The organism is Bifidobacterium sp. LH_230, from assembly GCF_056357555.1.
In genome coordinates this window covers 1-57,671 of sequence record NZ_JBKEWJ010000004.1, presented here as the reverse complement: position 1 = coordinate 57,671, position 57,671 = coordinate 1, and the positions used below count along the sequence as shown (strand labels likewise).

Genomic DNA, 57,671 nt, shown 5'->3' with positions numbered 1-57,671 from the left:
CGGCTCGAACACTTCGCTGACCACGCGCGAGCTGCTGAGCTTGGCGTCGTCGCTGCCGGCGTCGATCTCGTCGGTGTCCTCGAGCGCGAGGATGTCGCCGGTCTTGACGTCGGCCACGACGGCCATCGCCCAGCTGGCGTTGTACTTCTCCTTGCCTTCGCGCAGCGCCTTCTTGACGTACCAGTCCACGTTGCCGTCCACGGTGAGCGTCACGTCCGAGCCGTTGACCGCGTCCTTCGACTCGGTGAGCGTGCCGGGGATCATCTCGCCGCCAAGACCCTGCTGGTAGACCTCGTAGCCGTCGGTGCCGGTGAGCGTCTTGTTGAGGGTCGCCTCCAGGCCGGCCACGCCGGTGCCGCTCGCGTCCACGCCGCCGAGCACCGGGCCGAGCATGGTGCCGCCCGAGTAGACGCGTTCGTTGGTCAGTTCGCCGTAGACGATGCCGCCCAGGTTCAGGTCGTCGATCTTGCGTTTGGTCTCGGGGGTGACGTCCTTGGCCAAGACCGCGTACCTGCTGTTCGCGTCGCTGAGCTTGGCGCCGAGTTCCATCGCGTTCATGTCGGTGAACACGGTGGCCAGCAGCCGGGCCACCGCGGCGGCTCCGGTCGCGCCGACCGGCTTGCCGTCGATCTGGTTGCAGTAGCTTTTGGTCTGCTCGTTGCAGTCCTTCGGCTTGAATTCGTTCGCCAGCTGCGGGTCGGCGATGATGTTGTACCGTTCGACGCTTTGCGCGAGCACGACGCCGTTCGTATCGAGGATCTTGCCGCGCTTGGCGGTGATGGCGATGCGCGTGGTGCGTCCCTGCGTGGCGGCGAGCGCCGTGTCCTTGCCGAGCAGCTGGAGGTTGGCGAGCTGTCCGAGGCAGATCAGGGCGACGAATGCGAGGACGAGGGCCGCGGCCACGCACCGTGTGGTGAAGGTCTGCGACCGGTCGGCCTTGAGGATGGGGCGCTTCACTGTGCGCCCCCCTTGTTCGCATCGTCCGCGCTGGTCTTGTTCTGGTCGGTCTTCTTGGCCGAGTCGGAGGAGGCTTTGGCCTTAGTGTCGGACGGCTGGTAGCCGTTGAGGTCGATGGACAGCGAACCCTGCTGCAGGACCATGCCCATGTCCTCGGCCTTGGCCGGCAGGGAGGATTCCAGCGCGTCAAGCTTGGCCTGGTCCTCTTCGACGTCCTGGGTGAGCGTGTTGATGTTGGCCTGCGTTTCGGCGGCGGCGAAGGAGTTCTCGACCATCTGCGTGCGCAGGACGAGCGCGCCGACCAGCGTGGCGGCGAGGAAGACCGCGGCGATGACGATGTGGATCAGCGATGTGCTGCGCGATCTGGTCCATACGACGAGTCTGGCCAGTCCGTCGCGCATCGTGGCGCGCTGTCCGGCGGTTTCGGAGACGACGTGGAGTTCCGGACGGGCCTGCGACTGCGCGGCCGCGGGCCGTCGGCTGGTCGACGGTACGGCGTTGGAGCGCATGGTCGCCGAGCGCACGCTTCTTCCACGGCTGGTCATCGACGGGTCCTTCCCTGCTGGTTGCGGTTGTTCTGTTTGCGATCGGATTGACGGTTGCGTTGGTGTCGTCGGTCGGGTTGTCTGCGGCCGGCGTCGTGGCTGCGCTCGCGCGAGTAGCGTTCGCCGTCCTCGTCGAGCTTGCGCATGCGGTGTTCGGGGATGGGGCGGGTCAGTTCGACCGCGCGCAGTCTGACCGATGCGGATCTGGGGTTGGAGGCGATTTCGGCTTCGTCGGCCTTGATGGCGCCGCGCGTCAGTTCGCTGAAGAACGGCTGCGCGTCGGGCGGGATCATCGGCAGTCCTGCCGGGGCGTCGACCTTCAGGCCCTCGTTCATGAAGGCTTTGACGGTTTTGTCTTCGAGCGAGTGGTAGGACTCGACGACGATGCGCCCTTCCACCGCCAGGTGGGCGGCGATCTGGGGCAGCGTGTGCGCGAGCTTGTCCAGTTCGCCGTTGACTTCGATGCGCAGCGCCTGGAAGACGCGTTTGGCCGGGTTGCCGGCCGGGCGGTGGGCCTGCGGCACGACCTCGTCCACGAGTTTGTTGAGCTGGGCCGAGGTCGTCAGCGGTTCGTCGGCGCGGCGGCGGACGATTTCGCGGGCGATCTGCCGGGAGAACTTCTCCTCGCCGTATTCGCGGAAGATGCGGGTCAGCTCGTCCGCGTCGTAGTCGGCGAGGATTCGTTCGGCCGTCAGCGGCTGCGTGACGTCCATGCGCATGTCGAGCGGCGCGTCGTGGGAGTAGGAGAAGCCGCGGTCCGTCTCGTCGATCTGCAGGCTGGACAGGCCGAGGTCCATGAACACGGCGTTGACCTTGGCGATGCCCAGGTCGTCGAGCACGTCGGAGAATTCGTCGAAGGCCGCGTGGACGGGGGTGAACCGGTCGGCCAGCCCTTCCGACCGCATGCGTTCGGTGGCCAGCGACAGGGCTTCGGTGTCGCGGTCGATGCCGATCAGGCGCGCGTTCGGCGCCGCCTTGAGAAAGTTCGTGGCGTGGCCGGCGATGCCCAGCGTGCAGTCGACGATCACGGACCCGGGACGCCGCAATGCGGGTGCGACCAGATCCACGCACTGTTCGAGCAGCACGGGTTGGTGAATGGCTGTCACATCGATCATCAGAATTCCACCGCCGGTAGTACGTCGTTCGCGATGTCGGAATAGCCCTGCTCCTGGGCGGCAAGGTATTCCTCCCACGCCTGTTTGTTCCAAATCTCCGCACGAGTGCCCACGCCGATCACGACCACGTCGGTGCCGAGGTTCGCGTAGTCGCGCAGCATCTGCGGCACGAGGATGCGTCCCTGTTTGTCGGGCTCCTGATCGACCGCGCCGGACAGGAACACGCGCAGGTAGTCTCGCGCCGCCTTGTTGCCCATCGAGGTGCGCTGGATCTGCATGGCGATCCTGCGGAACTCGATCTGCGGCAGCAGGTAGATGCACCGCTCCTGGCCTCGCGCCATCACCATGCCCGGCCCGAGCGCGCCGCGCAGTTTGGCGGGCAGGGCGAGACGGCCCTTCGCATCGATCTTGGGGGTGTAGGTGCCCAGCAGCAACGGCGGCAGCATGGCGGCAGTTCCCGCCGCCGCCATACCCATGCCCATGCCCATGCCGGCCGTATCGCCCGGGTACTGCCCGAAAGAGGGGTTCTGGACGTTCTGCATGGTCTGCTGGTCGTCCATCGCCACCTCCTTACATTCAGTTGTCGATCGGCCGCTAGGTACACTCATGCCACAACTGGTTCACCACTTTACCCCACACTTCACCAAGAAACCCCACTCTTTCACATTTTCCGCCCTTTTTCGGACTTCCGTCACCTCGAATTCGGCACCGCCGCATTTCCGTCCGCGTTCGGGCCGGCTCCGATTCACGCAAAATTCATCTGGAATCCGCTTCGGCATGCCTCGACGTATGGACCTGAGAGTAGATTGGAGTGCCTGAGTTTTCGCGGGACATGTAAGGAGAGGAACGGGAATGTCGGACTATTCGGCGCAGATTCACGATGAGCAGCGGGCCGTCGACCGGGCGTACGGCCAGCTCGACGCATTGCGCGCGCAGCTGCGGTCGCGGTTGGACAAGGTCCGTGCCGCCGGCTCGCACGGCTCGCCCACCCAACGCACCGAACGCGACTCCTTCGCCACCATGTACGAGGACCGGCTCACGCAGCTGCGCGCGGTCGAGGACCGGCTCGTGTTCGGCCGTCTCGACGACGTGAACGACAACCGCCGCTACATCGGCCGCATCGGCCTGTCGAACGAGGACCACGAGCCGATCCTGACCGACTGGAGGGCCGAGGCCGCACGCCCGTTCTACGAGGCGACCCCGTCGAACCACGGCGACATCGTCATGCGCCGGCATCTGACCCTGCGCTTCCGTGAAGTGGTCGGCATCGAGGACGAGGTGCTCGACATCGACTCGGACCAGGTTGACCAGGCGGCCTCCTCCGGCACGCTGACCGGCGAGGGCGCGCTGCTTGCCTCGCTCAGTTCGCGGCGCACCGGCAAGATGACCGACATCGTCGCCACCATCCAGGCCGAGCAGGACCGCATCATCCGTTCCGACATGAACCAGGCCGTGGTGGTGCAGGGCGGTCCCGGCACCGGCAAGACCGCGGTCGCGCTGCACCGCGCCGCCTATCTGCTGTATACGCACCGCCGCACGCTCGAACGCTCCGGCGTGCTCGTCGTCGGCCCCAGCTCCACGTTCCTGCGCTACATCGACCAGGTGCTCCCCTCGCTCGGCGAGACGGGCGTGGTCAGCCGCACCATCGGCGACCTGATCCCCGGATTCTGCGCCACGGCGAACGACGCCCCGCTGGCGGCGATGCTCAAGGGAGACAAACGCATGGCCCGCGTGGTGGCCGACGCCATCGCCATGCGCGTGCGCGTGCCCGCCGACCTGCCGACCGTACGCGTCAACGGGTTCGCCGTGCCGATGCTCGCCGTAGACATCCAGCAGGCGCAGGCCGACGCCAAACGCACCCGCCAGCCGCACAACAAGGCGCGCGAGACGTTCGTGCGCAGCATGCTCGCCGCGTTGCGCGACCGCTACGCCGAGCAGCTCGACTACACGCCCGACGAGGCAGAACTGTCCCGCGTGACCTCGATGCTGCGCATGGACGACAAGGTGCGCAAGACCCTCAATCTCGCGTGGCTACCGATGAACGCGCCGTGGCTGATCGACCAGCTGTGGTCGCACCCGGAGCGTCTGCACCGCCTCGCCCCGTGGCTGACCGAGGAGCAGATCCACGCGCTGGCCCGCCCGAAGGGCGCTCCCCTGACCCGTTCCGACATTCCGCTGCTCGACGAGGCGATGGAACTGCTCGGCCCCGATCCCAAGACCGCGAACCGTACCGGCGCGCAGGACGCGGCCCGCGCCGAAGAGGAGCAGTTCGCCCGCGACACGCTGGCGCAGAACGGCATCGGCTCGGGCATCGTCACCGCGCAGATGCTCGTCGACAACATCAACGGGGCCGACACGCTGTTGACCTCGGAGCGTGCCGCGTCCGACCGTGAATGGACGTACGGGCACATCGTCGTGGACGAGGCGCAGGAGCTGACCGCGATGGACTGGCGCATGCTGATGCGCCGCTGCCCGTCGCGTTCGTTCACCATCGTCGGCGACGTCGCCCAGACCTCCGCGCTGGGCGGCACCCGGTCATGGCAGCGCGTGATGGACCGCCTGTTCGGCCACGATCGCTGGAGTCTCAACGAGCTGACGATCGACTACCGCAACCCGCAGGAAGTGTCCGATCTCGCATCCGAGTTCGCCCAGGCGCAGGGACTGTACATCTCCACCGTCAAGGCGGTGCGCACCCTGCCCGATTCGGTGCGCCGCATCACCGTCGAGGACCGTGGCGCGCTGCTCGACGACGTGGCGGCGCGCACGGTCGAGCTGACCCGCGAGTTCGTCGGGACCGACGGCACCGGCCGCGTCGCCGTGCTGACGCCGGATTGTCTGCAGGACGAGGTGCGCGCCCGCGTGCGCGACGTGCTGCGCCGCGCCCTGCCCGCCGATGAATTCGCCCGCCTGTCGGCGCAAAGCGCATGGGACGAGCAGGTCAACGTGTGCGGCACGCAGGAGGTCAAGGGCCTCGAATACGACGCTGTCATCGTCGTGGAGCCGGGCCTGATCGAGCAGGAGGCTCCCTCGCGGCTCGTGGCCGCGTCCGACCTGTATGTGGCGATGACCCGTCCGACGCAGCGTCTGCTTATAGTCCGGACAAAAGCGGACGAAAACGATCTGACCATCTAAGGTGGAACCATGCCTAAAGCGTTGTTATTGGAAAACATTCATCCCTTCGCAGCCCAGTCGTTGCGCAACCACGGCTTCGAAGTCGAAACGCTCAAGGGCGCGTTGAGCGAGAACGAACTCATCGAGGCGCTCGACGGCGTCGACCTGCTGGGCATCCGCTCGAAGACCAGCGTCACGCCGGCGGTGATCGACGCCAGGCCGAACCTGACGGCGGTCGGCTGCTTCTGCATCGGCACCAATCAGGTCGATCTCGACTATGCCGGCAAGCACGGTCTCGCCGTGTTCAACGCGCCGTACTCCAACACCCGTTCCGTGGTGGAACTGGTGATCTGCGACATCATCTGCCTGATGCGCCGCATTCCCGCCCACACGCATCACATGAAGCAGGGCATGTGGGACAAGACGGCGACCGGCTCCCACGAGGTGCGCGGCAAGACGCTCGGCATCATCGGCTACGGCAACATCGGCTCGCAGCTGTCGGTGCTCGCCGAGGCGCTCGGCATGCGCGTCGTGTTCTACGACACCGAGGAGAAACTGGCGATGGGCAACGCCCACCGCTGCGATACGCTCAATGAACTGCTCGAACAGTCGGACGCCGTGTCGATCCACGTGGACGGCCGCAAGGAGAACACCGGCTTCTTCGGCGAGGAGCAGTTCTCCCACATGAAGCAGGATGCGATCTTCATCAACCTGTCGCGCGGCTTCGTCGCCGATCTGGATGCGCTGAAGCGTCATCTCGACGCCGGGCACCTGTCCGGCGCGGCGGTCGACGTGTTCCCCGTTGAGCCTAAGAAGACCGGCGATCCGTTCTCGACGCCGCTGGCGGATGAGGACAACATGATCCTCACCCCGCATATCGGCGGTTCGACGCTGGAGGCACAGGAGGCCATCGGCCATTTCGTGTCCCAGCGCTTGGAGGATTACTGGGAGAAGGGTTCCACGATGCTGTCGGTGAACCTGCCGCAGATCACGTTGAGCTCGCTGCCCGGCACCGCGCGTATCGCGCATCTTCACGCGAATCTGCCCGGCGTGCTCGCCAAGGTGAACCGTGTGCTCGGCGAGGAGAACATCAACATCGCCGCCCAGGCCCTCGGCACCGAGGGCGAACTGGGCTATGTGGTGACCGACGTGTCGCAGGCCCCGAGCTCCGCGGCGTTGGATGCGTTGCGCCAGATCGAGGGCACCATTCGCATGCGCGTCATCCACTAGGCCGCAACGGTGCACGGCACCGACGACGAATGAATGTGGGGCGCGTCCGTCGATGGACGCGCCCCACATTCATATCGCCATGTCACACCGTTATGCTTCGCTTTTCAGTTCGTCTATGGCATGCTGGAAGTCTTCAAGGCCGTCGAAGTCCTGATACACGCTCGCGAACCGAAGATACGCGACCTTGTCAAGCTTCTTCAACGGCGCGAGAATGGCCTTGCCCACATCCTCGGATTTGACTTCCGCCAGGCCACGCGAGCGAAGGTCCTCCTCGACCTGCTGGCCGAGACGCTTGAGGTCCTCTTCCTTGATCGGACGGCCCTGGCAGGCCTTGCGCACGCCGGATATCACTTTGGCCCGGTCGAACGGCTCGGAGTTGCCGGAACGCTTGGTGACCAGAAGCATGGTGGTCTCGACCGTGGTGAATCGTTTATGACACTTCAGGCACTCGCGGCGGCGACGGATGGAGAATCCATCCTCGCTGATGCGAGTGTCCACGACTTTCGTGTCCGGCTGCTGGCAAAAAGGACAATGCATGAACCCCACAATAGCGTGAGGCTTGCCGAACATGCAAACATCCACGGTATTTCCATAATCATCGTGTCCGCCGTACATCACGAAGCCCGTTCCACAGGTACGATGATGCGCTGGCCGATCTGCAACGACGCCGAGTCGAGATCGTTCAGCCGCATCAGCTCGTCCACGCGTTCGGACACGTCGCCGCCGGGAGGCGTGATCATCTGCGCATACCGCCACAACGTGTCTCCGGGCATGACCGTATAGCTGACCACTTCGGTTGGCGTGGATGCGGAGTCGGCCCTGTCGGGGACGATCCACGAATACGCCGCCCACGTCGCAGCCGCGCACAATATGGCGGCCATGATCCGCATCACGATTCCCCACCCGTGGCGAGGTTCGGCATGTTCCGTCGCAGGCGACGCCATCGTCAGATTTGACATCATTGCGATCACATCCTCTCGAACGTTCGTTCTATCGAACAACAGTTCTGATTGTGACACAATTGTTCGACAAGCGCAACGCGACACGTCGAACAGATGTTTGATTTTTTGTGGAGTTCACGGTATGCTGGTACGGACACGAAAGGAGCCCGACGTGAGCACTATCCCCTTCAGCCCGAAAAGGCCCGGCGAACCGCCATCGGAAAGCACGTTGACCGAGCGCCAGCGCAAAGTGCTTGATGCGATCAGAACCCATATCATGCAACGTGGGTTCGTTCCCTCGTTTCGCGAAATCGGAGAGTCGGCCGGCCTGAAAAGCCCCTCCTCGGTCAAGCATCAGCTGCAGGTGCTTGAGGAGAAGGGGTTCATTCGCATGAATGCGAACAAGGGACGAGCCATCGAACTGGTGGACACGTCCGCCGCGTTTGCGCCGAACGTCACGGAACCCGACGCCAAGGCGACGGTGTTGCAGTTCCCGGATGCCATCAGCGCCTCCGTTCAGCAGTCACGCGACGTACCGCTGGTGGGGCGCATCGCCGCGGGCGTGCCGATCACCGCCGAGCAGCATATCGAGGATGTGATGCGGCTTCCGGAGCGATTGACCGGTTCCGGGCGGCTGTTCATGCTTGAGGTCCACGGGGATTCCATGGTCGATGCGGCGATCTGCGATGGCGATTTCGTGGTGGTGCGCGAGCAGAACACCGCGGAGAACGGAGACATCGTGGCGGCGCTGCTGGGCGATGAGGCCACGGTCAAGACCTTCCGCAACGACAACGGGCATGTTTGGCTGATGCCGCATAACCCCGCCTACTCCCCCATCGACGGCACGCATGCGCAGATCATGGGGCGTGTCGTCACCGTCCTGCGCAAACTGTAGCAAGCCGCAGGCAGCGTGGTCCCGGCTCACCGTGTTGACGGCATCCCGTACCGTTCTCGTTCGGGTGTGCGGTGGCGTTCTTTATCGTTACGCCACCGCGAGTCGTCGTTATTGATGCAGGTGTTCCGCGTTCGCGGTGGTGTATCCTTCCGGTTCGAGCTGGAAGGTGGTGTGCGGCACGGATACCGGGAAGTGCTCTCTGAGGCAGTCCTGCAGCTGCGCGAGGATCTGGGCACCTTGTTCCATCGTGAGTCCGCGTTCGACGACGACGTGCGCCATGAGGATCGGCATGCCGGTGGATACGGTGCTGGCGTGCAGGTCATGTACGGCGATCACGTGCGGGACGCGTTCCATGTGTTCGCGCACCTTGTCGAGGTCCAACCCTTCGGGGGTTTCCTCGAGCAGGACCCTGACCGCGTTGTGCAGCAGTGTGATGGCTCTCGGGATCATCATCAGCGCGATGATGCCGCCTGCGACCGCGTCGAATCCGGTCCAGCCGGTGCTCATCATCACCAGCGCCGAGATCACGACGGCGACGGAGCCGAGCGCGTCGTTCATCACTTCGAGGAACGCGGCCTTCATGTTCATGTTGTCTTTGCTTTGCGCGGCGAGGATGGCGATCGAGCCGACGTTGGCGGTCAGGCCGAGGATGCCGAAGAACAGGAGCAGGTTCGGGTCGCGGATGTCGTCCGAGCCGGGACCGAACAGGCGCATGCCTGATTCGACGAGCGCGTAGATGCCGACGAACAGGAGGATCAGCGCGCCCACTCCGGCGGTGATGACTTCCAGTCGGGCCCAGCCCCAGGTGCGGGTGTTGCTGGGTTTGCGGCGCATGAGTATGGCGGTGATGGTGGCTGCGACCAGTACCGACATGTCGGTGAGCATGTGTCCGGCGTCGACGAGCAATGCCAATGATCCGGTGATGATCGCGCCGATCACTTCGGCTATGAACACGGTGCCGGTCAGTCCCAGTGTCATGGACAGTCGTTTCTGGTGGGATCGTCCGTCTCCCCCGCCGCGCACCGCAGCCCCGTGATCGTGTGCCATACTGCCGCCTTTCCTCACCTTGACGGTTATGAGATCGCTTCTCACAACCATTCTCATTAGCCCCACAACGCAAGAAACCCCGGCACGATGCCGGGGTTTCGTTTTTGTTATATGACAAGAAGTCAGAATCGACTCTCGCCAATCACATCAGAACAAATATTCGGCTGATGCGTGCGGAGACCGCCGTCCGAACCCGAAGGCGCACAACAGTGCGTCGAAGTTGAGGAAAGGCGGTTACCGTTTATTACATTTTGTTGAATGACGTGTGCGTCCGCAAGGCGCACCGAGGGAAGCGGTACTAAGTACCGCGACCGAGGAGCAACGCAGCGGACGCTCCGTCATTCAACAAAATGTTAGAAGCCGAACTGGGCGGCGGTTTCCTTCAGCGTCTCCGCGGAGCGCTTGAGGGCCGCGAGCTCACGGTCGGAGACCGGGGTGTTGATGCGGGTGTTGACGCCGGAACGGTTGAGGAGGGTCGGGACGGACATGCAGACGTCGGAGATGCCGTGGAAGTCCTGGAGCATGGAGGAGACCGGGAGGATACGGTTGGAGTCGGAGAGGACGGCTTCGACGATGTCGACGCCGGACATGCCGATGGCGTAGTTGGTCGCGCCCTTGCCGTTGATGATCTTGTAGGCGGCGTTCTTGACTTCCTGGTGGATCTCTTCGCGCTTGGCGGCGTCGAGTGGCTCGTGGCCCGGCAGCGGGGTCCAGTCGCACATCGGGACGCCGGCGATGGTGGCGGAGGCCCACAGCGGGACTTCGGAGTCGCCGTGCTCGCCGCAGATGTAGGCGTGCACGTTCTTGACGGAGACGCCGGTCTGCTGGGCGATCAGGAAGCGCAGACGCGCGGAGTCCAGGTTGGTGCCGGAGCCGAAGATCTGGTTCTGCGGCAGGCCGGTGATCTTCTGGGCGACGTGCGTGGCGATGTCGACCGGGTTGGTGATGAGCATGTAGATGGCGTTCGGGGCGACCTTGACGAGGTTCGGCATGATGGCCTGCAGGATCTTGACGGTCGCGCCGACGAGCTCGAGGCGGGACTGGCCCGGCTTCTGGCGCGGTCCGGCGGTGATGACGACCATGTCGGCGTCACGGCAGATCTCGGGATCATCGGAGCCGTCGATGGAGACGGCCGGGTAGAAGCTGGAGCCGTGCTGCATGTCGAGCACTTCGGCCTCGACGCGTTCCTTGGCGATGTCCTCGAGCACGATCTCACGGGCGACGCCACGCTGGGCGGCGGTGAAGGCGAGGGTGGAGCCGACTGCACCGGCACCGACGACTGCGAGCTTGGTGGGCTTGACGTTCAATTCAGCCATGTTGTTAGCGACCTCTCTTGAAAAATCTGCCGATTGTGTCGGCATTCATCCAAACAACGTATTCACTTTATCCACACATGCTGACGTTTGAGAAACTCGCGTCGCGGCTCCGCCACGTGATCTTCGTCACATTTTTGAGAGCGCTCACAGCACCCGTCCATTTTCGCTGTTCGCATCGTGGAATCGGCGCCATGCCGCCGTTGTCAGTCGATGGCCTGTTCCATCACCTGAGCCGCCAGATGGCTGCCGACCTCGGCCTCGACCATCATGCCGTCGTCACGGTATTCGACGTCGATCACATGGCCGTATTCGCGGATGCGCGACAACAGCGAGCCGGCCGTGTACGGCAGCAGCGCATGCACGTGCACGTTCGGCACCGGCAGCATGCCTTCGACCTGCTCGCGCAAGGCGTCGACGCCCTCGCCACTGTAGGCGGAGACGACGAACGCGTCCGGCTGCAGGGCGAGCAGCCGCTCGCGCGTGGCCTGGTCGATGCGGTCCGCCTTGTTGAACACGAGGATGCGCGGGATGTCGGCGGTGCCGTCGATGTCGGCGAGCACGTCGTTGACCGCGTCGATCTGCGAGAACGGGTCCGGGTGGGAGCCGTCGACCACATGCACGATCAGGTCGGCTTCGGCGACCTCCTCCAGCGTGGATTTGAACGCCTCGATGAGCTGCGTGGGAAGCCGGCGCACGAATCCGACCGTGTCGACGTACGCATAGAGCCGCCCGTCCTTGGCACGGGCACGGCGCACGGCCGTATCCAGCGTGGCGAACAGCGCGTTCTCGACCAGTTCGGCCGAACCGGTCAACCGGTTGGTCAACGACGACTTGCCGGCGTTCGTATAGCCGACCACGGCGACGGTCGGCAGCCCGTAGCGCCGGCGCGATCCGCGTTTGACCTCGCGGGCCGGCGCCATCTCACGGATCTGCTTGCGCAGTCGAGCGATGCGCGTGCGGATGACACGACGGTCCATTTCGATCTTCGTCTCGCCCGGGCCACGCGAACCGATGCCGGCGTCCGCGCCGGCCGCACGACCGCCGGCCTGGCGCGACAGCGACCCGCCCCAGCCGCGCAGTCGCGGCAGCATGTATTCGAGTTGGGCCAGCTCCACCTGCGCCTTGCCTTCCCGCGACGTCGCATGCTGGGCGAAGATGTCCAGAATCACGGCGGTGCGGTCCACGACCTTGACTTTGGTCGCATCCTCGAGCGCACGTCGCTGGCTCGGCGGCAGGTCGTCGTCCACGATGATCGTATCGGCCTCCTCGCGCGCGACGATGTCGGCGATCTCCTTCGCCTTGCCGGAGCCGACGTAGGTGGCCGCATCCGGACGGTAGCGATGCTGCAGCAGACCGTCGCACACGACCGCGCCGGCGGTCTCGGCGAGCGCCGCCAGCTCGCGCAGCGATTCCTCGGCGGCGGACGCGGTGGTCACCGCCGACGACCAGACGCCGACGAGCACGACGCGTTCGAGTCGCACCTTGCGGTATTCGACTTCGGTGACATCCTGCAGCTCGCCCAGGCCGGCGACGTGCTTGAGCTGGTTGCGTGATTCGCGCTCCTGCCATGCCTCGCTGGATTGTTCTCCGAATCCCGCGCCGTGGTCGTTCTCGTCAAGCAGCACGTCGGACTGGTCGGCCAGTACGCCGGTCAGTTCCGGTTCCTCTCCCACGGTGGACTGGTTCACGACGCTGCCGTCAACGGCCGACTGCTGGCTCTGCTCGCTCAATGGCACCTCTTGTTTGACTCACGATTGAACTATGGTGGTCCTTATTATCATCGTTTTGGAAGACATGCCACGGTGCATGGATGATGTGTCGATATGAGGAGTTCTATGGTCGAGCAGTATTTTTCCGCCGAACCCGCGTCCGAGGACGTGCGTCGCACGCTGACGGTGACGTTGCAGGGCAATGAAGCGACGGTCGAGACGTCGAACGGCGTGTTCTCCGGTTCGCGTCTCGATCTGGGCACGTCGGTGCTGCTGCGCGAGGTGCCCGAGCCGCCGGCAACCGGCACGTTCCTGGACTTGGGCTGCGGCTGGGGCCCGGTGTCATTGGCGTTGGCGTTCGCGTCCCCGGATGCTCATGTGTGGGCGGTGGACGTGAATACGCGTGCGCTCGAATTGACCGCGGCGAACGCGAAGCGAAACGGCTGCACGAACGTGCATGTGGCGCAGACGGACGAGTCCGGCGCTCCCCTGCCCGAGCAGACGGCGACGGCCTGCGAGGCGCTGCCTGATGGCACGCAGTTCGATGTGATCTGGTCGAATCCGCCGATCCGAGTCGGCAAGGAGGCGTTGCACACGCTGCTCATGACGTGGCTGCCCCGGCTGAAGCCGAACGGCGGCACGGCGTATCTGGTGGTGCAGAAGAACCTCGGCGCCGATTCGCTGATTCCGTGGCTGGCCGGCGCGCTCGGCGACGACTACGAGGTGAGCAAGTACCATTCCGCCAAGGGGTACCGCGTCATCGAAGTGGTGCGCAACAAGTAAGCAAGCATATTCCATTCACGGCTCCCCTCCTTCGGGGAGCCGGCCGCATGTTAGGGACAATTCACTGATGAAATTCGAATATCCGTCCGAACTGCCGGTGTCGGCCGCGCGTGACGAGATCGCCGAGGCCGTCCGTCACAGTCAGGTCGTGATCGTGTCCGGTCAGACCGGTTCGGGCAAGACCACGCAGCTGCCGAAGATCCTGCTGGAATTGGGGCGCGGCTCGCATGGCCGGCAGATCGTGCACACGCAGCCGCGTCGTCTGGCCGCGCGCACGGTCGCCGAACGCATCGCCGCGGAAATGGGCGTGCGGCTCGGCGACGAGGTCGGCTATCAGGTGCGGTTTACGGACGAAAGCTCGCCGAAGACGCGTCTGCGCGTCGTCACCGACGGTATTCTGCTCGCCCAGATCCAGCGTGATCCGAAACTGAACCAGTACGACACGATCGTCATCGACGAGGCGCACGAGCGCAGCCTCAACATCGATTTCCTGCTCGGCTATCTGACCGCGCTGCTGCCGCAACGCCGCGATCTGAAGCTCGTGATCACGTCCGCGACGATCGATTCGGTGAAGTTCAAGGAGCATTTCGAGCACGCGTTGCACGAGAAGGTACCGGTGATCGAGGTGTCGGGACGCACGTTCCCCGTGCAGATCGTGTACGAGCCACTCGGCACCGCGCCGGCGCTGATGCGCAACGTGCCCGGGTTCGAGACGGGCGCGATGCCCGGCGAGGAGGCGTATGCGGAACTGTCCGCCGCGCCGAGCGCCGCCGAACGCAACGGCAACGGGCGTGACACCGACATGGACATGCCGACGGCCGTGGCGCGCGCCTGCGCCGAACTGGTCATCCATTCGAGCCATGAGCGCGGCGCGCGCGACATCCTCGTGTTCGCCTCGGGCGAGCGCGACATCCATGAGTTCGAGAACGCGCTGCGCCGCCATTACGGCCCGCGCGCCGACGACATGCGCCGGCCGGACGCGATCGAGATCATGCCGCTGTTCGCGCGTCTGTCGGCCAAGGACCAGCATCGCGTGTTCGAACCGCACACGCACCAGCGCATCGTGATCGCCACGAACGTGGCCGAGACGTCGCTGACGGTACCGGGCATCCGTTATGTGGTCGACCCGGGCACCGCGCGCATCAGCCGCTATTCAAAGACCGCGAAGGTGCAACGGCTCCCGATCGAGCCGATCAGCCAGGCGAGCGCCGACCAGCGGTCCGGCCGATGCGGCCGTATCGCCGACGGCATCGCGATACGCCTGTATTCGCGCGAGGATTACGAGACGCGTCCGCGGTTCACCGAGCCGGAGATTCTGCGCACGTCGCTGGGCGCGGTCGTATTGCACATGCTGTCGGTGGGCGTGGCGCGCACGGCCGAGGACGTGACGAATTTCGGATTCATCGACCCGCCGGACATGAAGGCCGTCTCTGACGGTTTCAACGAGCTGACCGAGCTGAAGGCTGTGGCCCGCAGACACGGCGAGGTGACGCTCACGCATGTCGGACGCCAGCTGGCGCGCATTCCGATCGACGTGAGGCTGGGACGCATGGTGATCGAGGCGGCGAAGTCGACCACGCCGGACACGTTGGCCGCGGTGCTCGTGATCGTGGCGTTCCTGAGCCTGCAGGACCCGCGCGAACGGCCGGACGACGCTCGCGACGAGGCCGATCGCATCCACAACCGGTACGCGGACCCGACCAGCGATTATCTGACCGCGTTGAACATCTGGGACCGCATCTTCCAGGCGGACGGCGAGCCGAGCAATTCGGCGCTGCGCCGCATCTGCAAGACCGAGTACTTCAGCTGGCTGCGCGTGCGCCAGTGGAAGGATCTGGTCGGTCAGCTCACCGACATGTGCCGTGAGCTGAAGTTCACGGTCGGCTCGCCGCAGCCCGCGTCGCGGCCAAGCCTGGAGATCCGCCAGCTGCCGATCAACCAGCAGGCGGCCGGCTCCCTGCGCTGTTCGTGGGACGACCGCGGCATCCACACGTCGATGCTGGCCGGATTGCTGTCGATGATGGGCATGCAGGTCATCCGCGAGCCGAAGGCGTCCGATTTCACGGGGCTCAAGGGCGCGGCGCGCGCGAAGGCGATCAAGCGCGCGCAGAAGATGGCGAAGAACGACTATCAGGGTGCGCGCGGCACGCATTTCGCCCTGTTCCCCGCCTCGAGCGTCGCCAAGAGCACGCCCGCGTGGGTGATGAGCACGGAGCTCGTGGAGACGAGCCGCCTGTGGGCGCGGTATTCGGCGGCGATCGACCCGGCGTGGGCGGAGCCGCTGGCCGGCCAGCTGACGCGCACCACGTATGCGGAGCCGCACTGGTCGGGTTCGCGCGGTTCCGCGGTGGCGAGCGCGAAGGTGCTGTTGTACGGTCTACCGATCGTGCCGGACCGCACCGTGCAGTGGGGTCGCATCAATCCGCCCGAGGCACGTGATTTCCTGATCCGTCAGGGTCTGGTGGAGGGTGATATCCAGCAGCGGTTCAGCTATGACGAGTTCGTGGGCCGCAACCGCGACATTCTCGACGAAGCGGCCGACGATGCGAGCCGCACGCGTCAGATCGCGCAGACGGTCAGCGACGAGGACCTGTTCGACTTCTACCAGTCGGTGATTCCGAACGATGTGACGTGCGTGGCCGATCTGGCGAAATGGTGGAAGCGCGAGCATGACGAGCATCCGCATCTGCTGGACTTCGACCCGGACAAGGTGGAGCGTCTGGCGTCCGCGGAGTCGGTGAGCCTGTCCGATTATCCCGATCATTGGCATACGCTCGGCACGGACGGCCAGCCGATCGACCTGCGGTTGAGCTACGTGTACGATCCGCATGATCCGGCCGACGGCGTGACCGTGCACGTGCCGTTGAAGGCGTTGTCGAGGCTCACACCGGAGCAGTTCACGTGGAATGTGCCCGGCCTGTTGGACGAGCTGATCGTGGGGATGATCAAGGCGCTGCCGAAGTCGCTGCGCGTGCAGTTCGTGCCTGCGCCGGACAACGCCCGAAAGATTCGCGCGTGGATCGACGAGCACATGGCCGATCTGCCGGGTTCGGGAGAGCGCAACAAGCCGAATCTGCCGCCGACCGGCATGCCCGGCGCGGATGGCGCGGATGCGGCCGCCGGCGGAACGGATGCGGCGCGATGGCCGGATCTGCCGCATGTGTTCACGAGGGCGGCGATCGAGACGATCGGCGCGCAGATTCACCCGGAGGTGCTGACCGGCGAACTGTGGGAGAAGCTCAACCCGTATCTGCGTATGACGTTCGCGGTCGAGCAGCAGTTGCCGGCGCCGAAGAACGCGCGGGGCCGGCGTGGCGCGCGAGGCCCGGTCAAGGTGTTGGGCACCGGCAAGTCGCTGGTCGAGCTGCAGCGCCGGTTCGCGGCGCAGGCCGAGGCGTCGGCGCGGCAGATGGTCAAGAAGCAGGCCGATCGTGCGGCCGATCAGGGCAAGCTGGTCGAACAGGCGAACCTGCTGCACAAGGCGGGTGCCACGACCGAGTCGCGCGCCGACATGCTGTGGCGTGGCGCGTTGGACGCGTTGCGATTGCCGTCCGAACGCATTTCGTCGCGTTGGTTGGGCGCGGAGGCGCTCATGCTGGCGTCCGCGCCGTACAAGTCGACCAAGGATCTGGTGGAGGATCTGCAGTTGGCCGCGGTCAAGCGGCTGTTGCCGAAGGTCGATGCGTTGCCGGACGACGATGCGATGGCCGATGCGGTGCTGGGCGTCACGGAAGTGTTCGAAGACACCGTGTATGCGGTGGCGCACGATGTGATCATGATTCTCAAACGCTATGCGGAGGTCGACAAGGCGACGAGCGGCAAGGCCGACCTGCCGATGCTGTCGGTGCTGCAATCGGTACGTGAGCATATCGCGACGCTCGTGTTCCCCGGGTTCATCGGGGCCGCTCCCCCGGATGCGCTGGCGAACATCCCGCGTTATCTGCAGGCCGACATGATGCGGCTGGCGAAGGCGAAAACCGACAAGAACCGTGACGTGCGTTGGGCGTGGGAGGCCGACGAGGCCAAACAGCTGGTGGACAAGGCCAAGGCGCGCGCCAAGGCGGAGCCGGCCGGCCCGAAGCATGAGGCGCTGGCCAAGCAGGCGCAGACGGCGCGTTGGATGCTCGAGGAGTTCTACGTGTCCCTGTGGGCGCAGGAATTGGGTACGGCCAAGCCGATCAGCATCAACCGCATCAAGAAGGCGTTGGCGTAACGTCTCGCCGGCATCCCGTCGACATACGGATATGAATGTGCCCGGCGGTCTGACTCATCATCAGGCCGCCGGGCACATTCGTCATATCGTCATATCGGCGTATGCTCGGCGCATCACCGTCCCGCCTACTTCATGAGGTTCCTCAGCACGTACTGCAGGATGCCGCCGTTGCGGTAGTAGTCGGCCTCGCCTGGCGTATCGATGCGCACGACCGCGTCGAATTCGGTCTTCGAGCCGTCGGCGTGCGTGGCGGTGACGTGCACGGTCTTCGGCGTCGCGCCGTTGTTCAGCTCCTCGATGCCGTCGATGTCGTACGTTTCGGTGCCGTCAAGGCCGAGCGACGTGTAGCTTTCACCGGCCGGGAACTGCAACGGCAGCACGCCCATGCCGATCAGATTGCTGCGGTGGATACGCTCGAAGCTTTCCGTAATCACCGCGCGAACGCCCAGCATGAGCGTGCCCTTGGCCGCCCAGTCGCGCGACGATCCAGTGCCGTACTCCTTGCCGGCAAGGACGACCAGCGGCGTTCCGGCGGCCTTGTAGTTGAGCGACGCGTCGAAGATCGTGGAGGCTTCACCCGTCGTGAAGTCGTAGGTGAAGCCGCCGGGCGTGACCTCGTTGCCGGTGGAGGCGAGCAGCAGGTTGCGCAGACGGATGTTGCCGAACGTGCCGCGCACCATGACCTCATGGTTGCCTCGGCGCGAACCGTACGAGTTGAAGTTCTTCGGTTCGACGCCACGCTCGGTCAGGTACTTGCCGGCCGGGCTGGACGCCTTGAACGCGCCCGCCGGAGAGATATGGTCGGTGGTGACGGAGTCGCCGAGCAGGGCGAGCACGCGCGCGCCATGGATGTCGGAGACCGGGTCGGGCACGGCCTTCATGCCGTCGAAGAACGTCTGGCGGCGCACGTACGTGGACTTCGGGTCCCATTGGAACAGCTCGCCTTCGGGCACGTCGAGGCCCTTCCAGCGATGGTCGCCCTCGAACACGGAGGCGTAGTCCTTGAGGAACATCTCGCGGCTGACGGTGCCGTTGACCACGGCGGCGACCTCCTCGTTGGTCGGCCAGATGTCCTTCAGGTACACGTCGTTGCCGTCCGGGTCCTGGCCGAGCGGCTGCGAGGCGAAGTCGAAATCCATCGTGCCGGCGAGCGCGTACGCGATGACGAGCGGCGGCGATGCGAGGTAGTTCATCTTGACGTCCGGGCTGATGCGGCCTTCGAAGTTGCGGTTGCCACTCAGCACGGCGGTGACGGTCAGGTCGTTCGCGTTGATCGCCTCGGAAATCTCTGGCAGCAGCGGGCCGGAGTTGCCGATGCAGGTGGCGCAGCCGAAGCCGACGAGCTCGTAGCCGAGCCGGTCGAGGTCGTCCTGCAGTCCCGCGGCCTTCAGGTAGTCGGCGACGACCTGCGAGCCGGGGGCGAGCGAGGTCTTGACCCACGGCTTGGGTTTGAGTCCCTTGGCGACGGCGTTGCGGGCGATAAGGCCGGCGGCGATCATGACGGACGGGTTGGACGTGTTCGTGCAGGAGGTGATGGATGCGATCGCCACGTCGCCGTTGGTCAGGTCGAAGTCGCCGCGGAAGTCGGTGGATACGGCGACCGGCTCCTTGACGGTCTTCTCGGTCTCGTAGGCGGGCAGCGTGTCCTCGAACGTGGCCTTGGATGCGGACAGCACGATGCGGTCCTGCGGGCGTTTCGGGCCGGCGATGGACGGCACGACGGTGGACAGGTCGAGTTCCTCGTATTCGGAGTACTGCGGTTCGACGTAGTCCGGGTCGGAGGCGTCGCCCCACAGCTTGTTGGCCTTCGCGTACGCCTCGACGAGCGCGACCTGCTCGTCCGAACGGCCGGTGAGCTTCAAATAGTCGAGCGTGACCTGGTCGATCGGGAAGATGCCGCAGGTGGAACCGAATTCGGGGCTCATGTTGCCGATGGTGGCGCGGTTGGCGAGCGGTACGGACGCGATGCCGTCGCCGTAGAATTCGACGAACTTGCCGACGACGCCGTGCTTGCGCAGCATGTCGGTGATGGTCAGGACCACGTCGGTGGCGGTGACGCCTTCGGGGATGATGCCGGTGAGCTTGAAGCCGACGACGCGCGGCACGAGCATGGAGATCGGCTGGCCGAGCATGGCTGCCTCGGCTTCGATGCCGCCGACGCCCCAGCCGAGCACGCCGAGGCCGTTTTCGGTGGTGGTGTGCGAGTCGGTGCCGACGCACGAATCGAGGTAGGCGAGCTGGCGGCCGCGCTCCCCCGCGCGCGTCATGATGACCTTGGCGAGGTATTCGATGTTGACCTGGTGGATGATGCCGGTTCCCGGCGGCACGACGCGGAAGTTGCGGAACGCCTGCTGGCCCCAGCGCAGGAACTGGTAGCGTTCGCCGTTGCGCTGGTATTCGATGTCCATGTTCTGTTCGACCGCGTCGGCGACGCCGTACTTGTCGATCTGCACGGAATGGTCGATGACCATGTCGGACTGGACCTGCGGGTTGATGACCTCGGGGTCGCCGCCGAGCTGTTTGACGGCGTCGCGCATGGTGGCAAGGTCGACGATGCACGGCACGCCGGTGAAGTCCTGCATGACGACGCGGCTCGGCGTGAACTGGATCTCATGGCTGGGCTCGGCGTTCGGGTCCCAGTCGAGCAGCGCCTTGACGTGCTCGTCGGTGATGTTCACGCCGTCGATGTTGCGCACGAGGTTCTCGACCAGCACCTTGAGCGAATACGGCAGATGATCGATGCCGGGCAGGTCGGCAATCGAATAGTAGTCATAGTCCGTGCCGTTCACGCTGAGCGTGGACAGCTGATCGTCGCGTACGGACATGTTCCCTCCGGCTTCCTTAGGACTGTAATCGGTAACGTCGCCGATTATCTGACGCCCAGAATACCGGCATGTTACCTCAGCTCTGGCGTGTCGGCTTGCCATGTGAGATAATCCGCGCCGCCGCGGCGACGATCACATGACACAGGACGAACACGATGGCGGACAGCGCCAGCGCGACGGCGGTGGCGCTGATCTCTCGGCCGGTGGGCACCTCAAGCGCGAAGAAGCCCGCGACGAACGGGATCAGCATGCCGATGACGCCGGCGGACGCGAACGCGGCGACGAGGATGCCGCGCCACGAGTTGAGCGGCTGCGCGACGCGGGCGAGGACCAGCACGCCGAGCACGAACACGATGATCGCGTTCGTGGCGCGCAACGAGGCCAGATCGGCCGCATTCCCGATGTTCCAACCCATGATGGACGGCAGGAACCACGACGAGCACAGTACGGCCAGTGCGATCGCGAGCCCGCCGGGCAGGGCGAACCGGACGACGCGGTGCAGGAATCCGGGGATGTAGCGGCGCGTGTTCGGCGCGAGCGCGAGGATGAACGCCGGCATGCCGATCGTGAGCGCGCCTATGTAGGTGATGTGCCTGGGCAGGTACGGGAACGGGATGGCCGTGAGGACCACGCCGAGCGAGATGAGCGCCGAGTACACGGTTTTGACGAGGAACAGGCTGGCGACGCGTTCCATGTTGGCCATGACCTGACGGCCGCGGGCGACCACGTCTGGCAGGTGGCTGAATTTCGAGTCCACGAGCACGACTTGGGCGACGGCCTTGGTGGCGGGCGCCGCGTTGCCCATCGCGATGCCGAGATCGGCCTCCTTGATGGCGAGCGCGTCGTTGACGCCGTCGCCGGTCATCGCGACGACATGGTCGTCCAGATGCAGGGCCTGGACAATGGTCTTCTTCTGGTCGGGCAGGACGCGCCCGAGCACGTCGACGGTTTCGAGCGTGCGGGCCAGCTCGTTGATGTCGTTTGGCAGCTGACGCGCGTCCATCGCGACCGGCTTGCGATCGCCGGTGAGCTTGACCTTGGCGGCGATCGCGCCGACCGTGACCGGATTGTCGCCCGAGATGATGCGGCAGCGCACCCCCTGTTCGCGGAACCATGCGAGCGTGCCTTCGGCATCCGCACGGATCCGCTCCGCACACACCACCAGCCCCACCGGCCTCGCCTGCGCACTCACCTTCGGCTCAGAATTTCCGGATGTACCATCAGCATCACTGTTCACTGCCGTTATAAGGCTGGCGGAGCCTCGGCTCCCTCGGCTGAGGGAGCTGTCACGGCTGTGCCGTGACTGAGGGAGCGTACACCCGACCACCTCAGCAGCCGCCTTTGCGATCATGAGCACGCGGTTGCCGTCCTCGGCAAGCGCGTTCACCTGCGTGAGCACGCTCGTGTAATCCCCGTCGAGCGCGCCCAGCAGCACTTCCGGCGCGCCCATGTACCATGTCGCCCCGTCACCGTCCGTGATCGAACTCCACTTGCGCGCACTCGAGAACGGCACGCGCGCCGCAACCGACCCGGCCGTGAATCCTTCCCCGCGCAGTCCGGCGAGCACCGCCTGACCGGTGCCGTTCGGCTGTTCCTCGTTCGCGAGGTCGTACAGCGCCTGTTTCGCCGCCCGCCCGTCGCAGCCGGCACCGTCCAGCATCACCATGCGGTCGAACGCGATGCCGCCGTCGGTCACCGTGCCGGTCTTGTCGAGGTTCAGGCAGTCCACGCGGGCGAGCGTCTCCACGGACTCGAGTTCCTGCACGAGCGTGTCGTGCCGCGCCAATCGCATGGCGGCGATCGCGAAGTTGAGCGAGGTGAGCAGCACCAGTCCTTCCGGGATCATGCCGACCACGCCGGCCACGGCCGAGACGACCGCCTGCCGCCATGCACCGGTCGAGATCGCCGCCGACCAGCCGCCGACCGTGCTGATCTGCGACCAGACGAGCAGCGCGCACAACGGCACAACGAGGAACGTCATGAACTTGAGGATCGTGTTGATGCCCTTGTTAAGGTCGGACACGGTCTTCTTGTACACCTTGGCCTGTGCGGTCAGGCTGGCCGCGTACCCGTGCGCACCGACCGCGGTCACGCGCGTCAACGCCATGCCGGAGACGACGGCGGAGCCGGAGTACACCGCGTCGCCGCTCTTCTTGCGTACGGTGCGCGATTCGCCGGTGAGCATCGATTCGTCGAGTTCGATGCCGTAATCGTCCACGACTTCGGCGTCGGCGGGCACCTGGTCGCCGGAACGCAGCCACATGAGATCGTCGAGCACGATGCCGTCGTGAGCGACGGTCATATCCCGCCCGTCGCGGTGCACGACGTAGTTCGCGGCGACGAGGATGGACAGTTTGTCGAGCGTGCGCTTGGCCTTGAGTTCGGTGATGATGCCGATGCCGGTGTTGATGAGGATCACGAAGCCGAAGACCGCGTCCTTCCATGAGCCGGTGGCGAGCACCATGACCATCGCGGCGAGGATGATGCCGTTGAACAGCGTGAACACGTTGGCGCGCACGATATCGGCGACGGATCTGGATGTTGGGGTCTTGACCGTGTTGACGCGCCCGTCGGCGACGCGTTCGGCCACTTCGGCCTCGCTCAGACCGGTTTCGGATGTCTGCGGCATGGAAAGACTCGCGCTCATGCCCACCAGCCTACCGCGCCCGTCCGCCCTCACACTCATCCTGTGGACGGATGTCGTCACGAACCGCCGGAGAACATTACCCAGACGGTACTATTCACACCGTCGTGCGTTCGATTGCGGATGACGGCTTCGCCGCACAGTAAACCCAACCCGTCAGAGAAGCTCTTCCCTCCCCTTTCAGGGGAGGGTGCCCGCGATAGCGGGCGGGTTGGGGTACTCGCGGTCGCCAGACCGCCATCAACACGGCATCGCGCGCAGCGCGATTCATTACGGACGGTTCAGTTCGGTCGCGTTCATGGTGCTGACCATGATCTCGCGCTCGTGCGGCTTGTCGTCCATGATGTCGGCGAGCGCCTGTGCGATCGGCTGCGCGTCCGTCGCGCGGTCGTTGAGCGTCAGCGTGGCGGCGAACAACGTCGTGTCATCGGGCGTGTCGCTTGGGTTCAGCAATGCGACCGGAATGCCGGCGCCACGCGCCTGATGCAGCACGGTGTTCCAGTCATCGGCGTTGTCGGAGCCAAGCTGCAGACCGTCGACCACGATGACGGTCGCACGACGGTCGACCATGTCGGTCACGCCCCGCCGTGCGGTTTCGTCCGCATCGTTCACGTCGGAAACCGGTACGTACACGGCATCCACGCCGGCGGTATCGAACGCATCCAACGCCATCCGGTCGACGTCTTCGGTCTGTGCGCCGCCGACCAGACCGATGAGCATGTCCTGTTTGATCTTGCCGATGTGCGCGACCTCGGGATCGCTGTCCTGCGTGTCGCCGACCGCGCGGCCGGCCGGCTCGCATGCGGCCAGCGTCAGGCATGCGGATATACAGGCCAGTGCGGAGGTCAGTCGGCGGAACACGATTCGGTTCATACGCTCGATCCTACTGTATTCGCCGTATTCACGCGCGGCGGAACAGCGCCACCGTCTCGACGTGGTGGGTCATCGGATAGATGTCGAAGGCGCGCACGTCGGCCAGTTCGTAGCCGAGTTCGCGCAGCGTGCCGGCATCACGGCCCAGACTGGTCGGATCGCATGCGATGTAGATGATCGAACGTGCGCCGGATGCGGCCATCTGGCGGCAGACCTTAGCCCGGGCGCCGGCGCGCGGCGGGTCGAGCACGATCAGGTCGGGGTGCGCGAGATGCGCGGGCACGGTGGCGAGCGTCTTCGCCACGTCACCGCAGCGCGCGTCCACGTCGGTCAGGTTCATGTGCCGCAGGTTGCGCTGCGCGCTTTTGACGGCCGTGCGGCCTCCCTCGACGCTGAGCATGCGCGTGCGCGGCGTGACGAGCGTGGCCAACGGCAGCGTGAACAGGCCGGAGCCCGAGTACAGGTCCCAGATGCAGGCGGACGGTTGGTCGCCGATCTCCTGCCGGGCTAGGGATATGACATGGTTCGGCAATGCGACCGGCGCCTGGCGGTGGATCTGCCAGAAGCCGTTCGCGTCGACCGTATATTCGAACGTGGTGCCGGCGATGTCGGTGCGTTCGACGAGCCGCTGGCTGCCGGAACGCAGTTCGCCGTCGACGAGCACGGCGTAATTATCGGTACCGTCGTCCGCCGCGGATGAGGAACGCGGTTCGGGTATGGACAGACGGATCTGCGACCCCGGTTCGAAGCCGCCGTTCCAGATGTGCTCGCGTTCGGCCACGGCGAGCAGCGTCTTGGTCGCGAGCGGCATGGTGTCGATCGGCACGCGCACGTGCGAGCCGCGCCGGCGCATCGAGGGAAGGCCGTTGTCGTCGGCGATCATCTCGATGCGGGTGCGCCAATGGAATCCGCCGAGCGCCTCGTCTCCGTCCATGCGTTCGATCGGCACGGGCACGTCGACGTGGCCGAGCCGGCTGAGCTGTTCGGATACGGTGACGGCCTTCCATCGCAGTTGGCCGGGCAGGCTCACGTGCACGAGGTCGGCGCCGCCCACGCCGCCGCCCATCGCAAGGGGGCCGGCGAGCGGCCATGCGGGGGTCACGCGGTCCTCGCTCGGCTCGATGACCTCGCTGACCTCGCCGGTCCAGAACCGGTCGTCGCGATCGTGCGGCTCGTCCAACGTCACGCGCACGAGCTCGCCGGGCAAGGCGAAGCGTACGAACACGACGCGTCCGTCGATATGGCCGACGCAGCGGCCCTGATCGGCGTAGCGTTCGATGCGCACCTGAACGTCCATCAAGTGATACTCCTTGCGATCTGGTTTCCGGTACGTGGGAAAACCGATTTACTGGTTGTCGGCCTGTGCGGCGGCCTTGGCCTTGTGCCGGTGCAGCGGCGTGGCGATGATGAGGTACGACACCCAGATCGCCAACGCCCAGAACGGGATGCCCATGAGCAGTCTCGCCGTGCCGAGCAGCGCCACGTGATCGGTCAGGTAGAGCGGGACTTGTACGAGCAGGCGAAGCGCGAACACGCCGATCCACAATGCGGTCACGATCATGTACGCGCGTTTGAGGTCTCGGTCGTGCATCCAGTCGTCGAACCATGCCTTGAAATGCTCGGTGGGCAGGGACCGGATGAACTCGACCATGAGGCCGAGTCCGGGCACGCGCACGATCAGTGACAGCGTGAGCAGCACCAGATACACGGAGTTCGAGATGAAGCCGAACATGTAGTAGTTGCGGGCCTCATGGCTTTTCCATGCCCAGATCAGGCAGATGCCGACCGCGATCAGGCCGCTTAGCGCGCCCATCGCGGACTGGCGTTGCACGAGCCTGACGATCACTTGGATCACGGCCAGCGCGGCGGAGACGGCGATGGTGAGGTTCAGGTTGCTGGTGACGATGAACATCACGACGAACACGACGCCGGGCAGCATCGATTCGACGACGCCGCGCGGGCCACCGATCGCGTCGATGACGGAGAAGTCACCGCCGTCGCCAGCGGCCGCGAGCGACGCCATGCCGGTGCGTTTCTTCTGGTTCTCTTCGGCCATATCGGCTGATGCGGTCCGTCAGCGGACTTCGGAGAACATCGGGCCGCGCGACAGCGTGGTCTTGACCTCGACCTGCTGGTCGGAGTCGAACGGGCCGTCGGGCTGGTTCGGAATGTCCTTGAGGTGCTCCTTGCCTTCCGACTCCCCCGCGGCGGCCTTGCGTTCGGCCGGGGCGACCGGCGGGTGCATCGGGATCAGGTCGCGCGGCGCGAGCGGCTCCTCGCCGCGGTCCACGACGACGTCCGCGAAGAACTTGTTGAGCGCGATCGTCTCGTCGGCGTTCGGATCGTTCGCGGCCGTGCCGGAGAAGATGCCGCGCAGCATCCAGCGCGGGCCGTCCACGCCGACGATGCGGGTGTTGAGCACCTTGCCGCCCTTGAGCTGGACCGGCAGCTTGATCTCGGTGCCGAACACGCCCGGCTGTTCGGTCGCGCCCTTGTTGGCGGCGATCAGGTCGGCGCGCACGTCGTCCCACAGGCCGGCGCTCTTCGGCGCGGCGAACGCCTCGATCTCGAGGCTGGACGAACCGTAGGAGATGGTGGAGCCGAGGATCTGCTGGTCGGCGCGGCTGGCCTTGAGCCGCAGCATCAGGCCCTGCAGGTACGGCAGGTAGTAGGCGCCGAGGTCGAGGTGCATGTCGTAGTCGATCACGTCCTCGTCGTTGACGTCCCACGGGCCGTATTCCTCGCCGCGCCCCTCGTATTCGCTGACGATCTCGGTCGGGTAATGCTCTTCGACGGTCTCGGCCGTATCCTCGGCCGTCGTCTCGTCGGAGACGTTCTCGACGTCGTCGTTGGTCTTCTCGGCCTCGCGCTCAGCGGCATCCTCGTCCTGATGCTTCTTCTTGCCGAATCCAAACAGTCCCATTGGTGTTCCTCGTTTCGTTATGCGGTTGCAACCTCGACTAGCGTAGCACTACGCCTTGTGATTGGCTGGGAGGGGGCGGCATCGGATCAGATAGCGGTGGGCGTAGCTCACACGTCGTATGTGATCGTCAGCGGCGCGTGGTCGGACCATCGTGCGTCGTAGGTGGGCGCCTTGTCGATCACGAATCCGCGTGCCGTTTCGGCCAGTTCGGGCGTGGCGAACTGGTAGTCGATGCGCCAGCCGACGTTGTTGTCGAACGCGCGGCCGCGCTGGCTCCACCATGTGTATGGGCCTTGGATGTCGCCGGCGAGGTCGCGCATCACGTCCACGAACTCGTATTCGTTCAGCCATCGGTCGACGTAGGCGCGCTCTTCGGGCAGGAATCCGGCGTGCTTCTCGTTGGCCTTGGCGTTCTTGATGTCGAGCGGCGTGTGCGCGATGTTGAAGTCGCCGCACAATACGGCCTGTTTGCCGCCGTGCGCCGCCTCGTCGCGCAGCTGGCCCATGCGCACGAGCATCGTGTCGAGGAAGCGGTACTTCTGTTCCATCTTCACCGGGTCGTCGGTGTTGCCGGCGTGCACGTACACGCATGCGACGGTGATCTCGTAGCCTTGCGGCGTACGGATGTCCGCTTCGATCCAACGTCCGGAGTCGACGTCCTCGTCGAGTCCCGGCAGTCCGTACCGGCGTGCGACGACCGGCAGGTCGGACAGCAGCGCGACGCCGGCGCGGCCTTTGACCCGGCAGATCTCGTTCATCGAGGTCAGTTCGGCAGGATCGGACACGGCCCCGGCGGTGGCGTATTCGAAGCCGAATCCGCCGATGATGCGGTCGATGTCGGGCTGCGGGGCGCGCACCTCCTGCATGCACCAGATGTCGGGGGTGTTGCGGCCGGCCCAGTCGGCGATGCCTTTGCGTTCGGCGGCGCGGATGCCGTTGACGTTCGATGTGGTGATGGTGATGGTCATGCGGCTCATGATACACGCTGATGCACGCCGTGCAACGAAAAAGGCTCCCCTCGCGTGAGGGGAGCCATAGGCAAGGCGATCAGGCCGGACCGAACGGATCAGTCCAGACCGAGCTTGAGCTTGCCGCCCGGGATCGCGTCGAGCAGATCCTTGGTGTACTGCATCTTCGGGTGCGCGAACACCTCGTCGGTGGTGGCGTGCTCCACGAGCTTGCCGTGCTGCATCACCACGACCTCGTCGGCGATCTGGCGGACGACGGCCAGATCGTGGGTGATGAACAGGTAGCTCAGGCCCTGCTCGGCCTGCAGGTCGTTGAGCAGGTGGAGCACCTGGTCCTGCACGAGCACGTCGAGGGCGGACACGGCCTCGTCGCACACGATCACGTCCGGGTTGAGGGCCATCGCTCGCGCGATCGCGATGCGCTGGCGCTGGCCGCCGGACAGCTCGTTCGGGTAGCGGGTCATCACGGATTCGGGCATCTCGACCATGTCGAGCAGCTCGCGCACGCGCTTGGCGCGGCTCTTCGCGTCGCCGATCTTGTGGATGCGCAGCGGCTCCTCGATCGAACGGTAGATCGAATACATCGGGTCGAGCGAGCCGTACGGGTTCTGGAACACCGGCTGGACGTGACGGCGGAAGTCGAGCAGCTCCTTGCCTTTGAAGCCGGAGATGTCCTTGCCTTCGTAGGTCACGGTGCCGGCGGTCGGTTCGAGGAGCTTCAACACCATGTTCGCCACGGTGGACTTGCCCGAACCGGACTCGCCCACGATGGCCAGCGTGGAGCCGCGCTTGACGGAGAACGAGACGTCGTCGACGGCCTTGAACATCTCCTTCTTGCGCGGGAGCTTGAATTCCTTGGTCAGGTGGTCGACGGTGATGATGTTCTCGCTCTTTTCGAGCGTGTCCTCGCCGACGACGCGGTGTTCGAGCAGCGCGTCCGCGTTCTCGCCGCGCTCGTGCGCGGAGATGATGCGCTGGGAGGCGAGCGACGGGGCCGCGGCCACGAGGCGCTTGGTGTACGGGTGCTGCGGGTGCTGGAGCACTTCGAGCGACGGGCCGGATTCGACGACCTGGCCCTTGTACATCACGACGATGTGCTGGGCGCGTTCGGCGGCCAGACCCAGATCGTGGGTGATGAACAGCACGGCGGTGCCCAGCGAGTCGGTCAGGTAGTGTAGGTGGTCGAGGATCTTCTTCTGCACGGTCACGTCGAGCGCGGAGGTCGGCTCGTCGGCGATGAGCAGCTCCGGGCGGCACGCCAGACCGATGGCGATGAGCGCGCGCTGGCGCATGCCGCCGGAGAACTCGTGCGGGTACTGGCGTGCACGGGTGGCCGCATCGGGTAGACCGGCCTCGGACAGGAGGCCCGCGATGCGGTCGTTGAGCGTGGAGCCGGTGACGTGCTTCTTGGCGATGACCCATGCGTCGTCGTCCTTCACGCCGGCCTTGATGAGGTCGTCGGCCACGCGCCAGCGGGTTTCGGAACCCGGCACCCACGCGTCCTTGAACGCCTTCATGAACTCGTCGGCCTTCTCGCCGGTCACGCCGATCTTGGCGAGCGCGTCCTTGGCGGCATCGAGCAGCGCGGGCAGTTCGGCCGAGCCGATGAACGTCTCGTCGTCGTTCGACTTGACGGCGACCTCGTCGCCGGCCAGCGCCTTCGCCAAGGCGGAGCGCTTCTCGTGCGCCACGTCCATGCCGTTGGCCTTGAGCGCCTCCTTGACCTGCGTGCCGATGCGGTACACCGGGTTGAGGTTGCTCATCGGGTCCTGCGGGACGAGGCCCATCTTGGTGCCGCGCAGCTTGTCGAACTCCTTGGGCTTGAGCCCCGCGATCTCCTGGCCGTCGAGCTTGATGGAGCCGCCGACCACGTGGCCGGTGCCCGGCAGCAGGCCGAGCACGGCCATGGCGGAGGTGGACTTGCCGGAGCCGGATTCGCCCACGATGGCCACCCACTGGCCGGGGTAGACGCTGAAGGAGGAGTCGCGCACGGCGTGCACGGCGCGGTTGTCGTCGGTGGTGAAGTCGACCTTGAGGTCCTTGACTTCGAGCAGCGGGCCCTGGGCCTTCTGCATCTCGACGAGCTTCTCGTTGCTATTCGTAGTTTCCATGTCACTCATCCTTCGAGACTCAGGCCGTACGGCTCTTCGGATCGATGGCGTCCTTGACGGCGTCGCCCATCATGATGAAGCTCAGCACGGTGATGGCCAGCGCCACGGACGGGTAGAACAGCACCATCGGGTTGGTCATCAGGTTGGTCTGCGCCTGGGAGATGTCGCCGCCCCAGCTGACGGTGGTGGTCGGCAGGCCGATGCCGAGGAAGCTCAGCGTCGCCTCGGACACGATGTAGGAGCCGAGGGAGGTGGTGCCGATCACGATGATCGGGGCCATCGCGTTGGGGATGATGTGGCTGAACAGGTTGCGCATCGGCGTGGAGCCGAGCGCGGTGGAGGCGGTGTTGAACTCGAGGTTCTTGGCCTCCATCACCGAGCCGCGGGCGATACGCGCGGTGGACACCCAGCCGAACAGGGCGAGCACGAGCACGACCTTCCAGATGGAGCTGTTGGTGCGGAACATCTGCAGCACGACGATGGCGCCGAGCAGGAACGGGATCGCGTAGAAGATGTCGATGATACGGCTCAGCAGGGCGTCGACCCATCCGCCGAAGAAGCCGGCGACCGCGCCGATGAGCGTGCCGACGAGCACGACGATCAGCGTGGACAGGATGCCGACGGACAGCGAGGTGCGCGTGCCGTACACGGTGCGGGCGAACACGTCGCAGCCCTGGAAGTCGTAGCCGAACGGATGGCCCGGCTCCGGGTCGCCCAGCGAGTTGTCGAGGTTGCAGTAGTTCGGGTCGATCTTCGTGAACACGCCCGGGAACAGCGCGACGAACACGATGAAGATGATGAGGATGCCCGAGACGATGAACAGCGGGTTCTTGCGCAGCGTGCGCCACGCGTCGGCCCACATGCTCGAGGCCGGTGCGGATTCGTCGACCTTGTCGACGTCCTGCAGCGGGGTCTCCTCGATCGGGGCGACGTAACGCTCCTGGCCGGGCAGCACTACGGTTTGGGAGAAGGTCTTGGTTTCGTCAGTCATGATGCTTGTCCTCCTCTCGATCACGCGTAACGAATGCGCGGGTCAAGGGCCGCGTACAGCAGGTCGACGATCAGGTTGCAGATCACGAAGATCAGCAGCAGCAGGGTCACGATGGACACCACGAGGTTGCCTTCGCCCTTGAGGATGCTCTGGTAGGTCAGGAAGCCGACGCCGTGGATGTTGAAGATCTGTTCGGAGATCATCGCGCCGCCCATGAGCGCGCCGAGGTCCTGGCCGAGGTAGGTGACGACCGGGATGAGCGAGTTGCGCAGGACGTGGCGCACCATGACGGACATGTTGCTCATGCCCTTGGCGCGCGCGGTGCGCACGTAGTCCTCGGCGATGTTCGAGGAGATCTCGGAACGGGCGAGGCGGATGATGTAGGCCATCGACACGGAGCCGAGGACCATCGCCGGGAACAGCAGGTCGAAGAAGCCCGGGTCGGAACCGGCAGTGACGGGGATGAGGCTCCACTCGACGCCGAGGAAGTACTGGCCGGCGAAGCCGGTCACGAAGGTCGGCACGGAGATGAGCAGCAGGGAGATGAGCAGGATGACGGTGTCATACCACTTGCCCTTGTTCAGACCGGAGATGATGCCGAAGATGATGCCGAAGATCGCTTCGAAGCAGAAGGCCATGATGCCGAGCCTGATGGTTACCGGGAACGCACGGGCGATCTCGTCGATGACCGGCTGGCCGGCGAACGTGTTGCCGAAGTTCAGCGTGAGCGCGTTCTTGAGGAACAGCAGGTACTGAATGATGAATGGCTTGTCGAGGTTGTATTCGGCGCGGATCTGGGCGGCGACCGCTTCATTGACCGGCTTGTCACCGAACATCGCCTTGACCGGATCGCCCGGCAACGCGAAGACGAGTGCATAGACCAGCAGCGTCGCGCCGAGAACCACGGGGATCATCTGCAGGATACGACGCAGAAGATATTTACCCATCGGTTTCTCCTTATTCTTATGGATCGGCCGTGATAACGGAAAACGCCGGAAAGGCATGGGAAAGATACCCGGCCGATCGCCAAGTACCTCGTTAGTCTACCTTATGGATCGACTTGAATGTTTCGTAAGGATGACGTGAAGATGAAATACGCCATCCGCATGTATCTATATATAAGGAACGGGGAACGGAATCGCTTCCGTTCCCCGTCTCACTACGTGGTCAGTTCGACCGTGCTCTCAGTCAGATCACTCGGACTTGAGGGTGATGTTCTCGTACATCGGGACGTTCTGCCAGTTGAGCTCCAGGCCCTCGACGTTCAGCGAGGCGACCGCGACGGCGTTGGAGTAGTACAGCGGGATGGACGGCAGGTCGTTGAGCAGGATCTCCTGAGCCTGCTGGTAGATCTTGTTCGCATCCTCGGTGGAGGTGGCGGCGTACGCCTTGGTCATCAGGGCGTCGAACTCCTTGTTCTTGTAGTCGCCGTCGTTCGAGCCCTTGCCATCGGCAGCGGCGGAATCGTACAGCTGGTACAGGAAGTTCTCGGCGGACGGGTAGTCCGGCTGCCAGCCGGTACGGAACGCGCCCTTGATCTGACGATCGGTGACGGCGTTACGGAACTCCTGGAAGGTCGGCATCGGGTTGGTGGCGACGTCGATGCCCAGGTTGTTCTTCAGCTGGTTGACAATGGCGTCGTAGATCGGCTTGGCACCGCCGTCCGCGTTGTACGCGAAGGTGAGCTGGCCGGTGTACTTGGAGATCTTGTCGGCCTTGGCCCACAGTTCCTTGGCGGCGGCCGCGTCGAACTTCAGGTTGTCGACGCCCTTGAGGGAGTCGGAGTAGCCCGGGATGAGCGGGGAGGTGAAGTCGACGGCCGGGGTGCCGATGCCGTTGAGGACCTTGTCCGTCAGCTGCTCGCGGTTGATGGCCTTGGAGATGGCCTGACGACGCAGCTGGCCTTCCTCGGTGGTCACGTCGAAGTGCTCGAGGTTGGACGGGATGGTGAAGGTCTGGGAGACGGAGCCGGCCTTGTTGTAGGCCTGCAGCTTCTTGTTCTTCTCGAAAGTCTTGGTGGCGGAGGCCGGGACGGACTGCATCACGTTCAGGTTGCCGGACTGGACGTCGGCGTACTGCGCGTCGTCGTCGGTGTAGATCTTGAAGGTGATGCCGTCGTTCTTGGCGGCGTCGTTACCCTTGTAGTCGTCGTTCTTGACGATCTTGATTTCCTTGTTATGGTCCCAGGACTCGAACTTGTACGGACCGTTGCCGACCGGCTTCTCGCCGAAGGCCTTCGGGTCCTTCCAGAAGGATTCCGGCAGCGGGGCGAACGCGGAGTAGCCGACCTTGATCGGGAAGGTCGCGTCGGGCTGGTTCAGGTCGACGACGAAGGTGGTGTCGTCCTTGACCGTCAGGCCGGACAGCTGCTCGTCGCCCTTGAGCTTGTCGGCGTTCTGCAGCTCGTCGAAGCCCTTGATGGTCGAGAAGAAGGAGGAGGACTTCTGCGCGTTCTTGGCGTTCGCGCCGTAGGACCAGGCCTTGGTGAAGGACTCGGCGGTGACCGGCGTGCCGTCGGTGAACTTCCAGCCGGACTTCAGCTTGATGGTGTACTGGGAGGCGTCGTCGTTCGGGGTGATGGACTCGGCGACCTCGTTCTGCGCGTTGCCCTTGGCGTCGAAGGACACCAGGCGGGAGAACAGCAGGTCGATGACCACGCCGCCGCCGGTCTCGTTGGTGTTGGTCGGGACGAGCGGGTTCTGCGGTTCGGAATCACCGGCGGTGATGATCATCTTGCCGCCGTTGGCAGTGTTGTTGGCGGCGTTGTTGGAAGAGCCGCAGCCGCTCAGCAGCATGGCCAGAGAGCAGGCGGCAGCCGCGAAAGCAAGAGCTTTCTTCTTCATGAATTTCTCCTATTCCATTGATGGGCCGGGCCGTGGCCCGTCTGCGAAGCGTCTGCTTGGATGCGTCGCACGGCGGTCGGACCGACTTACGCAAAGAGGTTGACCATCCATCCGTCGAGCCCAATCGGCCCGGCTTCCCGGATCGGCCAACCCCTTTGCTGATCAATCCTCATTGTGTCCCATATTTCCGACATGTGCCAGTTTGTTGTCCGTAACGTGGAATGACGCCGATCTTAACGATCTCACCGTTCCCGTTATCGCTAATCATCCTACGAATTGTAAGGTTTCTTTCATGTTCGACCGATATGCTACGTGTTTTCGACTTGTCATTCGCGCGACGAAAATCGTCATTCGTGTTACATCCACGTTAACTCTGTGCGGGATGCATGGGATCACGCCCGGGGGAACGCCTGCGCATACCGGGCCTTCAACTGTTCGATCGACACATGCGTGTATCGCTGCGTGGTTTTGAGCGAGGAGTGTCCCAGCATCTCCTGCACCTCGCGCAGATCCGCTCCCCCGTCGAGCATGTGCGTGGCGGCGCTGTGGCGCAAGGCGTGCGGGCTGATGTCCGGCACGCCGGCCGCCTGGGCGTGACGATGCACGGCATCGCGCACGATCCGCTGGTCGATTCGTCCTCCCCGGGCACCCACGAACAGTGCGGCTGCGCGAGGGACGGCCAGCACCGGCCGTCCCTCGCGCAGCCAGTCATCCATCATCTCCGCCGCGGGACCGCCGAACGGCACCACGCGCTGCTTGTTGCCCTTGCCGGTGACCTTCACCGTGCGGTTCGAGAAATCCACGTCACATACGTCCAGTCCGGTCAGCTCGGCCACACGCATGCCGGTCGCATACAGCAGTTCCATCATCGCCGCGTCGCGCAGCTGGACCGCACGCCGCCGCATCCCGCGTCCCATCCGGTCAGCCGACCGGTCTTGCTCCCTCCCGTCGGCATTCTTCGGCACCGACCGGGCTTCGTCATCGACCTCGTCCATCAGTCGTTCGGCCTGCGCTTCGGTGAGCACTGCCGGCAATGTGTCGGGAATCTTCGGCGTCATGATCACCGCCGCCGGATCGGCCGGCATACGCCCGTGTTCGTGCGCCCACGCGAAGAATCCGCGCACGGCCACAACCTTGCGCGCCATGCTGGAACGGGCGTGCGTGCGCGACTCATGCGCCATCCACGAACGCAGATCGTCGGTCGTGATCTCCCCCAGATCGTCGATGCCACGCAATGCGAGCGTGTGCAGACACGAGCCGACATCGGCACGATACGCTGTGAGCGTATTCGCGCTCAACCCCTTGTTGGCCTTGAGATAGGCGAGGAAATCGGCCAGCTCGTCGTCGAATGCCATCGCTGTCCTCCCCCAATCGCCATACCAGACTCCTTATACACTATGCATAGCATCATCGACGGGAAACGGGGACGATATGGGACGTCATTCTGCCACGCACAGCACATCATCGGCATCGATCGGAGCAGGGGCGTTTCGCGGACCGGCACGTGCCCGGATCACGCCCGCCGGCCAGGACGGGGGCGAGGTCGTCGCCCGCGCGATCGACCTGACCAAGACTTACGGCGACAAGGATTCGCAGGTCGTCGCGCTCGACCATGTGAACGTCGAGTTCATGCGCGGCCAGATGACCGCGATCATGGGACCATCCGGTTCGGGCAAGTCCACGCTCATGCACTGCATGGCCGGGCTCGATCAGCCTACGAGCGGCAAGGTCGTGGTCGAGGGGCTTGAGGTGTCCTCGATGAACCAGCGGCAGCTGACCAAGCTGCGCCGCGACCAGATCGGCTTCATCTTCCAGTCGTTCAATCTGGTGCCGACGCTGACGGCCGAGGAGAACATCCTGCTGCCGTTGCAGATCGCGAAGCGGCCGATCGACCGCGACTGGTTTAACAAGGTGGTCGACGTGGTCGGACTGCGTTCGAGGCTCACGCACCGGCCGAGCCAGCTGTCCGGCGGCCAGCAGCAGCGCGTGGCCTGCGCGCGTGCGATCATGGCACGGCCGAGCGTGATCTTCGCCGACGAGCCGACCGGCAACCTCGATTCGCATTCGAGCCGCGAAGTGCTGGGATTTCTGAAGGATTCAGTACGCGAGTACGGTCAGACGATCGTGATGGTGACGCACGATCCGCGCGCCGCCTCGTACGCCGATCGCGTGCTGGTGCTGGCGGACGGCCGCATCACGCAGGACCTGCGCCATCCGACGTATGACGAGATCCTCGAGGTCTTCGCCGGCGAGGGCGACGAGGCGGCGGAAGATTTCTCCGCTCCGCTGCGCTCCGGTCGAAATGACAATGAGTCCCCGACTCAGGACGGCTCTTCTCCGGTGTCTCGACCGAGCGACTCTTCCATCCCGTCATCGCGACCGAACGACCCCTCCATCGCGTCATCGCGACCGAGCGATCCCTCCACCCTGTCATCTCGACCGAGCGAAGCGAGCGGAGAGATCTCTTCTGAGGAGCGCGCATGATCCGCATCGGTTTGCGCGACGCACGCGCCCATTTCGGCCGCTTCATCATGTCGATCATCGCGATCGCGCTCGGCGTGTCGTTTGTGGTCGGCTCGTTCTGCTTCCGCGAGATGATGGGCAATCAGGTCGACCAGATGATGGCCTCGAACTCCGACGCGGACGTGTACGTACGCGGCAGCAAGGAGGACAAGACCGCGGACGACATGATGGCGATGTCGTCCGGCTCGTCGTCCTCGTCCTCATCATCGTCCTCCGGCTCTTCTTCCTCAGGATCGTCATCCTCGTCCGACGCGTCCAAGACCTACAACCGCATCGACGCGTCGCTGGCCGACACGATCGGCAAGGTGGACGGCGTGAAGACCGTCGCGATCACCTACTCCGTGTCCGGCATCGTGCTCGTCGGCAAGGACGGCAACGCCGTGTCGACCACCGGCGCGCCCACGGTCGCGCTCGGCCTGAGCAAGGGCACATGGCGATCGGCCACGCTCACCGCCGGACGTTGGGCGAAGACCAAGCACGAGATCGCGTTGCATACGTTCGCCGCCGAAACCGCCGGTCTCAAGGTCGGCGACACGACCAAGCTCGTCTATCCGGACGGCGCGACGGACGTGAAGGTCGTCGGCCTGTTCTCCACCGATTCCAGCCAGGCCGGCGCGATCATCGTCGGACTCGCGCCCAGCGTCGCCAAGGATTACTTCCAACAGGAGACCGGTCAGATCAACATGGTGCGCAACATCGGCGTCTACGGTTCCGCCAACGATGGCAAGCCGCTGACCGTCGCCCAGCAGCAAACGCTCGCCGACCGGATCAACAAGGCATTGCCGGCCGGGTCGAAGGCCCGCGCGGTCACCGGACAGCAGGTGCGCGACGACAGCGCGGCGGCCACCAAGAAGGCGCTCGGCTTCATCCAGCCGTTGATTCTGATCTTCGCGATCATCGCGCTGTTCGTCGGCTCGTTCATCATCGCGAACACGTTCTCGATGATCGTGCGCGAGTCGATGCGCGGCTACGCGTTGCTGCGCTCGGTGGGCGCCTCCCCCGCGCAGGTGTTCTCCACGGTGATCGTGCAGGCGATCGTGCTCGGTCTGACCGGTTCGGTGTGCGGCATCGGACTCGGCTGGGGCATGGTGCGGCTGATCGTCGTCGGCATGGACCGTATGGGCATGCCGATGACGGGAGCGGTCGATCCGAGCGCAACGGATATGTTGGTCGGTCTGGTCGTCGGCGTGGTGGTGACGCTGCTTGGTGCGGCATTGCCGGCGCGGCGTGCGGCGATGGCCCCGCCGATCCAGGCGATGAACGAGACGGTGAACCCGGAGAAGCCGGTGTGGCCGCGCGGCGTGCTCGGTTTCCTGATGATTGTATGCGGCGCGGTTTCGTGGCTGTTCTGCTGGCGTATCGCGCTGGCGAAGGCCGATGACACGGTGGCGATCTCGCCGTGGGGATGGCTCAACAACTGGGGCACGTCGCTGGGCACCGGATGGCCGCTCGGCGTGGGCGCCGGACTCGTGGTATTGGGCGTGATCGTGCTCGCCCCGGCATTGGTCGGGCCGACGAGCGTGGTGCTTGGTTGGATCCCGGCGCACGTGTTCACGGTGACGGGCCGGCTCGCGACGCGTAATCTGGCGCGTGGCAAGCGTCGTACGGCGAATACGGCGGCCGCCCTGTTCGTGGGTGTGGCGATCGTGAGCTGCCTGGGCGTGGTCGCCTCGTCGGCGAAGGCGTCGGTCGCGGGCATCGTCGACAGCGGGTTGAAGTCCGATTTTTCGGCCATGTCCGCCTCGAGCGGGCGCATTCCGGACGCCGCGATCGACGCGATCAAGAAGACCGACGGCGTGGGTTCCGTCTCGCAGTCGCGCATGCTGCTCGGCGTCACGTACGGTTCCGGCGACGACAAGACGTCCGCGATGACGTTCGCGGAGCAGCCGTCATTGTTCACCGAAGTGTTCGCGCCGGTCACGAATTCGGGTAACGCGGATCGCGCATTGCGTGACGGCGAACTGGTCGTCGGCATCTCCGTCGCCAAGGACAACGGTTGGAAGGTCGGCGACACGGTCACGGTCAACGGCCGGCAGATCGTAGTCGATAAGGAGGCCACCGCCAAGGCCCAGGCCGATTATCAGGCGCAGGTGCAGGCCAAGATCGCCGGTTTGCAGACTCAGGCGCAAACGCTGCTGGCGGCCGGCGATACGGCCGGCGCGCAGGCGAAGGCCGCCGAAGCGCAACAGGTGGCCGAGGACGCGAAGAACATCGACCCGTCCACATTGGTGAAGACGAAAACCGTCGAGACGCATGTCAAGGCGAAGATCGGCGCGATCATCGAGAATTCGGTGTACCGCTCGATGGTACTCATGAACGATACGCTGGCCGGCAAGATCGCCAACGAGTACACGATGTTCACGATCATGCTGTTCATCAATGCGAAGTCCGGCGTGGATACGGCCAAACTGAAGACGCGGCTGGTCGACGCGGTGAAGTCGTATTACGTGGTGAACGTGCAGGACCGTGAGGAGTTCAAGTCGACGATGAGCACGATGGTCGACCAGATTCTCATCATCCTGTACGCATTGCTGGCGTTGTCGATTGTGATCGCGGTGTTCGGCATCGTCAACACCTTGGCGTTGAGCGTCTCGGAGCGCACGCGCGAGATCGGTTTGCTGCGGGCGATCGGCACATCGCGCATGCAGGTGCGCAGCATGCTGGCGATCGAGGCGGCGATGATCGCCGTGCTGGGCACGTTGCTTGGCGTGGTGGTCGGCACGGGTGCGGGCGCGGTGATCCAGCAGGTGTACCAGTCGAACGGTCTGGAGAAGCTTAGCGTGCCATGGGGCCAGTTGGGCGCGTTCCTAGCGCTGTCGATCGTGATCGGCGTGGTTGCCGCCCTGCCGCCGGCCCGCCGCGCCCTCAAGGTCCCCGTCCTCAACGCCGTCGCCACCGACTGATCAACACATCCTCGGTTTACCCGTACATGCTGTACGGCTCGGCCGCGAGGCTCTGCCTGCGTGTTGTGCGATACACGCAACGACATATTCACTGGGTCTCCACGCCGGTGGGGGTTTGACGGGTTACGATGGAAGACACGTTCATCGCCAAAGGAGGCCGTTATGCCGATTCCCAATGAGATTCCCGCCCATGCGCGCGTGGTGGTACGCGTGTCCGAGGGTGTTGATCCGATCGATCATCGGATGAAATACCGCGACTACGTCGGACATGTGCTCTCGTGGGACGGTCACCTGCTCGAGCTGTCGCGCGACGCCGCCGCCAACGGTTCGCGCCCGGCGCAGCGGGTGAGTATCGACGCGGACACGATCATTACCTTGAAGCCGGTCCCCGAGCGCAATTTCACCCGTCCGTAAGGCGTGTGTGCGCGGAAATTCTTGAAAGAAGGGATCGCGCTACACGCGATACCGTTTGCTGGCGGCTTCGCCGCGGTACCCAACCCGTCAGCTTCGCTGACACCCTCCCCTGAAAGGGGAGGGAGAGACCCATAATCCCTGAATACCCCCTGTTAGGGCAGAGTGGCGTGTCGCGAACTTGCCGATGATGGCCGTCCATAATTCCCTCCCCTTTCAGGGGAGGGTGGCGCGCAGCGCCGGGTTGGGGTACCGCGGTGCAACGGCACCGCCAATAATACGGTATCGTGCACGGCACGATTCCTACACCGCGGAGCGCACCTGCACGCGCACGGCGTGGTCGCCGGCGAACCCGATGATGTGTTCGCCGCGCCGCGCCGACGCCAGCAAATCAGTCTGCCAGTGCGACGGGTCGAACACCACAACGCGCTCGGCATAGTCGGCGGTTCCCGTCCGCTGCGCCATCTTGTAGTCGCGGAACGGCTGGCCATCCGCAAAGAAGCGAGTCAGCCCGCCGTCGTCACCGTCGCGCAGCGCGTCGGCCGCGGCCATCAACCGAGCGGCCATCGACCGCAGCAACGATTCCACGTTCGCCGCGTCCTCGTCGACCATCGCACGCGTGCGGCCGGGATCGGTCAGGGCAACGCGCGTCATGTCGCGCCATGATCCGGCGGCGAGCGCGGCGGCGATGTTGCGGTTCGGGTCGTCGGTCAGCTGATTGATGAGGGCGGTCGCGACGACGTGCGGCATGTGCGAGATCAGCGCGGCGGCCTGATCATGCACGGTGTCGTCGAGCACGATCACGCGGTTGCCGACGCCTTCGGTGATGAGCCGCATCACGGTATGACAACGCGCATATGCCGTGTCGTCACGCACGGTGACCGCCCACAGCGCATCGTCGTACAACGCCGGATCGGCGGCCTGCCATCCGGACAGTTCGTTGCCGGCCATCGGATGCGCGCCGACGTAGCACTCCTCCAGTCCAGCCGCCTCGACCTGGTCACGCACCATGCCTTTGACGCTGCCCACGTCGGTGAGTGTGGTTGCGGCCGGGTCGAGCACCGGCTTCAGCTCGGCCAAAATCGCCGGCATGGCCTTGAGCGGATTGCACAGTACGATCACGGATGGTTTCGACGCGGCCAGTTCGGCCAACGTGGTCACGCAATGGATGCCGTCGGCCTCGGCCTGTGCGTACGGATGGTCACGATGGTTCCATGCGATCGTGCGCACGCCGCGTCGCACGAGCCGACGTGCCAACGAGCCGCCGATCAGGCCGAGTCCGACAATGCCGACGGTCATATCGGCCATGCCAGCCGAATCCGCAGCATCATGCACGTCTCCAACGATCGCACGACCGTCACCGTTGCGTACGTTGTCGTTACCAGCTACCACAGCAGCTCCTTTCGCGTCTCATCATCATCCTGCCACGCATCATTCATTCCGCTCGCATTGTCGGAATCCAGCCGTACTCCCCCGTTGGGCAACGACCATGCGTAGACGGGCGGGCTGGGTCGTTCGCGGCGCGGATAGACGGCCAACGTTTTCACCCAATCACCGTGTTCGGCAACCTCCGTGAGCACGGAACGGAAATGCTCCTGCCACGGGGCGGCGTCCATCGTCGCGATGAAGCTGTACGTGCCGTCGCGTCCCTTGATCGGACGGGAGATGAAGCTGGTCATGTTCAGTCCCGCGTCGCGCAGCACGTCGAGCAGGTTCGCGAGCACGCCCGGGCCGGTGTACAGCGGAATGAACGCGACGACGGATTCGAATTCGGTCGTATCGGCTCGCATCCGCGCCAGCAGCCCGGCTACCTCGTCGCGCGGCGCAAGCACCAGGAACTCGGTGTGCGCGCCCGGATAGTCCTCGACCGACTTTGCGACGCGGGTCAGCCCGTACAGTTCGCCGCAGATGGACGGGCCGAGCGCGACCTGACCGGGTTTGAGATCACGGCAACCGGCGCCGTTCGACGCGGCCGGCACGGCCTTGAGATGATGGTCCGCAGCGAATCGGCGGCATTGCGCAAGTCCGTGGGGGTGCGCGGTGATCGTCGTGCAGTTCGCGATCAGATCGTCGGCATCGGATGCGACGGTCTGATTGTCGTCCGTGCCGTGATCGTCGGCGTCGTCAGTTCTGACGAATGCGTCGAATGACACGTTCACGCCGACCCTAGCGAACGCGGCCACGTTGCGCGAGTCGATGAGCGCATCGAGATTCGGCACGACGTAGCCTTCGATGTTGTTCTCCCATGCGATCACGCCCCAGTCGCCGGATGATTGCACGGCGTCGAGGATCGCGGTCACGTCCGGTTCGGCGGCGAGCGTGATGCCGTCCGGTTCGAGCGACCGCAGTGCGGAGGCCGCGCCGATCGCCGCCTGATGGGTGAATGTGCCTTGCGGTCCGAGATAGTGCAGTATGCGGGTCATGGGTCACCGTTCCCGAATTATGGAGTCGGACGGATCACTGTCGGACGCAGCGCCATCGGACGGAACAGATTGCGCATCGTCTCCCTCGCCATCATCCGACGACGTACCGTCCGCGGACGATGCCGCTTCGACTGCCGCATCCTGTGCGCGATCGCCGGCAGACGCCGGCATGTCGATGCTGAACCATTTCGGCGGCATGAACGCGAACGCGAGCTGCACGATGATCATGCCGATCAGCCACAAATAGCCGGCCTTCTGACTGAAATACGGCATGCTGTCGCTATTGAACCCGATCGGCGTGAGCGCATCGTTGCCACTGCCGGCCGCGATCATCCATGCGGTCGTGGTCGAGGCGATCAGATGCATCGCCAGTCCGGTGATGCCGCAGCGCGACCGCGCGCACCATGTGGACAAGCCGAGAATCACATAGGCGAGCACCAGACCGTACGGGATGTTCATCGACGCGCCCATGCGGTGCGCGAACGTACCGATCACCGCCGCGCCGACGCCGGCCGTCACGGTGATGAGCAGCCGAACCGGATACCCGTGCCGGTACGACCACGGTCGGTCATCGATGTCGTGTGATGCACTGTGCAAAGTCATGCGTCCCAGTATAGGAAAAGGGACCACATTCGTGGTCCCTTTCGATCAATTCACGGCTACGGATGCTCTATAAGCGTCCGCGGAGTCCGTCAGAACAAGCAGGTCACTTGTTGGCCTGATTGTTCTGACGGCGCTGCTTGGCGCGCCACTTGTACCAGTCCTCGCGTCCGAGGATGATCTTGCGCACGCGGATGGATTCCGGCGTGACCTCGACGCACTCGTCCTCGTTGGCGAAGTCGAGCGACTCCTCGAGGCTCATCTTGACCGGCGGGGTCAGGGTCTCGAGCACGTCGGCGGTGGAGGAACGCATGTTGGTCATGTGCTTGGCAAGCGTGATGTTCACGTCGAGCTCGTCCGGCTTGTTGTTCATGCCGACGACCTGGCCCTCGTAGACCTGCGACTGCGGCTCGACGAAGAAGATGCCACGGGCCTGCAGACGCTGCATGGCGTACGGGGTGGCGACGCCGGCGCGGTCGGAGACCATCGAGCCGTTCTGGCGGGTGACGATCTGGCCGGCCCACGGCGCGTAGCCGGCGGACAGCGAGGAGGCGATGCCGGTGCCGCGGGTGGCGCTCAGCAGCGCGGTGCGGAAGCCGATCAGACCACGGGACGGCACGGTGAACTGCAGACGCACCCAGCCGGAACCGTGATTGGACATGGAGTCCATGCGGCCCTTGCGGTCGGCCATGAGCTGCGTGACGGTGCCCATATACTCTTCCGGCACGTCGATGGTGGTATTCTCCATCGGCTCGTTGATCTTGCCGTCGATGGTCTTGGTGACGACCTGCGGGCGGCCGACGGTCAGCTCGTAGCCTTCGCGGCGCATCTGCTCGGCGAGCACGGCCAGCGCGAGTTCGCCACGGCCCTGCACCTCCCAAGCGTCCGGGCGATCGGTCGGCAGCACCTTGATCGACACGTTGCCGATGAGCTCGCGGTCGAGACGGTCCTTGATCATGCGGGCGGTGAGCTTGTGGTCCTTGCCTTCGCGACCGGCCAGCGGAGAGTCGTTGACGCCGAAGGTCATGGAGATGGCCGGGTCGTCGACGTGGATGAGCGGCAGCGGCTTCGGATCGTTCGGGTCGACGATGGTCTCGCCGATCATGATGTCGTTGACGCCGGCGACGGCGACGATGTCGCCGGGACCTGCGGATTCGACGGGCTGACGCTCGAGGCCCTGCGTGCGCAGCAGCTCGACCACGCGGAAGTTCTCGAGGGAGCCGTCCACGCGGGACAGGCCGTAGTTCTTGCCCTTCTCGAGGGTGCCGTTGTAGATGCGCACGAGGCCGAGTCGGCCGAGGAAGTCGGAGGAGTCGATGTTGGCGACGTGGGCCTGCAGCGGCGCACCTTCCTCGTACTCCGGGGCCGGGATGTACTTGATGATGTCCTCGAAGAGCGGCTCGAGGTTGTCGTTGTCCGGCAGAGCACCGTTTTCCGGCTGGTTGGCGGACGCGTAGCCGGCCTTGGCCGCGCAGTAGACGACCGGCAGGTCGAGCAGGTGGTCGAGGTCGAGGTCGACGCCTTCCTCGACGACGTCCTGGGCGAGGCCGAGCAGCAGGTCGGTGGACTCGGAGACGACCTCTTCGATACGGGCGTCCGGACGGTCGACCTTGTTCACGCACAGGATGACGGGCAGCTTGGCCTCAAGGGCCTTGCGCAGCACGAAACGGGTCTGCGGCAGCGGGCCTTCGGAGGCGTCCACGAGCAGGACGACGCCGTCGACCATCGAGATGCCGCGCTCGACCTCGCCGCCGAAATCGGCGTGGCCGGGGGTATCGATGATGTTGAGCGTGATGCCGTCCGGGTAGCCGTACTTGGCGGCCAGCGGGCCGGTGTATTCGACGGCCGTGTTCTTGGCGAGGATGGTGATGCCCTTCTCGCGTTCGAGCGCGTTGGAGTCCATCACGCGATCCGGCACTTCCTCACGCTCGTTGAACACGTGGGACTGCTGGAGCATCGCGTTCACCAGCGTGGTCTTGCCGTGATCGACGTGCGCCACGATCGCCACATTTCGAATATCACCACGAACCGCCATCGAAACCTCTCTTAATATCGATTGTCGTTGCTTGCGTAATTCTTCGGTACGGTAATTTGGTTCACCTATATACACACAAACCGTCACAAGCATACCCATATGCTTCGACCGCCCTACATTCCTGCGGACGGCGCATCGGCCGGCACAGATCGCGGCGCTACAATGCTGGGCGATGGCACAGGTTAGGGATACGAAACGTGAGACGGGCAAGGCATCGGCTATGAGCAAGAAAAGCAAGCCGAACAGCAGGAACGCCAAAGACAAGGCGAAGACGACCGCGAAGCAGACACATGACGGCACGGCCAAAACCAAGACCAGGAGAACAAAGCCGACCTCGACCGCGGCGACGCGCAGCGCCGGACGCAAGACCACGGGCAAACGTCCGAAATCCGCACGCGGAACGAGAACGGCAAAGCCGACGAATCCGAAACAGTGGTGGGCGAAGGCGACGCCTGGTCAGAAGATCAAGGCCACGCTGGTTTCGCTGGTCGCGATCATCTGCGTGATGGCGTTGGCGATGGGCACGGTGCGTTTCGTGCAGTGGCGCATCGAGATGCGTGCGGCCGAGGCAAGGCAGGCCCAACTGGTGAAGACCTACGATTTCGATCCCGGGGACATCATCTCCGACGGCCAGTTCTTCAACGCGAACGCGTTGAGCCAGGCCGAAGTGCAGTCGTTCCTTGACAAGGAAGGTGCCTCATGCTCCGGCAAGGACTGCCTCAAGTCGAAGATGTTCGACACCGCCGATCAGCCGGCCGACGAATACTGCGCGGCGTATACGGGAGCAAAGCACGAGACGGCTGCCGCGATCATCTACAAGACCGGCAAGGCGTGCGGAGTCAGCCAGAAGATCCTGCTCACCGTATTGCAGAAGGAGCAGCAGCTCGTCACGTCCACCAAGATCACCGACTTCCAATACAAGGCCGCGATGGGACTGAACTGCCCGGACGACGCGAACTGCGATCCCGAGTACGCCGGCTTCTTCAAACAGGTGTACGAATCGGCGAAACGATACCAGTACTATGCCGCGAACGAGGACCGGTACGGCTATCATGCGAACGCGCTGAACTTCATCCAGTACCATCCGGACAAGTCGTGCGGCGGCGCGAACGTGTTCATCAGGAACAAGGCGACCGCGCTGCTGTACATCTACACGCCGTACCAGCCGAACGACGCGGCGCTGGCGGCCGTCGTGGGCGAGGGCGACTCCTGTTCCAGCTACGGCAACCGCAACTTCGCGATCATCTACCAGAGCTGGTTCGGTTCGATGCGCTGAACGAACGTCGCGCCACCGTCAAACATGCGAAAGGCCGGTTCCAGAACAAGGAAACCGGCCTTCGTCGTACGTAGCGCGCCGTAAAAAGACGGCCGAATCAGCGTTCCGCGCGCACGCCGACGTACCGGCCGAGCGCGAACGTGATGCCAACCGCGATCAGCGAGAAGATCGCGCCGAACGGCCCCAACCAGGTAAGGCCGAGCGAATCGTTGACCACGCCGCCGACGGCCGATCCGATCGCGATGCCGATGTTGAACGACATCGAGTTGAGCGACGCGGCAAGGTTCATCGAACCGGGGTGCGCCTCGGCGGCCACGTCCATGTACAGCACCTGCGACGACGCGTTGAACAGGTACATGAACATGCCGAGCACGATGAGCAGCACCGCGCCGTACAGCGGGATGACGCGCGCCAGCGCGAGCGAGCACAGCAGCACGCCGTGCGCGAGGAACACCCAGCGCAGATGGTAGAGCGGCTCCACTCCCCTGCCCTTCTCCGCGAGCTTGCCGGCGTACAGGTTGCTCCACAGGCATGCGACGCCGTAGACGACGAGGCCGAGGCTCAGGTACTGCTCGGGAATGTGGATCTCGTCGCGCATGATCGGCGTCAGATACGTGTAGAACACGTAGCTGGACCCGGCGCCGCACACGACGGCGAACACGCCGAGCCAGATGCGGTGGTCGAAGAACAGGCGGAACTGCGAAAGGAACCCGACCTTCATGAGATGGCTGTTGCGCGGCAGCACGGCGACCATAAGCGCCATGAGGATCACGGTGAGCAGGTCGATCAGATGGAACGTCCAGCGCCAGCCGAACGTGTTCGCGATCCACGTGCCGACCGGCACGCCGACGACGGACGCGATCGAAAAACCGGAGAACACCCACGCGATGAACTTGGTGCGGTACCGTTCGACGGTGATGTCGGGCGCGTATGTCATGGCGATGGCGACGAGCGTGCCGGAGACGAGGGCGATCATGATGCGGGCGACGACGAGGACCGCATAGTTCGGCGCGAACGCGCACAGGACGTTGCCGGCGAGGAAGACGCCCATGAGCGCCATATGCGTGGCGAACCGCGGGAAGCGCGCGGAGATCGCCGAGCCGAGCGGGGTGACGGGCGCGTAGACGAACGCGAACAGGGAGACGAGGTTGCCGACCGTGACTTCGGTGACGGACAGGCCTTTGGCTATGTCGGGAAGGATGCCGACGACGATGAACTCACTCATGCCCAGCATGAAGCTGATCGCGATGAGCACGATGACGGGAAGCGTAAAAAAGCGGGTGCCTGGGGCACCCGCGTTCTTGGAAAGAGCCATGCGAGAATACTACAACTTGGGCAGGTACGTCTTGAGCTCGTACGGCGTGACCTGATGACGGTACGCGTCCCACTCCTGACGCTTGTTGCGGATGAAGTATTCGAACGCGTGCTCGCCGAGCACGTCGGCCACGAAGTCGGACTTCTCCATGATCTTGAGCGCCTCGTCAAGCGACTCGGGCAACGGCTGGATGCCCATCGCCTGACGTTCCGCATCCGTGAGCTCCCACACGTCGTCGCTGGTCGGCTCGCCGAGCGTCATCTGCTTGTCGATGCCGTCGAGGCCGGCGGCCAGCAGCACCGAATACGCGAGATAGGGGTTGGCGACCGGGTCGAGCGCACGGAACTCCATGCGCGCCGAGTTGCCCTTGCCGGGCTTGTACTGCGGGATGCGCAGCAGGGCGGAACGGTTGTTGTGACCCCAGCAGATGTAGCTCGGCGCCTCGTTGCCGCCCCACAGGCGCTTGTACGAGTTGACGTACTGGTCGGTGACCGCGCAGATCTCCGCCGCATGGTAGAGGATGCCGGCGGCGAACTGGCGGGCCGTCATCGACATGTTGAACTCCTGGCCGGCCTCGTAGAACGCGTTCGCGTCGCCCTCGAACAGGCTCAGGTGGGTGTGCATGCCGGAACCGGGCGCGTCGGCCAGGGGCTTGGGCATGAAGCTGGCGTGGATGCCACGCTCCAGCGAGATCTCCTTGACCACCGTGCGGAAGGTCATGATGTTGTCCGCCGTCGTCAACGCGTCGGCGTAGCGCAGATCGATCTCGTTCTGGCCGGGGCCGGCCTCGTGGTGCGAGTACTCCACCGAAATACCCATCTGCTCAAGCATGTTCACGGTGGCGCGGCGGAAATCCATGCCGGGGCTGCGCGGCACATGGTCGAAATAGCCGCCCTCGTCGATCGGGGTGGGGGCCTTCGACCAGTCGTCCTGATGCTCGAACAGGTAGAACTCGATCTCGGGGTGCACGTAGAACGTGAAACCCCGCTCCTTCGCCTTGGCGAGCGCGCGCTTCAACACGTGGCGCGGGTCGCCGAGCGACGGCTCGCCGTCGGGCGTGAGAATGTCGCAGAACATGCGGGCGGTGCCTTGCGGGCCGCCGCGCCACGGCAGGATCTGGAAGGTCGACGGGTCGGGCTGGACGATCATGTCGTCCTCCGACACGCGGGTCATGCCCTCGATCGCCGAACCGTCGAATCCAAGCCCTTCCTCGAACGCGGCCTCCAATTCGGCCGGCGCGATCGCCACGGACTTCAACGTGCCCAGAACATCGGTGAACCACAACCGAATAAAGCGCACGTCGCGTTCCTCGACCGTGCGCAGCGCAAACTCCTGCTGTTTATCCATAGCTGCCTATCGTTCCATCCGCGTGTTACGAACCTCGTTAACAAACCACGGTTCGATGTCCCGGCGGAACCCGCGAGGCAAGGTTCGCGGTAAGGTATTGCCTGTGAGTGTGAGCGAGAGCAATATTTTGAAGACGGCCGACGCCGACCATCCCATCATCGACATGACGTCCTGGCGACAGGCCCCGACCCCGGCCGAACGCGAGCAGGCCGGACTGGAGCGTCGGTTCCGCGTGCCGTTGGAAAGCCATGCGCTGTGGCAGGTGAAGGAGAACCGCCGCGATGTGATCGGCCTGTTGGAGGAGCAGTCGCGCCAGCGCGTGCAGGATCTCATCCCGCTGCGCTACCAGCGCATGAGCGTGTCCGCGTTCACGTTCTACCGGGGCACGGCGCTCATCATGGCGAACGATCTGGCGCGCACGCCGGTCACCGGCATCCCCGTGCAGGCGGTGGGCGACGCGCACATCGGCAATTTCGGCATGTTCCGCTCCCCTTCGCAGCGGCTCGTGTTCGACATCAACGATTTCGACGAGACGACGACCGGCCCCTGGGAGTGGGACATCAAGCGCCTCGCCGTGTCGGTGGAGATCTGCGGGCGCGCGAACGGCATCCGCAAGCTGGAGCGCCGCGAGGCGGTCAAACGCTGCGTGCACTCGTATCGTGACCACTTGCAGCAGTTCGCGCAAATGGATTATCTGGACGCTTGGTACGACCACATCGACGTGGAGGCGGCGCTCGACCATTACGAACGTACGGTCAACGGCAAGCGCAACCGCACGCTGCGCGACGCTGCGGCCAAGGCGGCGATCAAGGACTCCAACCGGGCCGCGGCCAAGCTCACCTACCGCGACGGCGACAAACTGCGGTTCCGCTCCAAGCCGCCGGAGCTGACGCCGATCAACGAACTGCACGACTACGCCGATCTGGAGGCGCTGCAGGGCCGACTCGAAACACTGTTCAACAGCTACCGTCATTCGCTGTATGAGGACCGCCGGCATGTGCTGAGCCATTACACGTACCACGACACGGCCCGCAAGGTGGTGGGCGTCGGCTCGGTGGGCACGCGCGCATGGGTGTCCATCATGACCGGCCGTGATATCGACGATCCGCTGATGCTGCAGATGAAGGAGGCGAACGAGTCGGTGCTCGAACGGTTCGTGGGCCGTTCGAAGTACGCGACGCACGGCGAGCGCGTGGTGCAGGGCCAGAAGCTGATCCAGTCGACGGCGGATGTGCTGCTCGGCTGGGCGAGCTTCATGGCCGAGGACGGTCACAAGCGCGACTATTACGTGCGCCAGTTCTGGAACGGCAAGGGGTCGATCGACATCGATCACCTGAACGATCTGGCGTTGTCCGATCTGGGCCGTATGTGCGCGCGCTGCCTTGCGCATGCGCACGCGCGTACCGGCGACCGTATCGCGATCGCGTCGTATGTGGGCGAGGACGAGACGTTCGATGAGGCAATCGCCTCGTTCGCCTCGGCCTACGCGGATCAGAACGACGCCGACTACGCCCTGTTCAAGCAGCTCATCGACTCGGGCGAGCTGCCCTGCGCGGCATAGTGGCATGGTTTTCGGCAACTTGGCTCTTGGAGTTCCCGATTACGGGCCTCTCCCCTGGTCAACCCCTGTGTCGGCGCAACTATTTCAGGAAAACAGCCGCTTCGTCCTGGATTTGTTGCGCTGACGTACGCTCAGTGCAACTATTTCAGGGAATCGGGGCATATTTCCTGAAATAGTTGCGCTGATACTCCCGTAACGCGACAAATCCGGGAATCCACGACGGATTTCCCGGATTTGTTGCGCTCAGGATGTCAATTTCCGATATGTCCTATGACAGGCGGCTGCTTCGCGACTTCGAGCGCCTCTTCGAGGGTGAAGGCGCGGGCGTACAGGGACTTGCCGAGGATGGCGGAGTCGACGCCGAGACCGGCCAGTTCCTTGATCGCGCGCAGGTCGTCGAGTTTGCTGATGCCGCCGGACGCGGTCACCTTGGCGTCCGTGCGTTCGGCGACCTCGCGCAGCAGGTCGATGTTCGGGCCGGACATCATGCCGTCGCGCGCCACGTCGGTCACCACGTAGCGCGAGCAGCCGACCGAGTCGAGGAACTTCATCGTCTCGAACAGGTCGCCGCCTTCCTTGACCCAGCCGCGGGCGGCCAGCGTGTGGCCGCGCACGTCGAGGCCGACGGCCACACGGTCGCCGTACTTGTTGATCACGGAAGCCGTCCAGTCGGGGTTCTCGAGCGCGGCGGTGCCGATGTTCACGCGTGCCGCGCCGGCGTCCAGCGCGGCGTCGAGCGAGGCGTCGTCGCGCACGCCGCCGCTCATCTCGATGTTGACCTTGTCGCCGAGTTCACGCACGATCTCGCGCAGCTGGGCGCGGTTGTCGCCGGTGCCGAACGCGGCGTCGAGGTCGACCAAGTGGATCCACTGCGCGCCGGATTCGACCCATGTGCGGGCGGCCTCGAGCGGCGAGCCGTAGTCGGTTTCGGAACCGGATTCGCCTTGGCGCAGACGCACGGCCTTACCGTCGCGTACGTCGACGGCGGGAAGCAGAGTGAGTGACATGATGGTAGCCTTTCTCGATGTTCGGGTCAGAACGTGGCGATCCAGTTGCGCAGCAGCTGCGCGCCGGCCTCGGCGGACTTCTCCGGATGGAACTGCGTGGCGGACAGCGGGCCGCGCTCGTAGGCGGCCACGAACCGGCTGCGTCCGTACGTGCACCACGTGACGCGTTCGGGCGCATCGCCAAGGTCGATCTCATACCGGCTCAGATCGCCCGGATGCACGTCCATCGCCGCGTACGAGTGCACGAAGTAGAACCGTTCGTGTTCCACGCCGTTGAGCAGCACGGAATCGGCCGGGGCCTCGACCGTATCCCAGCCCATGTGCGGCACCACGTCGGCGTCGAGCAGGTCGACGCTGCCGCCGATCAGGCCGAGTCCGGCGGCCTCGTGGCCGCGCTCGCGTCCCTGTTCGAACATTATCTGTTCGCCGACGCACACGCCGAGCACCGGACGTCCGGCACGCAGGCGGTCGGTGACCACGCGGTCGCCGGACATCTCCTTCAGTCCGGCCATGCACGCGGCGAACGCGCCCACGCCGGGTACGACCAGACCGTCGGCTTCAAGCGCCTGACGGTAATCGGAGGTCAGCGTCACGTCGACGCCGAGGTTGGCGAGCGCGCGCACCATGGAGCGCACGTTGCCGAATCCGTAGTCGAAAACCACCACTGATGTCATGTTGTTCTCCCGTGCTGTAGAGTCGCTGATGCTTCGTTCCGGTGTACATCCGTGAACGATTCGTTACTGGATGCTGGATTCGCCGCGGCCGAACCTGGTGTGTTCGGCGAGGACCTTCATGGCGGCGTCATGGTCGTAGTCGGAGGATGCCACGATCTTCACGCCCTGTTTCTTGAGATCGGTCAGGGTGGAGATGCCGAGCATGAGGTCCTCGACGAACGGCGGGGTCGAGCTGAACAGGATCGGCGGGGCGAAGGTCTGCATGGGCTTGCCTTGCAGATACAGGGTCGCCTCGAGCTTGTCGGCGCGGTTCACGGCAAGGATGACGCTCATGCCGGATACGACGATGGTCATGTCGCGAGCAGCGGCCTCGGGACCGTCGCCGTCGAGGTTGCGCAGTACGGCGATCGCGCCGTCCGGCGAGCCGATGCAGTCGGCTGAGATGTCGGACAGTTGGCAGAACGCGGCGAGCAGTTCGGCGGAGGCGATGCGGGTGATGACGACCGCCGCCTTGGCCTTGTTGCCGAGCAGTCCTGCCAGCTCGTCCTCGAATTGCGAGGACAGATCGGCGTGCTCGTCGACGGCCGTACCGTCGGAGTCCACACCATTATCCGCATCGTGAGTATCGGCCGTCTTGTCGTTGTCCGATGCGCCGGAATCGCCGTTGCCTGCATCGTTGAATTCCTGTTCGAAGCCGGCGAGCGCGGCCTCGAGCTCCTCGTCGCTGAACGAAGGGCCGTCCGCGTTGCCCGAACCGTCCGCTCCCTGTGAGCCGTTCGGGTCGTTCAGGCCGAAATCATCCGGGTTGAACTCGTCCGGCACGTTCAGATCGTCGTCCTTGTTCGTGTCGTCGTTACGATCGTCGGCCATCACAGCGCGCCCTTCGTGCTCGGGATCAGGCCTTCGATGCGCGGGTCGGGTTCGATCGCGAACCGCAGCGCACGCGCCAGCGCCTTGAACTCGGCTTCGGCGATGTGGTGCGGGTCACGGCCGGCGAGCACCTGCATGTGCAGACAGATGCCCGCGTGCAGGGCGATCGATTCCATGACGTGACGCACGAGGGAACCGGTGAAGTGACCGCCCATCATGCAGTATTCGAAGCCGGCCGGCTCGCCGGTGCACACGCAGTACGGGCGTCCCGAAATGTCGACGACGGCCTTGGCGAGCGCCTCGTCGAGCGGCACGGTCGCGTCGGCGAAGCGACGGATGCCTCGCTTGTCGCCGAGCGCCTGCTTCAGCGCCTCACCGAACACGATGGCTGTGTCCTCGACGGTATGGTGTACGTCGATGTCGGTGTCGCCCCATGCCTTGATCGTCAGATCGATGAGCGAGTGCTTGCCGAGCGCGTTCATCATGTGGTTGTAGAACGGCACGGAGGTGTCGATGCTGGTTTTACCGGTGCCGTCGAGGTTGAGTTCGAGGTCGATGTGCGATTCGCTGGTTTCGCGGATGATGTGCGCGGTGCGTGCCATGTGATGCTCCTTAACGCTGCTTACGTCTCATTCGAGACTACTCGGTCTGCGCGGATTATTCGTTATTCGGCGCAGATCCGTGCGGGACTTACTCGGCTTCCACGATGCGCAGCGCTTCGGCGAGCGCCTCGCGGAAGCGGGCCATTTCGTCGTCGGTGCCCATGCACACGCGCAGCCAGCCGTCCGGGCCGACGACGCGGATGAGCACGCCGCGCTTCAACAGTTCGTCGAAGATGCTCTCGCGCTTGTCGAAGTGGCCGCCGAAGAGCAGGAAGTTCGATTCGGAGGCGGCGACCTCGAGCGGCTGGCCCTTGTAGGTCTGGGTCTTGAGCCATGCGGCGGTGGCCTCACGGGTCTCGCGCAGGTGGGCGACCTGGCTGAGCTGTTCGTCGGTGTGCTCGAGCGCGGCGAGCGCGGCGGCCTGCGTGACGGCGGACAGGTGGTACGGCATGCGCACGATGCGCACGCAGTCGATGATGCCCTTGCTTGCGGCGAGGTAGCCGACGCGGGCGCCGGCGAACGCGAACGCCTTGCTCATGGTGCGGCTGACCGCGAGGTTCGGGTGCTGCTCGATGAGCGCGACGGCGCTGGGCGTGCCGGGGTTGCGGAATTCGACGTACGCCTCGTCGACGACGACGATCGGATGCACGCCTTCGGCGGCGCCGGCCACGTCGGCGCTCTCACACACCTCGAGGATGCGTTCGAGGTCGGCGGGCGGCAGCGGCGTGCCGGTCGGGTTATTCGGACTGGTGAGGATCACCATGCTCGGCTTGATCTCGTGGATCGCCTCGATGGCGGCGTCCACGTCGAGCGTGAAGTCGGCGTTGCGGTGGGCGAGCTTCCATCCGGTGAACGTGTCGCGCGCGTATTCGGGGTACATGGAATACGTCGGATCGCAGCCAAGCGCGGTGCGGCCCGGTCCGCCGAACGCCTGGAAGAGCTGGAGCATGATCTCGTTGGAGCCGTTCGCGCCCCACAGCTGATCGACGGCGAGGCGGGTGCCGGACTCCTTGGCGAGGTAGTCGCTGAACGCCTGACGCAGCGCGACGTGCTCGCGGTCGGGATAGCGGTTGAGCGTATGGGCGATCTCGCCGACGCGGCGCGCGATGGTGGCGCATACGTCGGGGTTCGGCTCGTACGGGTTCTCGTTGACGTTGAGGCACACCGGCACGTCGAGCTGCGGCGCGCCGTACGGCGTTTCGCCGATCAGGTCGTTGCGCAACGGCAGGCTTGCCGGGATCGCGTTGGTTTCTTCAGTCATGCTTTCCTCTCCTATTGATACGATGATGCACCGCGCGCATGCCATGTCATTTCGGGCGAGGCGAAGCCGAGTCGAGAAATCTTCCAGAGCATCCCTGCCTTGGAAGATTTCTCCGCTCGCTGGCGCTCGGTCGAAATGACACGGGTTCCGATCGATATGCCTTAGCGCAGGCCGGCTTCCTTCTCCTGCTCGCGCAGCGTGGCCTTGTCGTACGGGTCCTTGACGAAACGGGACAGCACGCACTCGCCGTGGGCCGGCAGGTCCTCGGACACAGCGAACGCGTTGATGCGCGCGGCGAGGGCCTTCAGACCCTCCTCGTCGTATTCGATGACTTCGACGGGCTTCATGAACGTGTGTACGCCGAGGCCGGCGGCGAAGCGCGCGGTGCCGCCGGTGGGCAGCACGTGGTTGGAGCCGGACATGTAGTCGCCGAGCGGCACCGGCGAGTACGGTCCGCGGAAGATCGCGCCCGCATTCTTGATGCGAGCCACGACGGCGTCCGCGTCGGCGGTCTGGATCTCGAGGTGTTCGGCCGCATACGCGTTGGCCGCGTCGATCGACTGGTCGAGGCCGTCGGTGAGCACGATCGCGGACTGCGTGCCGGACAGGGACGTGTGGACACGCTCGGCGTGTTCGGTCTTCGGCACGCGGTAGCTGAGGTTCTCCTGGACTTTGTCGGCGAGTTCGGGATCGTCGGTGAACAGGACGGAGCCGGCGAGCTCGTCGTGTTCGGCCTGGCCGATCAGATCGGCGGCCACGAGGCTCGGGTTGGCGGTCTTATCGGCGATGATGCCGATTTCGGTCGGGCCGGCGACCGCGTCGATGCCGACGAACGCAGAGACGAGCGACTTGGCGGTGGCGACGAAGATGTTGCCCGGACCGGTGATCTTGTCGACCGGATCGCACAGCACTTCGCCGTCCTGCGGCTCGCTGCCCTTGGCGCCGTAGGCGAACATGGCGATGGCCTGTGCGCCGCCGACCGCGTACACCTCGTGCACGCCGAGGATGGCGCAGGTGGCGAGGATGGTCTTGTTCGGCAGACCCTTGTCGTTGTCGCGCGCCGGCGGGGTGGCGATGGCGAGCGATTCGACGCCGGCGGCCTGCGCGGGCACGGCGTTCATGATGACGGACGACGGGTAGACGGCCTTGCCGCCGGGCACGTACAGGCCGACGCGCTGGATCGGAATCCAACGTTCGGCGACGCGCGCTCCGGGCGCGAGATCGGTGTGGAAGTCCTGCGGCACCTGGTTCTTGGCGACGGCGCGGGCGCGGCGTACGGATTCCTCGATGGCGGCGCGCACTTCGGGATCGAGCGTGTCGAGCGCGGCCTCGATCTCCTCCTCGGGCACGCGCAGGTGTTCGGGGCGCACATGGTCGAACTTCTCCTCGAAGTCGCGCAGGGCGGCCGCGCCGCGCTCCTTCACGTCTTCCAGGATCGGGCGCACCAGATCGGTGGCCTCGGAGGTGCCCATCGCGGCGCGCGGCATCGCGGCCAGCAGTTCGGCACGGGACAGTTTGCGACCACGCAGGTCGATGATACGCATGATGTTCTCGCTCATAACGCCCCATCGTAACAACGCGACGCCACGAACCGCCGTCCAATGTCCGTTTTCACCCAAATCGTGAGATAGCCGACCTATTGACACCCCGTCATCGGCGGAATCGTGCGCTCTATGAATACTCGTATTACATTAGGATGGCGGAAATACTGTCACGTAGTCAAAGAGGCCTCTGTATGGATGAGCAGCAGGAGAACACACGTTTTACTTGGGTCACTGTGTATGAGGCGATAGCCGACGCCCTCGCACAGCGCCGCGACGACAACCAATCCGTCATGGCAGTCTTCAATCGCATAAGACGGTCGGCATACGAGGAAGACACCGTTGACCCGTTCTCTTTCTTCGCCGCGATAAACAAGGTGGCAGACCCGCGTAAGGCGGAGCTGGTACGTATCGTTCTCGATGCTTTTGACATCGGACTCCCGGTTCCAACGGATTTCGACGGCGTGCCGCGGATCAATGCAATACGAGCCTGGTACCGGGATGGACAGCAAGAAACGAACACGATCCTCTGGAACCTGTTCATCGATGCCTTGCGCGTCGCGGATTCTTCTGATGAGAAGTCCAGAGAAGAATTCACGGAACTCTTTGATCGTGCTTTGCATATTGGCAATGTGGCGCGTCCAAAGCTCACTCAGGCACTGTTCGTCTTCCGCCCGCACTCGTTGCTTACCTTGGACCGCCATATGTCATCATGGCTTGCCAAGCGCAATGTCATCATCCCGCCCGACTATGACGGCGAACGATATCTGGACATCGTCCAACTCGTACATCAACGATTCGGTGATTTCCCTACGTTGTCGTATCAGGCGTATCAGGAATCACTGGCAGATACATCCATCACCAGAAACGATACGGAACAAACGAACCACACACGTGAAACCCACGAGACGGACCCCGAAGCTACTCATCATTGGCTACTTGTTGCCAACCCCAAAATATGGGACTTCGGCAAACTGGAAGTAGGCAAGGAACAAACCTATACTCTGTACAACGATAAGGGACATCCTCGCAGGATTCAGAAGAACATGTTGGAAGCCAAGCCCGGCGATCTGGTCATCGGCTATGAGGCGACACCGGTGAAACGAGTGACCGGCCTATGTCAGATCTCTCGCAAGCATGATAACAGCCGGATATATTTTGAAGTGGCCTGATTTTTGTTCCGTCTCTGCTATGAGACGGCTTGTGCCATCTGCTTTTGATAATACTCGTTCTCGACCTGTTCCGGTGTCCTGTAGCCCAGGGAGGCGTGCAGACGCTTCGT

General features: G+C 64.5%; 44 protein-coding genes (1 of these 44 running past the window's edge). 11 read left to right on the top strand and 33 right to left on the bottom strand.

Annotated features, from left to right (window positions below; translation table 11 throughout):
- The 4 genes in view from AC1A0G_RS03060 to mraZ are tightly spaced (each overlapping or abutting the next) and all read right to left on the bottom strand, a layout consistent with a single transcriptional unit that may run on beyond the window.
- A protein-coding gene (locus AC1A0G_RS03060) for a peptidoglycan D,D-transpeptidase FtsI family protein (RefSeq protein WP_476527399.1) crosses the window boundary here: on the bottom strand, positions 1–957 show its 5' portion. The gene continues 849 nt to the left of window position 1, outside the view; only the first 957 of its 1,806 coding nucleotides appear in the window; its start codon is at positions 955–957; the stop codon falls past the left edge of the window.
- A complete protein-coding gene (ftsL, locus tag AC1A0G_RS03055; RefSeq protein WP_476527397.1) occupies positions 954–1,502 on the bottom strand; it encodes a cell division protein FtsL in 549 nt (182 codons plus the stop codon). The genes AC1A0G_RS03060 and ftsL overlap by 4 nt, the downstream gene beginning before the upstream one ends.
- Entirely contained in the window at positions 1,499–2,617 is a 1,119-nt protein-coding gene (gene rsmH, locus AC1A0G_RS03050) for a 16S rRNA (cytosine(1402)-N(4))-methyltransferase RsmH (RefSeq protein WP_476527396.1), read from the bottom strand. Before rsmH ends, ftsL begins: the two co-directional genes overlap by 4 nt.
- Positions 2,617–3,105 (bottom strand): division/cell wall cluster transcriptional repressor MraZ, encoded by a 489-nt coding sequence (mraZ, locus tag AC1A0G_RS03045; protein WP_476527507.1) that lies wholly within the window; start codon positions 3,103–3,105, stop codon positions 2,617–2,619. Before mraZ ends, rsmH begins: the two co-directional genes overlap by 1 nt.
- A 364-nt stretch (positions 3,106–3,469) precedes the next feature.
- Here mraZ and AC1A0G_RS03040 point away from each other — a divergent pair, with 364 nt between their 5' ends.
- Both AC1A0G_RS03040 and serA read left to right on the top strand, forming a co-directional pair.
- A complete protein-coding gene (locus AC1A0G_RS03040; protein WP_476527395.1) occupies positions 3,470–5,749 on the top strand; it encodes a HelD family protein in 2,280 nt (759 codons plus the stop codon).
- A 9-nt stretch (positions 5,750–5,758) separates the two neighbouring features.
- A complete protein-coding gene (gene serA, locus AC1A0G_RS03035; RefSeq protein ID WP_476527394.1) occupies positions 5,759–6,958 on the top strand; it encodes a phosphoglycerate dehydrogenase in 1,200 nt (399 codons plus the stop codon).
- Positions 6,959–7,048: 90 nt separating this feature from the next.
- Here the strand turns inward: serA and nrdR are convergent, their stop codons facing one another.
- Together nrdR and AC1A0G_RS03025 are read right to left on the bottom strand one after the other, a co-directional pair.
- Entirely contained in the window at positions 7,049–7,495 is a 447-nt protein-coding gene (nrdR, locus tag AC1A0G_RS03030; RefSeq protein WP_476527392.1) for a transcriptional regulator NrdR, read from the bottom strand.
- A gap of 77 nt (positions 7,496–7,572) precedes the next feature.
- Positions 7,573–7,848, bottom strand: coding sequence for a LysM peptidoglycan-binding domain-containing protein (locus AC1A0G_RS03025; protein ID WP_476527390.1), 276 nt, complete (start codon positions 7,846–7,848; stop codon positions 7,573–7,575).
- Positions 7,849–8,041: 193 nt separating this feature from the next.
- Here AC1A0G_RS03025 and lexA point away from each other — a divergent pair, with 193 nt between their 5' ends.
- Complete coding sequence (gene lexA / locus AC1A0G_RS03020; protein ID WP_476527505.1) at positions 8,042–8,794, top strand: transcriptional repressor LexA; 753 nt, start codon at positions 8,042–8,044, stop codon at positions 8,792–8,794.
- Between the two features lie 108 nt (positions 8,795–8,902).
- On the opposite strand, the gene AC1A0G_RS03015 is transcribed toward lexA, so the two are convergent.
- From AC1A0G_RS03015 to hflX, 3 genes are all read right to left on the bottom strand, one after another.
- A complete protein-coding gene (locus AC1A0G_RS03015; RefSeq protein WP_476527388.1) occupies positions 8,903–9,841 on the bottom strand; it encodes a cation diffusion facilitator family transporter in 939 nt (312 codons plus the stop codon).
- 353 nt (positions 9,842–10,194) lie between these two features.
- Complete coding sequence (locus AC1A0G_RS03010; protein WP_476527386.1) at positions 10,195–11,157, bottom strand: L-lactate dehydrogenase; 963 nt, start codon at positions 11,155–11,157, stop codon at positions 10,195–10,197.
- 203 nt (positions 11,158–11,360) lie between these two features.
- Positions 11,361–12,845 (bottom strand): GTPase HflX, encoded by a 1,485-nt coding sequence (gene hflX, locus AC1A0G_RS03005; protein ID WP_476527503.1) that lies wholly within the window; start codon positions 12,843–12,845, stop codon positions 11,361–11,363.
- Positions 12,846–12,992: 147 nt separating this feature from the next.
- Here hflX and AC1A0G_RS03000 point away from each other — a divergent pair, with 147 nt between their 5' ends.
- Positions 12,993–13,649: a class I SAM-dependent methyltransferase gene (locus AC1A0G_RS03000; RefSeq protein ID WP_476527385.1), complete on the top strand. Its 657-nt coding sequence runs from the start codon at positions 12,993–12,995 to the stop codon at positions 13,647–13,649.
- A 67-nt stretch (positions 13,650–13,716) separates the two neighbouring features.
- A complete protein-coding gene (locus AC1A0G_RS02995) occupies positions 13,717–17,862 on the top strand; it encodes a DUF3418 domain-containing protein (protein ID WP_476527384.1) in 4,146 nt (1,381 codons plus the stop codon).
- 125 nt (positions 17,863–17,987) lie between these two features.
- Here the strand turns inward: AC1A0G_RS02995 and acnA are convergent, their stop codons facing one another.
- From acnA to AC1A0G_RS02935, 12 genes are all read right to left on the bottom strand, one after another.
- Positions 17,988–20,687, bottom strand: a complete 2,700-nt coding sequence (gene acnA, locus AC1A0G_RS02990; RefSeq protein WP_476527382.1) for an aconitate hydratase AcnA — start codon at positions 20,685–20,687, stop codon at positions 17,988–17,990.
- 76 nt (positions 20,688–20,763) lie between these two features.
- The gene (locus tag AC1A0G_RS02985; RefSeq protein WP_476527380.1) at positions 20,764–23,334 is read right to left on the bottom strand and encodes an HAD-IC family P-type ATPase; all 2,571 of its coding nucleotides are present in this window, start codon (positions 23,332–23,334) and stop codon (positions 20,764–20,766) included.
- A 267-nt stretch (positions 23,335–23,601) separates the two neighbouring features.
- Positions 23,602–24,204: a sugar ABC transporter substrate-binding protein gene (locus tag AC1A0G_RS02980; RefSeq protein WP_476527379.1), complete on the bottom strand. Its 603-nt coding sequence runs from the start codon at positions 24,202–24,204 to the stop codon at positions 23,602–23,604.
- 28 nt (positions 24,205–24,232) lie between these two features.
- The gene (locus AC1A0G_RS02975; protein WP_476527501.1) at positions 24,233–25,501 is read right to left on the bottom strand and encodes a class I SAM-dependent RNA methyltransferase; all 1,269 of its coding nucleotides are present in this window, start codon (positions 25,499–25,501) and stop codon (positions 24,233–24,235) included.
- A 48-nt stretch (positions 25,502–25,549) separates the two neighbouring features.
- The gene (locus AC1A0G_RS02970) at positions 25,550–26,260 is read right to left on the bottom strand and encodes a DUF3159 domain-containing protein (RefSeq protein WP_476527377.1); all 711 of its coding nucleotides are present in this window, start codon (positions 26,258–26,260) and stop codon (positions 25,550–25,552) included.
- 18 nt (positions 26,261–26,278) lie between these two features.
- A complete protein-coding gene (locus AC1A0G_RS02965; RefSeq protein ID WP_476527375.1) occupies positions 26,279–27,127 on the bottom strand; it encodes a DUF3710 domain-containing protein in 849 nt (282 codons plus the stop codon).
- A 107-nt stretch (positions 27,128–27,234) separates the two neighbouring features.
- Positions 27,235–28,095, bottom strand: coding sequence for an exodeoxyribonuclease III (locus AC1A0G_RS02960; protein WP_476527499.1), 861 nt, complete (start codon positions 28,093–28,095; stop codon positions 27,235–27,237).
- 98 nt (positions 28,096–28,193) lie between these two features.
- Entirely contained in the window at positions 28,194–30,206 is a 2,013-nt protein-coding gene (locus AC1A0G_RS02955) for a dipeptide ABC transporter ATP-binding protein (protein WP_476527373.1), read from the bottom strand.
- 19 nt (positions 30,207–30,225) lie between these two features.
- Complete coding sequence (locus tag AC1A0G_RS02950) at positions 30,226–31,197, bottom strand: ABC transporter permease (RefSeq protein ID WP_476527371.1); 972 nt, start codon at positions 31,195–31,197, stop codon at positions 30,226–30,228.
- A 20-nt stretch (positions 31,198–31,217) separates the two neighbouring features.
- Positions 31,218–32,144 carry an ABC transporter permease gene (locus AC1A0G_RS02945; RefSeq protein ID WP_214372889.1) on the bottom strand — a complete coding sequence of 309 codons (927 nt, stop codon included), beginning with the start codon at positions 32,142–32,144 and terminating at the stop codon, positions 31,218–31,220.
- A 246-nt stretch (positions 32,145–32,390) separates the two neighbouring features.
- Positions 32,391–34,040 carry a peptide ABC transporter substrate-binding protein gene (locus tag AC1A0G_RS02940; protein WP_476527369.1) on the bottom strand — a complete coding sequence of 550 codons (1,650 nt, stop codon included), beginning with the start codon at positions 34,038–34,040 and terminating at the stop codon, positions 32,391–32,393.
- Between the two features lie 392 nt (positions 34,041–34,432).
- On the bottom strand, positions 34,433–35,395 hold the full coding sequence (locus tag AC1A0G_RS02935) for a tyrosine recombinase XerC (RefSeq protein ID WP_476527368.1): 963 nt from the start codon (positions 35,393–35,395) through the stop codon (positions 34,433–34,435).
- Between the two features lie 157 nt (positions 35,396–35,552).
- Here AC1A0G_RS02935 and AC1A0G_RS02930 point away from each other — a divergent pair, with 157 nt between their 5' ends.
- The 3 genes from AC1A0G_RS02930 (at position 35,553) to AC1A0G_RS02920 (ending at position 39,880) form a co-directional block, all read left to right on the top strand.
- Positions 35,553–36,524 carry an ABC transporter ATP-binding protein gene (locus AC1A0G_RS02930; protein WP_476527497.1) on the top strand — a complete coding sequence of 324 codons (972 nt, stop codon included), beginning with the start codon at positions 35,553–35,555 and terminating at the stop codon, positions 36,522–36,524.
- Complete coding sequence (locus tag AC1A0G_RS02925) at positions 36,521–39,466, top strand: ABC transporter permease (protein WP_476527366.1); 2,946 nt, start codon at positions 36,521–36,523, stop codon at positions 39,464–39,466. The genes AC1A0G_RS02930 and AC1A0G_RS02925 overlap by 4 nt, the downstream gene beginning before the upstream one ends.
- A gap of 162 nt (positions 39,467–39,628) precedes the next feature.
- On the top strand, positions 39,629–39,880 hold the full coding sequence (locus tag AC1A0G_RS02920) for a DUF6725 family protein (protein WP_476527364.1): 252 nt from the start codon (positions 39,629–39,631) through the stop codon (positions 39,878–39,880).
- A gap of 300 nt (positions 39,881–40,180) precedes the next feature.
- On the opposite strand, the gene AC1A0G_RS02915 is transcribed toward AC1A0G_RS02920, so the two are convergent.
- The 4 genes from AC1A0G_RS02915 to typA form a co-directional block, all read right to left on the bottom strand.
- Positions 40,181–41,269: a prephenate dehydrogenase gene (locus tag AC1A0G_RS02915; protein ID WP_476527363.1), complete on the bottom strand. Its 1,089-nt coding sequence runs from the start codon at positions 41,267–41,269 to the stop codon at positions 40,181–40,183.
- Positions 41,263–42,300, bottom strand: a complete 1,038-nt coding sequence (locus AC1A0G_RS02910; RefSeq protein WP_476527361.1) for a prephenate dehydratase — start codon at positions 42,298–42,300, stop codon at positions 41,263–41,265. Before AC1A0G_RS02910 ends, AC1A0G_RS02915 begins: the two co-directional genes overlap by 7 nt.
- Positions 42,301–42,303: 3 nt before the next feature.
- A complete protein-coding gene (locus tag AC1A0G_RS02905) occupies positions 42,304–42,903 on the bottom strand; it encodes a hypothetical protein (protein ID WP_476527359.1) in 600 nt (199 codons plus the stop codon).
- Positions 42,904–43,006: 103 nt separating this feature from the next.
- Entirely contained in the window at positions 43,007–44,935 is a 1,929-nt protein-coding gene (typA, locus tag AC1A0G_RS02900) for a translational GTPase TypA (RefSeq protein WP_476527357.1), read from the bottom strand.
- A gap of 505 nt (positions 44,936–45,440) precedes the next feature.
- Between typA and AC1A0G_RS02895 the strand changes: the two genes are divergently transcribed.
- Complete coding sequence (locus tag AC1A0G_RS02895; protein ID WP_476527495.1) at positions 45,441–46,211, top strand: hemagglutinin; 771 nt, start codon at positions 45,441–45,443, stop codon at positions 46,209–46,211.
- Between the two features lie 97 nt (positions 46,212–46,308).
- On the opposite strand, the gene AC1A0G_RS02890 is transcribed toward AC1A0G_RS02895, so the two are convergent.
- A complete protein-coding gene (locus tag AC1A0G_RS02890; protein ID WP_476527356.1) occupies positions 46,309–47,526 on the bottom strand; it encodes an MFS transporter in 1,218 nt (405 codons plus the stop codon).
- A 9-nt stretch (positions 47,527–47,535) separates the two neighbouring features.
- The gene (glnA, locus tag AC1A0G_RS02885; RefSeq protein WP_476527354.1) at positions 47,536–48,873 is read right to left on the bottom strand and encodes a type I glutamate--ammonia ligase; all 1,338 of its coding nucleotides are present in this window, start codon (positions 48,871–48,873) and stop codon (positions 47,536–47,538) included.
- Between the two features lie 109 nt (positions 48,874–48,982).
- Here glnA and AC1A0G_RS02880 point away from each other — a divergent pair, with 109 nt between their 5' ends.
- Positions 48,983–50,434, top strand: a complete 1,452-nt coding sequence (locus AC1A0G_RS02880; RefSeq protein ID WP_476527494.1) for a DUF2252 domain-containing protein — start codon at positions 48,983–48,985, stop codon at positions 50,432–50,434.
- Between the two features lie 251 nt (positions 50,435–50,685).
- Here AC1A0G_RS02880 and priA read toward each other — a convergent pair whose 3' ends face one another.
- The 6 genes from priA to hisD form a co-directional block, all read right to left on the bottom strand.
- Positions 50,686–51,441: a bifunctional 1-(5-phosphoribosyl)-5-((5-phosphoribosylamino)methylideneamino)imidazole-4-carboxamide isomerase/phosphoribosylanthranilate isomerase PriA gene (priA, locus tag AC1A0G_RS02875; RefSeq protein WP_476527353.1), complete on the bottom strand. Its 756-nt coding sequence runs from the start codon at positions 51,439–51,441 to the stop codon at positions 50,686–50,688.
- Positions 51,442–51,467: 26 nt separating this feature from the next.
- On the bottom strand, positions 51,468–52,115 hold the full coding sequence (gene hisH / locus AC1A0G_RS02870) for an imidazole glycerol phosphate synthase subunit HisH (protein ID WP_476527352.1): 648 nt from the start codon (positions 52,113–52,115) through the stop codon (positions 51,468–51,470).
- Between the two features lie 63 nt (positions 52,116–52,178).
- Positions 52,179–52,985: a hypothetical protein gene (locus AC1A0G_RS02865; RefSeq protein ID WP_476527350.1), complete on the bottom strand. Its 807-nt coding sequence runs from the start codon at positions 52,983–52,985 to the stop codon at positions 52,179–52,181.
- Positions 52,985–53,587 carry an imidazoleglycerol-phosphate dehydratase HisB gene (gene hisB / locus AC1A0G_RS02860; RefSeq protein ID WP_476527349.1) on the bottom strand — a complete coding sequence of 201 codons (603 nt, stop codon included), beginning with the start codon at positions 53,585–53,587 and terminating at the stop codon, positions 52,985–52,987. The genes AC1A0G_RS02865 and hisB overlap by 1 nt, the downstream gene beginning before the upstream one ends.
- A gap of 88 nt (positions 53,588–53,675) precedes the next feature.
- Positions 53,676–54,848: a histidinol-phosphate transaminase gene (locus AC1A0G_RS02855; RefSeq protein ID WP_476527347.1), complete on the bottom strand. Its 1,173-nt coding sequence runs from the start codon at positions 54,846–54,848 to the stop codon at positions 53,676–53,678.
- A 161-nt stretch (positions 54,849–55,009) separates the two neighbouring features.
- The gene (gene hisD, locus AC1A0G_RS02850) at positions 55,010–56,407 is read right to left on the bottom strand and encodes a histidinol dehydrogenase (RefSeq protein ID WP_476527345.1); all 1,398 of its coding nucleotides are present in this window, start codon (positions 56,405–56,407) and stop codon (positions 55,010–55,012) included.
- Between the two features lie 176 nt (positions 56,408–56,583).
- Here hisD and AC1A0G_RS02845 point away from each other — a divergent pair, with 176 nt between their 5' ends.
- The gene (locus tag AC1A0G_RS02845; protein WP_476527344.1) at positions 56,584–57,561 is read left to right on the top strand and encodes a hypothetical protein; all 978 of its coding nucleotides are present in this window, start codon (positions 56,584–56,586) and stop codon (positions 57,559–57,561) included.
- Positions 57,562–57,671: the final 110 nt, after the last annotated feature.

What these genes read in the sequence shown, in the direction of transcription:
- ftsL (WP_476527397.1), bottom strand. Translation starts at nt 1,502, where the DNA reads ATGACCAGCCGTGGAAGAAGCGTGCGCTCGGCGACCATGCGCTCCAAC.
- rsmH (WP_476527396.1), bottom strand. Translation starts at nt 2,617, where the DNA reads ATGATCGATGTGACAGCCATTCACCAACCCGTGCTGCTCGAACAGTGC.
- mraZ (WP_476527507.1), bottom strand. Translation starts at nt 3,105, where the DNA reads ATGGGCATGGGCATGGGTATGGCGGCGGCGGGAACTGCCGCCATGCTG.
- AC1A0G_RS03040 (WP_476527395.1), top strand. Translation starts at nt 3,470, where the DNA reads ATGTCGGACTATTCGGCGCAGATTCACGATGAGCAGCGGGCCGTCGAC.
- serA (WP_476527394.1), top strand. Translation starts at nt 5,759, where the DNA reads ATGCCTAAAGCGTTGTTATTGGAAAACATTCATCCCTTCGCAGCCCAG.
- nrdR (WP_476527392.1), bottom strand. Translation starts at nt 7,495, where the DNA reads ATGCATTGTCCTTTTTGCCAGCAGCCGGACACGAAAGTCGTGGACACT.
- AC1A0G_RS03025 (WP_476527390.1), bottom strand. Translation starts at nt 7,848, where the DNA reads ATGCGGATCATGGCCGCCATATTGTGCGCGGCTGCGACGTGGGCGGCG.
- lexA (WP_476527505.1), top strand. Translation starts at nt 8,042, where the DNA reads ATGCTGGTACGGACACGAAAGGAGCCCGACGTGAGCACTATCCCCTTC.
- AC1A0G_RS03015 (WP_476527388.1), bottom strand. Translation starts at nt 9,841, where the DNA reads ATGGCACACGATCACGGGGCTGCGGTGCGCGGCGGGGGAGACGGACGA.
- AC1A0G_RS03010 (WP_476527386.1), bottom strand. Translation starts at nt 11,157, where the DNA reads ATGGCTGAATTGAACGTCAAGCCCACCAAGCTCGCAGTCGTCGGTGCC.
- AC1A0G_RS03000 (WP_476527385.1), top strand. Translation starts at nt 12,993, where the DNA reads ATGGTCGAGCAGTATTTTTCCGCCGAACCCGCGTCCGAGGACGTGCGT.
- AC1A0G_RS02995 (WP_476527384.1), top strand. Translation starts at nt 13,717, where the DNA reads ATGAAATTCGAATATCCGTCCGAACTGCCGGTGTCGGCCGCGCGTGAC.
- acnA (WP_476527382.1), bottom strand. Translation starts at nt 20,687, where the DNA reads ATGTCCGTACGCGACGATCAGCTGTCCACGCTCAGCGTGAACGGCACG.
- AC1A0G_RS02985 (WP_476527380.1), bottom strand. Translation starts at nt 23,334, where the DNA reads ATGAGCGCGAGTCTTTCCATGCCGCAGACATCCGAAACCGGTCTGAGC.
- AC1A0G_RS02980 (WP_476527379.1), bottom strand. Translation starts at nt 24,204, where the DNA reads ATGAACCGAATCGTGTTCCGCCGACTGACCTCCGCACTGGCCTGTATA.
- AC1A0G_RS02975 (WP_476527501.1), bottom strand. Translation starts at nt 25,501, where the DNA reads ATGGACGTTCAGGTGCGCATCGAACGCTACGCCGATCAGGGCCGCTGC.
- AC1A0G_RS02970 (WP_476527377.1), bottom strand. Translation starts at nt 26,260, where the DNA reads ATGGCCGAAGAGAACCAGAAGAAACGCACCGGCATGGCGTCGCTCGCG.
- AC1A0G_RS02965 (WP_476527375.1), bottom strand. Translation starts at nt 27,127, where the DNA reads ATGGGACTGTTTGGATTCGGCAAGAAGAAGCATCAGGACGAGGATGCC.
- AC1A0G_RS02960 (WP_476527499.1), bottom strand. Translation starts at nt 28,095, where the DNA reads ATGACCATCACCATCACCACATCGAACGTCAACGGCATCCGCGCCGCC.
- AC1A0G_RS02955 (WP_476527373.1), bottom strand. Translation starts at nt 30,206, where the DNA reads ATGGAAACTACGAATAGCAACGAGAAGCTCGTCGAGATGCAGAAGGCC.
- AC1A0G_RS02950 (WP_476527371.1), bottom strand. Translation starts at nt 31,197, where the DNA reads ATGACTGACGAAACCAAGACCTTCTCCCAAACCGTAGTGCTGCCCGGC.
- AC1A0G_RS02945 (WP_214372889.1), bottom strand. Translation starts at nt 32,144, where the DNA reads ATGGGTAAATATCTTCTGCGTCGTATCCTGCAGATGATCCCCGTGGTT.
- AC1A0G_RS02940 (WP_476527369.1), bottom strand. Translation starts at nt 34,040, where the DNA reads ATGAAGAAGAAAGCTCTTGCTTTCGCGGCTGCCGCCTGCTCTCTGGCC.
- AC1A0G_RS02935 (WP_476527368.1), bottom strand. Translation starts at nt 35,395, where the DNA reads ATGGCATTCGACGACGAGCTGGCCGATTTCCTCGCCTATCTCAAGGCC.
- AC1A0G_RS02925 (WP_476527366.1), top strand. Translation starts at nt 36,521, where the DNA reads ATGATCCGCATCGGTTTGCGCGACGCACGCGCCCATTTCGGCCGCTTC.
- AC1A0G_RS02920 (WP_476527364.1), top strand. Translation starts at nt 39,629, where the DNA reads ATGCCGATTCCCAATGAGATTCCCGCCCATGCGCGCGTGGTGGTACGC.
- AC1A0G_RS02910 (WP_476527361.1), bottom strand. Translation starts at nt 42,300, where the DNA reads ATGACCCGCATACTGCACTATCTCGGACCGCAAGGCACATTCACCCAT.
- AC1A0G_RS02905 (WP_476527359.1), bottom strand. Translation starts at nt 42,903, where the DNA reads ATGACTTTGCACAGTGCATCACACGACATCGATGACCGACCGTGGTCG.
- typA (WP_476527357.1), bottom strand. Translation starts at nt 44,935, where the DNA reads ATGGCGGTTCGTGGTGATATTCGAAATGTGGCGATCGTGGCGCACGTC.
- AC1A0G_RS02895 (WP_476527495.1), top strand. Translation starts at nt 45,441, where the DNA reads ATGGCGTTGGCGATGGGCACGGTGCGTTTCGTGCAGTGGCGCATCGAG.
- AC1A0G_RS02890 (WP_476527356.1), bottom strand. Translation starts at nt 47,526, where the DNA reads ATGGCTCTTTCCAAGAACGCGGGTGCCCCAGGCACCCGCTTTTTTACG.
- glnA (WP_476527354.1), bottom strand. Translation starts at nt 48,873, where the DNA reads ATGGATAAACAGCAGGAGTTTGCGCTGCGCACGGTCGAGGAACGCGAC.
- priA (WP_476527353.1), bottom strand. Translation starts at nt 51,441, where the DNA reads ATGTCACTCACTCTGCTTCCCGCCGTCGACGTACGCGACGGTAAGGCC.
- hisH (WP_476527352.1), bottom strand. Translation starts at nt 52,115, where the DNA reads ATGACATCAGTGGTGGTTTTCGACTACGGATTCGGCAACGTGCGCTCC.
- AC1A0G_RS02865 (WP_476527350.1), bottom strand. Translation starts at nt 52,985, where the DNA reads ATGGCCGACGATCGTAACGACGACACGAACAAGGACGACGATCTGAAC.
- hisB (WP_476527349.1), bottom strand. Translation starts at nt 53,587, where the DNA reads ATGGCACGCACCGCGCACATCATCCGCGAAACCAGCGAATCGCACATC.
- AC1A0G_RS02855 (WP_476527347.1), bottom strand. Translation starts at nt 54,848, where the DNA reads ATGACTGAAGAAACCAACGCGATCCCGGCAAGCCTGCCGTTGCGCAAC.
- hisD (WP_476527345.1), bottom strand. Translation starts at nt 56,407, where the DNA reads ATGAGCGAGAACATCATGCGTATCATCGACCTGCGTGGTCGCAAACTG.
- AC1A0G_RS02845 (WP_476527344.1), top strand. Translation starts at nt 56,584, where the DNA reads ATGGATGAGCAGCAGGAGAACACACGTTTTACTTGGGTCACTGTGTAT.